We start from the raw sequence: 55,554 nt of genomic DNA on the forward strand, positions 1-55,554 counted from the left end.
TCGATCGGCACCGGCTGCCCGCCCACGTCGGCGAGCAGTGCGGCGACCAGTTCGTCGTAGCTCCTGCTGCTGGCGTATCGCACGCGTACTCCGGTGAACGGAACGCTGGTCGCGGTCATGTCGGCTGCCTTTCGTGGGCTCGTTCGGTGTAAGGCGCCGGACGCGAAAACCATTCCTGGGTATGGCGAACAAAACCCAGCGGCTTGAGTGGACCCGGTGCCAGCAAGCATCCACCGGGCAGTTCGTCGACAATCCGCACGCCCGGGTTCGGCACGCGCTGTACTGGGACCATGCCGCAAGACGAACGTGAGTCGTTCATCGTCGATTGCCTCGTGAAGGCGTTCAAGGAACTCATGGACGCCGATCCCGACGCCTTCCGCACCAAGTTCCGGAAGATGGCGGCCGAACCGTTCGCGTTCTACCGCGGCAGTGCCTGCGTGTTCTACGCCGACGTGGCCGCCCGCGACGACAGGTGGGCCGACGAGCGCACCAGCCGGGTGTGGATCCAGGGCGACCTGCACGCCGAGAACTTCGGCACGTACATGGACGGCTCGGGTGTGCTGATCTTCGACGTCAACGATTTCGACGAGGCCTACGTCGGGCACTTCACCTGGGATCTGAAGCGGTTCGCCGCCAGCGTCGCGCTGATGTGCTGGCAGAAGGCACTGTCCGACGAGGAGATCTCCAAGCTGATCGACACGTTCGCCCGTGCCTACGCCGACCAGATCAAGTGGTTCCTCGACGAGGACGACGATTCGAGCTTCTCGCTGAACCTGTCCACCGCTCGGGGTGCCGTGCTCTCGACACTGCAGAGCGCCCGCCTCTCGACGCGCTCCGAGATGCTCAATCACCTCACCCGGGTGGACAAGTGGGACCGACAATTTCGCGAGACAACCGGGGTGCGCCGCTTGGAGCACGACGAGCGCGCGAAGATCGAGTCGGCGTTCGAGCGGTATCTGCAGACGATTCCGCGCACCAAGCGGTATCAGGGCATCACGTACGACATCAAGGACGTGGTCAGCAAGAGCGGTCACGGCATCGGCAGTGCGGGATTGCCGACCTACACCGTGTTGATCGAGGGGTTCAACCAGGCGCTCGACAACGATGCCGTGCTGTCGGTCAAGCAGGGCAACGTCGCCGCGCCGAGCCGGGTCGTCACCGACAGCCGGGTGCACGACTACTTCGAGCATCACGGGCACCGCACCGCAGTTTCGCAGCGCGCGCTGCAGGCCCATGCCGACCCGTTGCTCGGCTACACCGACATCGACGGCAAGGGATTCGTGGTCAGCGAATTGTCGCCGTACGAATCAGATCTCGACTGGAGTGAGCTGACCGAGCCCGACGAACTCGGCGAGGTCGTCGCGCAACTGGGCCGCGCGGTGGCCAAGGTGCACTGCGTGGGCGACACCGACAGTGACCAGTCACTGGTCGACTTCCAGACCGAGGAGGCGATCGACGCGGTCATCGGCGACCACCTCGACGAGTTCGTCGCCGATCTGGTGACGTTCGGCCTCGAGTACGCCGCGGTGGTCCGCGACGACCACCGGCATTTCGTCGAGGCGTTCCGCGAGGGGCGGATCCCCGGCATCAGCTCGTCCTGACGACCTCCTTCGCGATCCTCTCCGCCGTCTCAGAAGTTGTATTGCGACACGGTTTTCGCGTCCGCTTCCAGCGCCGCGTCACCGACGAAGACGTTGTCGTAACCGTCCATCTTGGTCAGCGACTCGTACCCGGGGATGCCCAGATCGGTGCCGGCCTCGATCGGCTCGCCCTGCGCCAGCATCAAGGCGATCTGCAGCTGCGCCTCACCGGCGAGGGCCGGGTCCCAGAAGAAGATCTTGTCGATGGAGCCGTCGGCGAGATCCGCAGCGGCCGATGACGGAACCGAGGTGCCCATCACGCAGATCTGGTTCTGCAGGCCGGCTTCCCGCACCGCCCGCGCGATGCCGGGCACGTCGTTGGCGGCCGAGCCCTGGAAGCCCTTGATCTCCGGATGCTGCGCCAGAGCCACTTTGGCCTTGTCGTAGGCGACCTGTTCGTCGTCGGCGCTCTCGATCGGGTCTCCCACCCGCGCCATGCCCGGGAACCTGGCGACCTGCAGATCATGCGCGGCACCGACCCACTGCATGTGTGTCTTCGCGGTCGGGCCGCCGATGAACTGGACGTATTCTCCTTGCTCGCCCATACATTGGGCGAGGTTCTGCATGATCTGCTCGCCGAAGGCGGCGTTGTCGAACGCCTCGATGTCGACGTCGACGTTCTGGATGCCGGTGGCCTCGTGCGACACCACCTTGATGCCCTGCCCGCGCGCCTGCCCGAGCACCGTCTGCAGCGCGTCAGGTGAGTTCGGCACCACGGTGATGGCCGTGGGGTTCTGCGGGATCAGGTCGGCGATGATCTGGACCTGCTTCTCCGGACTGGTGTCGTCCGCGCCCTCCTGGCGAGTCTTGACACCGGTGCGCGCGGCGAAGTTGGCGTCGCCCTCAGCCATCCGGTCGAACCACGGGATGCCCTTGACCTTGACGACGTTGACCATCGTCATGTCCTTGGGGTCCTCGGCGGCGGGAGCAGTGCTGCTGCCCGTGGCGCTCTCACCGCTGCCGCCGGAGCCACAGCCCACGAGCGTGGTCGCGGCCACCCCGAGCGCCACCATGAGTGCCATCCGCCTGTGCCGCATCCGCACTCCTTCGTGACGCCCGTCTGTGTCGAACCGGTCACCCCCGAGGTCCGGCGGCGCGAGACGTGACGTGAGTGACAGTCAAGCAAGTCGACGCCCGAGCCGCGGTGTTTCGCGGCGCTCCGCCCGAAACAGGGGCGCGGCCCGGTGCCGGGCGGATCAGCGCGAAACCGGGCACGCGCTCAGCCGAGGACGATCGAGTCACCCCGGACGGAGACTGCTCTGGTGTCCAGCGGCCGGGAGGCGGGACCATTCGCGACCGAGCCGTCCAGGTTGAATCTGCTTCCGTGGCAGGGGCAGACGATGGTGCCGTCGACGACCTCCGACACTGTGCATCCCGCATGGGTACACACCGCGGAGAACCCCGCGAACACCCCTTCGGAAGGCTGCGTCACCACGACGCCGTCCACGATCAGGCCGGATCCGACCGGTATGTCGGCCGTATTGGCGATGCCCTGCACGGTCGGCGGCGCACCCGGGCCGTCGGGCTCGGGGTTCGGGGCCGGTGTACCGCCCGGCGTTGACTCCTTCCCGTAAGTCGTACACGCACTGAGCACCGTCGCCGCCACACCGAGTCCGGTAGAAGCGATGAGCTTCTGGCGAGACAGCAGGATGTCATGGATGAACATCTGTCGATACCTTCCGTTCAGAACGTCACGCCGGTGGTCTGGAAGAACCACAGCGCCGAGGTGAGCCACACGTAGACAAGCCCGAAGAACACCAACCCGCCGACAATCGGGATGATCCATCCTGGAAGGCCCCTGCGGGTGAGCAACAGCATCTTCGTCACGAATACGCCGTAGAAAAGGCAGCCGAACAGCGAGTGCAGGAGAACCCTGCTGTCCGATGACTGGAATCCGAGGGCGTACAGGCAGTGCACGGCGACGGGGACGCTGACCAGTACCGCCAGCCGTCCTGACCAGACATGCGCCGCAGCGATCCACGACGGCGCACGCCCGCCGGGGATCAACCGGTACATCGCGAACGCCGATCCGAGCTGGAACACCCCGAGGAGTACCGCCAGGGTCGCCAGCCAGGACTTCACCGCCGTCCCGCTGGAGAAGCCCGCGATGCTGACCGAGAAGAACTGCGGCTGATGCATTTTCCCGAAGACACCAAGGGCCACTGCGACCAGCGCGCCGACGGCGACGGCGATCAGCACCCTCACGCCACCCGACGTTCTGCCCGTGCCAGGGGCGCCGAATCGAGCCTCAGTAGTCATCGGTGGCGCCTCCCACCCGGGTCGCGGTGAACGCCCACGTGCTCTCGCCGATCCGCAGCGTGCCCGCCACGGCAGACCCTTCGAGGCGACCGTCCAGGCGGCTGGTGCGGTCCTTGTCCCAGAGCGTCACCATTCCGTTGGCGGCGCTGCCCTCGAGCCACGTCTCGACCGTGTAGTTGTCGCACGCATAGCCGACGGCCTTCTGGCCGTCCACCGCGATGTCGAGGGTGAGAACACCGCTGCGCGTGGGGATCTCCCCGACGTAATCAGCTTTGGCCGGGAACGCCCGACCGGGTGGCGCGGGCTGGGGGGAGGCCGGCGCGGACGGGGCCGCGGCCGGCGCGGTGACCGACGCCGTCGCCGGTGCTGCGGGCGGCTCCTCCTTCGACATGTTGACCAAGAACAAGCCCGCGCCCAGAGCGGCAACCGCTCCCAAGGTCGCGACCGGACTCGCCACTTTCATCTCTTGACCCTTCCGTACGCCGATGCCGCCGTTGAGCGACACATTCGCTGTGCTCAACGGGACAGGGGCGAGAAGGGTTCAACGGCAGATCAGCCGGGCAGCACCGGGATGGCGCCTGCGTTCATCAACGGCCGCACCTCCGACCACGCCGGGTCGCCCTCGGCAGCGCTCGACAGCTGCAGCACCCCGCGCTGGTCGGAGACGTACACCGTGGACGGGTTGGCCGCCACGGTGGTGACCGGCATCAGCAGGTTGCGGCTCGGGCCGTCGGAGTTGACGCCGTCGAGGTTCACATACGACACCGGATGCTGCGGATCACGGCGGCTGACCACGATGTCATCGCCGGTGCGCCAGGACAGCGAGACCACGGTGTTGCCGAGACCGAAGCCGAGTCGACGCGGGTAGTTCAGCAGGAACTGGCCCGTGGGGGTCTGCTCGACGCCGGCCAGGATCACCTGGCCCTCGATCACCATCGCCGCGCGCGTCCCGTCGCGTGACAGCTGCAGCTCGCTGATCGGACCGGGGAACTTGGTGGCCACGGGCGCCACGTCGACCGGGATGCGGGCCGGCTGGCCCGAGGCATCGCGGATCACGCGAACCACGTTGTTGCCGTCGACCACCACCCACACCGCGTTGTCCAGCGACCAGCTGGGCCGCGTCAGGCTGCGCGCCTCGAGCGCCTGGCCGGCCGCCCCGCCGAGTGGGCCGATCCACAACGAGGACAACATGTCCGGCGCGCCCGGACGCAGCACCACCACCGACGCGGCGTCCTGTCCGCTGCGCGACACCGCCGCCGACACCTGGTTCGGCGCCTGCCCGAAGGAGCCGGCGACCCGTGGTGACCGCTGCCCGTCGAGCGACACCAGCGAGCCGTTGACCAGTGCGTGCAACCCGGCCGCCGCGCCGGGGAAGGCGCCCGGGTCGGTGGCCGCCACGTCCGAGGTCTCCCATCCGTCGGCGAACCGGTCGTCCAGTGGTGCGCCGTCGGCGTTGAGCACGTAGGGCCCGTTGATCCCGGCCCGCGACAGTGTCCAGATGATCTGCGCGGCAAGGAGTTGCCTGCTGTGTGGATCGGTGGTGGACAGATTCTCCAGGTCCACGCGGGCACCGCCGTAGCCACGGCCGATTCCGGTCTTGCCACCGTCGGCGCGGGTCACCGGGCCCCGCAGCTTCAGCGGCGCACCGAGCAGATTGCGTACGGTGTTCGCCATCTCCGGCCGGGGCCCCGCGATCAGTTTGGAGATCAGTTCGGTCGCCAGCTGGTCGGGATCCGACACCGCGACGTAGCGGGGATCGGGCACCACCGTTGCGCCGGTGGGGTCGGCGAAGTAGAGCGTGCTGCGCTTGTAGGTGGCCTGGAACTGCTGCCAGTCGAGGAACACACCGTTGGGCAGCTTGTCGATCCGCCAGCCGCCAGGGGTTTTGAGCAGCTCGATGGGACCGGGGTCGGGCAGCGCGCCGTCGGCGGTCTCGAAAACGCCCATGTCCGAGAGCGATCCGAGGATGTCGGCACGCATGCTGACCGAGACATGGTCGGGCCTGCGGGTCTCGACGAACACCACCCGGTCGATGAGCAGCGCGCTGCCGGCGTCGTCCCAGTCCTGGGACGCCGACTCGGTGAGGAACTGCCGTGCCGCCAGATGCCGGTTGGCCGGATCCGCCGTGGCCTTGAGGAATTCGCGCAGCAGCACGTCGGGATCCATGTTGGGTGTCGGTGTGGGCAGGCTCGGCGGGGCGGGCCGCTCGACCGTGCCGATCGCCTGCGGCGCCGACGAACTCGGCACCCCGGCACATCCGGCCACGCTGAGTGCGAACAGCATGAGCCATGCTGCGGTCAGGATGCGCCTCACACGCTCTCCCCCGCCGGCTCGCGCTCCACCGCACCGCGTCGCGGCGCCCGGTCGGGCCGGGTGGGCTTGAGCGGCAACGGACTCGTCGTCACCTTGTGGCCGCGGACCAGTGGCAGCGTCAGGCGGAAGCAGGCACCCTTGCCGGGTTCGCCCCACGCCTCCAGCCGGCCCTGGTGCAGGCGGGCGTCCTCGATGCTGATCGCCAGGCCGAGTCCGGTGCCACCGGACCGGCGCACCCGCGAGGGGTCGGACCGCCAGAACCGGCTGAACACCAGCTTCTCCTCACCGGGCCGCAGCCCCACCCCGTAGTCGCGCACCGTGACGGCGACGGTGTCCTCGTCGGCGGCCATCCGGATGCGGACCGGTTTGCGTTCGGCATGGTCGATGGCGTTGGCGATCAGGTTCCGCAGGATGCGTTCCGCGCGGCGGGGATCCACCTCGGCGATCACCTCTTCGCCGGGCACGTCCACGATGAGCTCGACGTCGGCGTCCTGTGCCAGGTGCCCGACGTTGTCCAGCGCGCTCTGCACGGTGTCGCGCAAATCGACCGACTCCACCGACAGCTCGGCGACACCGGCATCGTGGCGCGAGATCTCGAGCAGGTCGTTGAGCAGCGTCTCGAACCGGTCGAGCTCGTTGACCATCAGCTCGGTGGAGCGGCGCAGCGCCGGATCGAGGTCCTCGCTGTGGTCGTAGATCAGGTCGGCGGCCATCCGCACCGTCGTCAGCGGTGTGCGCAGCTCGTGGCTGACGTCGGAGGTGAAGCGGCGCTGCAGGTTGCCGAATTCCTCGAGCTGGGTGATCTGCCGCGACAGGCTCTCGGCCATGTCGTTGAACGACACCGCGAGGCGTGCCATGTCGTCCTCGCCGCGCACCGGCATCCGCTCGGTCAGGTGGCCTTCGGCGAACCGTTCGGCGATCCGCGACGCCGACCGCACGGGGAGCACGATCTGGCGGGCGACCAACAGCGCAATGGCGGCCAGCAGGCCGAGCAGCACCACGCCACCGGTCGCCATGGTGCCGCGCACCAACGCGATGGTGCTCTCCTCGTTGCTCAGCGGGAAGATCAGGTAGAGCTCGAGATTGGTCACCGGCGACGACGTCGGGCTACCGACGATGAGCGCGGGACCGTTGAAGCCGTCGGTGGCGACGGTGGCGTACTGGTAGCTGACCTGGCCGGCCTGCACGAAATCGCGCAGCGCCTCGGGCACCTGCTGCACCGGTCCTGCGGCGGTCGCGGCGCGCGGGCCGTCCCCTGGGACCACGAGCACGGCGTCGAACGGGCCGCCGAGGCCGGCGCCCGCTTCGGCCTTGCGGTCGATGAGGGTGTTGCGGGCCAGCTGCAGGCTGCTGTCGAGTGAGCGGCTCTCCTCGCCGCCGACGATGCCGCTGACGGTGTTGCGGGCCCGCTCGATCTCCTCGGTGGCGGCCTTGACCTTCACCTCGAGGATGCGGTCGGTGATCTGACTGGTCAGCACGAAGCCCAGGACCAGGATGACCGCGAGTGACAGCCCGAGCGTGAGCGAGACGACTCGCAGTTGAAGCGACCGGCGCCATGCCAGTCCGAGTGCGCGGCCGAGGGTGCCGAGGCCACGCAGCAGCGGTGCGGACCGTCGGTGAATGCGGCGTCGCGAACTCCAGATCACGTCGCCGCCCGAGCGGCCACGGTCACGGAGGTCCGGCCTTGTATCCCACTCCTCGAACGGTCAACACCACCTGCGGGTTCTCCGGGTCCTTCTCGACCTTGGCCCGCAGCCGCTGGACATGCACGTTCACCAAACGGGTGTCAGCGGGGTGACGGTATCCCCACACCTGTTCGAGCAGCACATCTCGAGTAAACACCTGGCGCGGTTTGCGTGCCAGCGCCACCAGCAGGTCGAACTCCAGCGGCGTCAGCGAGATCTGTTCGCCCATCCTGGTGACCTTGTGGGCGGGCACGTCGATGTCGACGTCGGCGATGGACAGCAGCTCGGCGGGTTCGTCGTCGTTGCGGCGCAACCGGGCGCGCACCCGGGCGACGAGCTCCTTGGGCTTGAACGGCTTCATCACGTAGTCGTCGGCGCCGGACTCCAGGCCGAGCACCACGTCGACGGTGTCGGTCTTGGCGGTCAGCATGACGATGGGCACGCCGGAGTCGGCGCGCAGGACCCGGCAGACGTCGATGCCGTTCATGCCGGGCAACATGAGATCCAGCAGCACGAGATCGGGCCGCAGTTCGCGGACCGCGGTGAGAGCCTGCGTGCCGTCACCGACCACCGCGGTGTCGAAGCCTTCTCCGCGCAGGACGATGGTGAGCATTTCGGCCAGCGATGGGTCGTCGTCGACGACCAGGATCCTTTGCCTCATGGTGTCCATGGTGTCACCAGATCGCGACAAAACCCTGCTAGCGCGCACCCGCGAGTCGGCTAACGTCCCAGGTCGGCTGCCAGCTGCGCTGGGACCACGTCGGGACCGACGCTGCGCCACGGCCCACTCCAGTCGCGGGCCGCCAGTTCCCGGTAGACCGCCGCGGTGCGGGACTGCAGTCCCCCGTCGCGCTCGTAGAAGTCCTTCGCGCGGCTGGCGTCCTGTTCGGCCCGCCGGTCGGCGCGGGCGGCGGCGAGTTCCACGGGCACGTCCAGGAGGAGCTGCCAGTCGGGCACCGCCAGGCGCAGCCGGTCGTACTCGAGGCTGCGCACCCACTCCACGACCTCGCCGTCGGCGCCCTGGCTGAGCCGGGCAGCGCTGTAGGCGGCGTTCGAGGCGACGTAGCGGTCGAGGATCACGATGTCGTAGGCGGCAGTCAGGTGTCCGATCTCGTCGCGGGCGTCGGCGCGGTCGAGGGCGAACAGCACGGCCATCGCGTGCACGGACTGCGCGAGGTCACCGTGCGCACCGTGCAGGGCTTCGGCGGCGAGGTCGGCGGTGACCGACCGGTGATACCGCGGGAAGGCCAGGGTGGCGACCGAGCGACCGTCGGACTCGAAGGACGCCCGAAGGCCGGTCGTCAGCGTGTTCTTCCCCGCGCCGTCCACTCCCTCGATCGCGATGAGCACGCTGTTCGCTTCTCCCGGGTCGCTTCTCTCCTGCCCCCGGCGAGCGTAACTGGTGCACGTGACCCCCTCGGACCGTCGATAGGCTTTTCTCCGGTTGTGCTGCAGCTGAAAGGAAGCTGTGGCGGGCGCATCGGAGCCGGCCGACGAGTGACTGGGGGTTCGCCGGGTGGGGGGATCGGTAGAGGTCGTCGTCTCGGAGTTGGATTCCGCGGCCGCGCGCGTGGCGGATGCCGGACAGCGCCTGCAGGACGGACTGTCCGCCGTCGACCTGTCGGTCGAGGAGCTACTGGGAAAGGGCTGGAAGGGCGGCGCCGCGACGGCCTACACGGCCGAGTGGGACAAGTGGCACAGCGGTGCGGGTCAGGTCGTCCGGGTGCTGCAGGTCATGTCGGAGTCGCTCGAGGCCGCGGGTTCGCATTACGCCGCCACCGATCAGCAGGCCGGTGCCGCTGTGGGCTCGTCGTTCCAACCGACGGGCGGCGCGCCGGAAGGTGCACCGACCGGCAGCCAGGCCGGCCCTGGCGCGGGTTCGGCGCCTTCCGACCAGAGTGCGCGTGGTGGTGCACCGAGCGGTCAGGGTGGCTCCGGCGCGATGGCCGAGATGATGAACCTCGGGCAGCCGGCGGCACAGGCCGGGCAGGCGCTCGGCCAGGCGACGGGACAATTGGCCGCCGGCCTGGCGCAGGCCGCCGCCGGGATCGCCCAGGCCGTGACGGCGTTGGCGCAGCAGGCCGCGCAGGCCGCCGAGAAGGACGATCCAGAAAAGGACGACGACGAACGCCGGTCTTCGGAAGAACAGACCGATGATCCCGAGGATCGCAACGGCGGCGAAGCGACGGAGCAGCCCGATGGAGCCGAGGAGGCTGCCGACCGGGTGTCATCGCGCGCACCCGTGGACGCCGCCACGCAGCCCACCCCGACGGCCGTTGTTCCCACGGGTGTCTCGAGGCCTTCCGGTGCCGGGTAGCGGCGGTGGCGCCGCGCTGTTGGTCGATTTCGCCCAGCTCGCGGCGGCCATCGAGCACATGAAGGCTTACCAACGGGAAGTCGACGAGTGCCTTGCAGACGTCGACCAGGCGATGGCCGCGTTGCGGGCGACCTGGCAAGGCGAGGGTTCGGACGCCCAGGCCCAGACTCAGGCGCAGTTGCGCGCGGGCGCCGAGCAGATGAAGACGGCCCTTTCACAGCTGCAGAAGATCGCGGACACGGCCCAGCAGAACTACAAGGGCGCGGTGAGCAACAACGCTCAAATGTGGGGGAACGGCGAGTAGTGCCGGCCGGCAGCGGGGCGTTGAACGTGCGGATCGAAGTCGATCCGGAGGTTCTCATCGGCGCCGGAAAGACCATGGGCTCGTTGGGCGGTCAGCTGGCGGCGCTGATGGGTGCGCTGGGGCCGATGCTGTCCGACGGCATAGCCTCGGGCCTTGATCCGGCCGGGTTCGAATTCGCGCTGAAGTACGAAGATGCGGCGCAGAAATTCTCCGACGGGCTTGCTGCGGCAGCGAATGCGTTCAACGCCGTCGGCTACAAACTGGAAGCCAGCGGACACAACTACGCGAACGCCGATGCCGTCTCCACGATCGGGGGTGCGGGACCCACCGGGCGGGTGGGTGAGGTGCCGAGTGAGACGAAAGCCGCTGACGCCGCAGCGTTTCCGAACTTCAGCGTGGTGCCTCCGCCGTCGCACTGGAACCTGATACTGCGGTTCTTGGCCTTGCGACAGTGGCCCTCGGGCAATCCGTCGTTGCTCCGGGTCACTGCCGAGCACTGGCGCAACCTGGCCAAGGGCTTCGCCGTGATCGGGAATGAAGTCGCCGGGTCGAGGACGGCCGTGTCGACGCAGAAGATTCCCGAGTCTCCGCAGATCGCTAAGGCGCATGACGACCTCGCGGCCGGGGTGTCCGACTTGGCCTCACAGGCCTCCGAGCTCGTGGTGCTGGTCGAGGACTTCGCGCGCGTGGTGCAGGAAACACAAGACGCGATACGCCGCCTGCTGGAACGCATTTCGCTCGAAGGTCTACTCGATTTCATCGGGGGGATCTTCACCGGCGAGGCCGACGACATCCTGCGTGAAATCGCCCAAGACGTCCAGACGCTCCTCGAGAATTTTCAACGCCAGGTCAAAGCCGTGGGGGGACTGCTCGGAGAGCTCACCGAAGCCCTCGGCGACACCGTGACGAAGCTCCAGAAGCACGTCGACGTGACGCTTCGTGAATTACTCGGCGATGAGGTCGGTGGTGCGATCTCCGCTGCCTTCAAGGTGCAGACCGACCTCTCCACCGGGGTGCTCACCGGGGCCGTCAACACGGTTGCCGGGGTGGTGGCGATGGCGGACATCGATACCTGGCAGGGAATGGCCGAAACGGCCTGGGCAGTGATCCAGGACCCCACCAAGGCAGACGACGTCGCCATCGCCGTGGCTCAGGAATTCTTCGCCACCGACAAGATCACCGGAGACAATCCGGCCCGCGGCATCGGTGAGGCGGGTTTCAACGTCGCGACGCTGTTCGTGCCGGGTGGTGCCTTGTCCAAGACCGGCAACGTCGCCAAGGGCGTCAACTGGGCTCGCCACCGGTTCGGCAGTCCCGACTCACCCGCGCCTGACACCGCACCCACCTTCGGATCACACGATCTGGAAGGACTCGGCGACAGTTCCGGACTCGGGACCCGGCCGACCGACGTCACCGACGTCAGGCCTGGCGCGATCCCCGACTCGGTGATCGGCCCCATCCCGCCCAACGGTGTTGATGCGCCGCCGAATCCGCGCGGCCTCGAAGGACCGGCGGGACCGCCCGATCCCCCGTCGCCACAGGCGGGCACACCCGGTGGCCGCGAGGATCACGGCGACGGCGGTGGCAGCGGTCCCCCGCCACCACCGGATCCGCCCGAGCGCACGCCCGGTCCGTCGGACTCCGGCCCCGGGCGTTCTGATGGCCCACCTCCGCAGTCGCCGGCATCGCAAGGGCCGAGTTCGGGTTCTGCCGACCCGCCGCGAACAGCGCCCGGTCATGCGCCCTCCGCGGACGACCCGGCGCCGCCGGCGACGCCGCAGACACTCGAATCTTCGACTCCGTCCGATCAATTGACGTCAGGCGGATCGCCGTCCGAGACGGGGTCACCGACCATCCATGAGCCGGCGGCGCCGGAAGCTTCCGCTGGCGGGCATGCGCCCGAACAACACGCGGGAGGGACGGGCACAGGCGAAGATTCGGCGCAGCCGCCAATGGTCAACGACGCGCCGGGCGAAAGCCGGCAACCGGACACCGACGAGCACACCGCACGGCCGGATGAACGCACGCACACGCCCGCCGACCAGCAACCGGCCAATTCGCCTGCGGCGGAGCGGCCGAGCGGTCACGAGCGCACCGGGGACGGCGGCCAGACGCGTGAGCCGGCGCATGCAGTAGGTGACAGCGAGGCGAAGCGGCACGAGCCCGCGGGAGTGATGCCGATCGGGATGGGCGGATTCGGCACGCCCATGGCGTCTCACGGGTCCGGGTCGACATCGGGCTCCACCAATGGGTCGACAGCAGCTCCCCAGACGGCGACGCCGGATGCGGCCACACGTAACCCGGACGGTAAGGGATCGCAGGCAACGTCACCGGAAAGCCCACGTGCACAACACCCTGCGGCGACGGGGCCGGCCGCTGGAGACAAACCATCCGCACCTGTGAATACGACGAAGCAACCGACCGCAGGTATAGCGGGAGATTCCCGACTGCGAGAGAGCACGGACGTTACCAGGCACGCAATCGACGGTTCGCCGTCCAACCGTATCGATGCCAAGAACCTGGACCGCTCAGATTCTTCTACCGGCCACTCCACCAAGCCCGACGTGACATTGCCTGATTCCTCTCAAGCGGGCGCCTCCGCCAGTGCATCACGTCAGCCCGAGACAATCGGCCCCTCGTCATCTGCCATCACGGAGCAGGCGACCGATAACCGAGCAGAAGCTGGGCCCACGGGCCGACAGGTGGCCGACCCGGTGCGCTCGAGCGAGCCGGCTGGTGAGGGCTGGAAACGTCTGCCCGACTCGTTCCAGGATCCGGCTCCGTCACAAACCTGGCCGTTCACGGACAACCCCGTCGATCCCGCCGCTATGAATCCCGATGTGGCCAGGCTCATCGGAGATCCGGCAGCTCCCTTCGGTCGCGATGCCCAGGGCAACCCCTTCACTCCTGAGGCGTACGCCGAGCAGTTTCACAAACTGGGGCCGGACGGCCAGAAATGGGTCAATTTCCCCGAAAATGACGGCGCCGTACCGAACACGAAAGTGGCTTTCAGCGATTTCGAGCAGTTCAAGAAGTATTACGGGAATCGTTTCGACCGTATCGGTGACGCCAAGGGCAAGTACTTCGGCTTGATTGAAGAGGGGCGCCCGGCCACCTGGGAGGAACGCGCGATGCATGTCAACAGCCTGCGCGAGCCCTACAAGACCTTCACACTCGACCATCTTCCCGAAGGATGGAAGATTGAGATCTCCCAGATCGCCGCGGGTTTGGGCCAACCAGGCGGCGGTCTACAAGTACGTATCATGGATGAGAGAGGCGTCTTCCAGTCAATACAGCAATTGGCCACCATAGACAACGGAGTGGTAAGAGTTGACAAACCCAGCTGACTTCTCACCTGAGCTGGTGAAATGGGCGACAGCAGCCGGCTACGAGATCACGCAAGCGTCCGAACGAGCGGCTTCGCCGCAAGCCACAAATGACACTCGCTCGATGATTTGGACCAACATGGGTGAGACACGATATTTTGTCGGCGTAGAAGCCGACGGCTGGGCCATAGTCACTGAGTCGAGCAGAATGAGTGAGGAACAATTCATCTTCGCCGGCAAGTCGATGCAGATCGTGGAACTGTTCTTCTTGGAAAAGTGTGGCTTGTCTGTACGTTTCGACCGCGACCTGCCACCACTGAAGATGCCGCAAGGCTTGAGTGACATCGCTGATGGCTATCGAGTTGAAGCTCGAGATTTCCGGGGAAGCGAGAATTTGGCGCTCATAGGACCAGGGAATGCGTTACTCGCAGTGTCCGGATCGGGGAAGATTGCGGGAACAGCGGAGTTGGCCAGCCTGCCCGTCTCGTTGGGCACGACTGTGGACACAGTCATGAAGTCATATCTCGATCCGACTGGTGCGCCCCTATTTTCAGCTCGAGACGAATGACCTCGCGCCCTTCGAATCGAAATGTGTTGTGCCGCAGCTCTTCAACCAGTCGAGAGCCGAAGTGGAGTTGAACGGCTCGCTCGGTGTTGCGGGTTCCAACGGACATCTGCAGGCAGGAGCATGTCGTGCCGGAGTACTGCTGTCGCAAGAACGACTGATTGAATTGATGGGAGCTGCGACAGCAGTCTGTAAACGATCAGAACACGACACACCAGATCAGTAGATGGACAACCAACGACACGGCATCCGCGCCTCCGGTGAGTACGCGACGTACGAAGGCCGCGAGTATTTCGCGCACAGCTTCAGCGATCGCGTGCGTCTCCACTCCGACGACGACCCACTTCCCCCGGGCTTCACAGCGTCCACGAAGAGTTGGGTCCGAGGCGAGGCCATCGTCCAGAACACGGACGTCGAGCGACTCGACAGGATCCGCACCGTGGCCCGATGGTGCGGGTACCGGTTCGAAGTCGGGATCATCGTCGGTGACACCGCCAACGTCACCTATCTCGGTGGACGATTCGACGAGGTCTCTGGGCTGCCCGGGATGTACCGTCCCGACAAGTACGAGGTGATCGGCGAGATACCGGTCCCGGAGCTGACCGACGTCGAAGAGCATGTGGCGCTGCGGGGCTCGGCGTCCGACATCGCAGCGGCATTGCGGGCAAGGATGCGCAAGGGCGATGGGCTGACGGTTCCCTACCACCGCAGATGGGAAGTCGGCGGCTGCGAGCCGACGCGAAGCCTGTGGAGCTATCCCTACGATGGCGTCCACGTACTCGCGACAGCCCTCGAAGGACTCGAACGACCCATGTTCACTGCGCCCGACAGGATCATCGTCGAGAACTGGGCGAGAAGCTGCTGGGTAGCAGCGAACCGCGATACCCGGGGGCAGGGCGCGCCCGATGCCTACCTCGTCGGCATGGAAGAGGAAGGCACCGGGCGCTACGTCGGCAACGCCGCAGAAGTGGTGATCGAGATGGTCCGAGAAGCGCTGGGTCAGAGCAGGCGGACCTCACCTGCGCACGACGACCTCCAGATCGGGTTCCCGGGCCTTCAGAACACCGCGACCACCTACGTGGGCAGTTGGCAGTGGAATGTCCACGGCGAAGTGAGCGACGAGAGCTTGGCCGAACGCGCCGCCCGCGCGACGCTGCGGGCGATCGACGCGAAGAAGAGCGCGGACGCTGCCCCATGAGCCCCGCCGCGCGTTCCGAATTCGCCACCGAAGTCGAGCAGACCGTCGGCCCTGTCCTGTCGGACAGGGGTCTCGTGCTCGACGAGATCTTCGACGGGCTCGACGACGGAGCAACCGGGCGCCCGCTGTCGATCGTGTACTACCGAGGCAGCGACTGCCGGCTGCAGATCTACCGGTCGTCGCGCGAGGGTGAGACGAACTGCATGATCGCACCGCTGCACGCGGCGAACGAATACGGAATGCGCAGCAGATCGAGGTTGTGGCGGTTCCTGGGCATGTCGAAGGCTCGCCCTGAGCTTCCGCTCGACGAGCTGGCGCGTACCGCTCGACGGGAACACGACCGTCACGAGACACCGCTGCACTGGGTGCGATCGATCATCGAGAAGCACTTCGATGCCGCGCGCGCGGAGACGCTCGAAAGGTCGCAGACGCACCGCAGTGGCACGGAATAGATGCGATGAGAACCGATCAGGCACCAGCTACACCGGGTCACCGTTGGTCCGGTGGCACGTAGCCGGGGGTGAACCCCTTCTCGTCGACGATGAGATTCAGTGTGCCCAACTCGCATTCATGGATGTCGTCGATCGCGATGTCCGGCCGCAGGTCGGTGTGGAAGATCGGACGGCCGTCGGCGTCGTAGCCGCCGTAGCCCTTGTCGCCGTAATCGTCGACGTACTTCTCGATCCCGAGCGCCTCGGCTGCGCGGCGCGCATACGCCTCCCCGCCGCCGGACCACAACAGGATGCGGGTGTTCCTCATACTCGCGAGCGTGATCAGGAGCGTGCGGATGCGCTCGTTGGCCACGAAGCCGTCGGCGATGGTGTTGTCGCGCAGCGTTCCGTCGATGTCGAAGGCAATGGTGACCGTCTTCATTCCCCTGCACCCCCACGTCTCGCACCGGCAGCCACCGGACGGCCAGTCAATCGTAGGCCGCACACAACAGCCGCCAAGACGTGAGTTTCGAGGCACCGCCCCGGCGGTAGATTCACTGCATCATGACGACACCGCCGGCGTACCCGGGCCATCGGGGCCACCCGCCACCCCCTGCGCGGCGCGGATCCATGGCGCTCGTCCTCGCCGTGCCTGTCGTCCTGACCGTCGCCCTCATCGCGGCGATCACGTTCGCCGGCGTGCAGGGTCGGAAGATCAATCCGGTTGCGACCAAGGCGCCCGTCGCCGAAGCCGACTGGAAACCCTATGTGGACGCCGGGGAGACGGTCGCGAAGAACCTCGCCACGATCGACTACCGGACCGCGGACCGTGACGTCCAGCGGGTGCTCGACAGTTCGACCGGTTCGTTCCACGCCGACTTCGCCAAGCGTTCCCGCGAGTTCGTCGAGACGGTCCGCACGTCGCAGTCGGTCAGCACCGGCACGGTCGGCGGCGCGGGAATCGAATCGTTGGACCCGGACGGCGCAAAGGTTCTCGTCGCGGTCAGCGTCGAAACGGAGAACATGGGCCGAGCCGGTGCCACACCGAGATCGTGGCGGTTACGGATCACCGTCGTCGAATCCGAGGCCGGGTTCAAGGCGTCCGACGTGGAGTTCGTGTCGTGAACTCGACCGGCGCGCGCATCGTCTGGTGGACGTTCAACGTCCTGTTGGCCCTCGGCATCGTCGTGGCGACGGCCATCGGCGTGTGGCAGGCCGGCGGCGACGTCCCCGCCAGCCGCCCGACCGGCCCCGCCGCCACCCCGGAGCAGCTACAGAAACACGTGCAAGAGGTGGTCCCCCGACTTCTCTCCTACACGCCGACCTCGGTCGCCACCATGGCCGACACCGTCGAACCGCTGTTGACCGGCGACTTCAAGGTCGAATACCGCGAACTCCTGGAAGAAACGATCGTGCCGCAGGCACAGCAACAACGCATCACCACCGACGCCGAAGTCATCGGTGCGGCGGTCGAGTCGCTGGGCACCGACGAGGCGTCGGTGCTGGTGTTCGTCGACCAGCAGACCACCAAGCGCGCGGAACCGCAGCCACAGCGAAGTGAGTCCGCCGTCCAGGTGGGTCTGCGAAAAGTGCAGGATCAGTGGCTGATCAGCTCGTTCGAGCCGGTGTGACCCGCCGCTAGATCCGTCCGCAGTTCGGCGCCGTCGGCACGCCCTTGAACCGGTCGGCGATCCACTGCATGGCCGGCTCACCGTCGACCAGCATCGGCAGCGCATGGTTGACCACTGCCTTGTTCAGGAACGGCGGCTGCTCGTTGGTGCGGGCCTCGATGTCGGCACCCTGGGCACACCAGTCGCGGCCGAGTTGCATCGCCGGCGCCCACGGCACCAGCGGGTCGAACCTGTTGGCGTTGATCAGGACCGGCGCGTTGGGTTTCGTCTTGCCCAGCTTCTGCTCTTCGAAGAGCGACTTGAACGGTTCCTGGCCGACGAGCGTGTTCATGTCCTGGTTGAAGTACGGCTGGAGGTGCCGGAACATGAATTTGGAGATCGTCTCGGCGATGCATTGGTCCTGCACCTTGAACAGCATGTCGGCGCCGCGCGGGGTCAGCGTCGCGCGGATCGCCGCCTCGTGCTCGGGATAGGCCGTCATCACCGAGTTCAGCGCATAGCCGACGACACCGACGAGCATGCTGCCGTCGGCGAACGGGAAGAGCGCTTTCAGGTCGGCGGGCGGCGCACCGGCGTAGGTGCCCTTGACGTCGAGTTCGGGGGCGTACAGCTCGGCCATCTCCGCCGCGGACGCCGCCGCTCCGCCGCCTTGGGAGTACCCCCAGAACGCCAGCGGGCCGTCGGGCGCCAGCGACGTGCCGGGCAGCCGCTTGGCGGCGCGGGCGGCGTCGAGCATCGCGTGGCCCTGCGACACGCGGCTCACGTAGGTGTGCAGGCCGGGTGTGCCGAGGCCCTCGTAGTCGGTCATGACGATCGCGAACCCGCGCGCCACCATCGTCGCGACGAAGAGCTCCTCGTAGTTGAACGCGAGGTCGAGATACGGCGACCAGTGGATGCCCTGGTTGAACTGCCGCGACGGTGCGCACTGGTCACCCTGGCCCTGGGTGCCGGGCCCGTAGACGATCAGCGGTCGCGGCCCGCCGAACGGCCACGGGTTGTGCGGCTCGAAGTAAGTGCCCGTGACGACGTTCGGGTTTCCGCGGGCATCGGTGCTGCGGTACATGATTCGTGTGCCGTTGGCCATGATCATGCCGAGCTGGCCGGACGGCTCGAGCACCAGCCGCGACGGCTCCGAGCGCACCACGTCTCCCGGCTGGCCCGGCGGCAGCGGATCCGGCGGTGTGTAGAACGCCTGGTACTCGTCCTCGTTGAAATACGGGTTGTGGTCGTCGATGGTCGGGTCGTCGGCGAACGCGGTCGCCGATCCCGTCATCACGACGAACGACAACAGCACGACAAACGCTCGAATCCCCCGACCCACGGCGCGAACGTTAACAGTTCGATAACGACGCCACGGCGGTTTGGTCGTCGAACGACGAGATACGATGCGGGACCCAGGCTTTGAGAGCTGACTCGTCGGGCCCGTAAACGCCGAACGTGCGCCCACTGCGAGAAATCAGGCTGATCCTCGCCGTGAGCGCACGTCGGCGCGCGAACTCAGTAGCGGTAGTGCTCCGGCTTGTACGGGCCCTCGACGTCGACGCCGATGTACTCCGCCTGCTCCTTGGTGAGCTTGGTCAGCGAGCCGCCGAGTGCCTCGACGTGGATCTTCGCGACCTTCTCGTCGAGGTGCTTGGCCAGGCGGTAGACCTCGTTGTCGTACTCGTCGTTCTTGGTCCACAGCTCGATCTGTGCGATCACCTGGTTGGAGAAGCTGTTGCTCATCACGAACGACGGGTGGCCGGTCGCGTTGCCCAGGTTCAGCAGACGACCCTCCGACAGCACGATGATCGAGTGGCCGTCGGGGAAGACGAACTCGTCGACCTGGGGCTTGATGTTGATCCGGCGGATGTCCGGGTCACGCTCGAGGCGGGCCATCTCGATCTCGTCGTCGAAGTGCCCGATGTTGCCGAGGATCGCCTGGTGCTTCATCGACCGCATGTGGTCGAGGGTGATGATGCCCTGGTTGCCGGTCGCGGTGATGATGATGTCCGCCCAGCCGACGGCCTCTTCGACGGTCTTGACCTCGAAGCCGTCCATCAGCGCCTGCAGGGCGTTGATCGGGTCGATCTCGGTGACGGCCACCCGGGCGCCCTGGGCCTTGAGCGCCTCGGCGCAGCCCTTGCCGACGTCGCCGTAACCGCACACCAGGGCGGCCTTGCCGCCGATCAGCACGTCGGTGCCGCGGTTGATGCCGTCGATCAGCGAGTGCCGGGTGCCGTACTTGTTGTCGAACTTGCTCTTGGTGACCGAGTCGTTGACGTTGATCGCGGGGAACGTCAGCTCACCCGAGGCGGCGAACTGGTACAGCCGCAGCACGCCGGTGGTGGTCTCCTCGGTGACACCCTGGACCGACTCGGCGATCTTGGTCCACTTGCCCTTGTCGGTCTCGAACCGCTGGCGCAGCAGGTTCAGGAAGACCTTGTACTCGTCGGAGGCGTCCTCCTCGTCGGGCGGAACCACGCCGGCCTTCTCGAACTGCGCGCCGCGCAGCACCAGCATGGTGGCGTCACCGCCGTCGTCGAGGATCATGTTGGCCGGCTCGTTCGGCCAGGTGAGCATCTGCTCGGCGGCCCACCAGTACTCCTCGAGCGACTCGCCCTTCCACGCGAACACCGGGACGCCCTTGGGCTCCTCCGGGGTGCCGTGCGGGCCGACGACGGTCGCCGCCGCGGCGTGGTCCTGGGTGGAGAAGATGTTGCAGGACGCCCAGCGCACCTCGGCGCCCAGTGCCACCAGCGTCTCGATCAGCACCGCGGTCTGCACGGTCATGTGCAGCGACCCGGAGACCCGGGCGCCCTTGAGCGGCAGCACCTCGGAGTACTCGCGACGCAGGGACATCAGGCCCGGCATCTCGTGTTCTGCCAGCCGGATCTCCTTGCGGCCGAATTCGGCCAGGGAGAGGTCGGCAACCTTGAAGTCGATGCCGTTGAGGCTGTCAGCCTTCAACTCAGTCATATGCATTCCTTTTCGTGCGCACGCGTGAGGCCATTTAGTTAGCCTGATTACACAGTAGTCGGCGCGGTCGGGGCGCCGCTAATTCTGCTCGATGACACCGTATCGTTCGGCAAACGGCGTCATCAGCCGGGCCAGGTCACCGGCCACATCGTGGTCGGCCTCCGGCGGCATCGAGACATAACTCATCGCCAGCCGGACGATCGCACGGGCCAGCACGCCCGCGTCCTCATCGCTCGCCCTGACCCAGCTGTGGGCGAAGGTGTCCGTCAGCCGGTCCGAGCAACGGGTGATGATCGGGCCGCTGTCGGTGGTGATGATCTGCAACAGGTCGGGCTTGGTGTCCCCCGACAGCAGCGAGATCACCAGCGGGTCGGCGGCCGACTCGGCGAAGAAGGCACGGAATCCCTGCAGGAACGCGGCGTGCACGTCGCCGACGTTGCTCTCGATGGCCTCGTCGACGGCGTCGACCAGGCGGTCCGCCAGCCGCAGCGCGTAGTTCTGCGCCAGGCCCTGCCGCGAGCCGAACTCGTTGTAGATGGTCTGCCTGCTGATCCCGGCGGCCTTGGCGACGTCGGACAGCGTGATCGCCGACCAGTCCCGGGTCGTCAGCATGTCGCGCATCCCGTCCAGAATCGAATCGCGCAGCAGCACCCTCGACGCCTCGGCGTACGGGATGCGCTGCGCGCTTCGACGGTCGCGCGGGCTGGTCACACGCGCGAGGGTAGCGGTCAAGACCGCGCTACCTCCACCATCTCGAAATCCGACTTGGCCGCGCCGCAGTCCGGGCAGCTCCAGTCCTCGGGGATGTCGTCCCACCGGGTGCCCGGGGCGATGCCGTCCTCGGGCCAGCCCTTCTCTTCGTCGTACTCGAATCCGCACTGCACGCAGACGAACAATTTGTAGTCACTCATCGGGTTGCTCCCATCTCCTCGAAGTCGACCTTCTCGCGCACCGCACAGTCAGGGCAGCACCAGTCGTCAGGGACCTGATCCCACGCTGTGCCTGCCGGAAATCCCTCGCGCGGAGCGCCGTTGGCCTCGTCGTACACGTAGTCACATCCGGGGCAGCGGTAGGCGGTCATCGGGAGACCTCCGCCACCGCCCCGTAGCGCGCCAGCATCTTGTCGCGCATCCGCGGGTGCAGGTTGACGCGGGTGATGTCGCCGTCGTAGTGGTCGAGCACCCGATGGTCCATCACCTTGCGCCACAGCGGCGGGAAGTAGGTGAGCGCGATCATCGACGCATATCCGCTCGGCAGGTTCGGCGCGCCGTCGATGCTGCGCAGCGTCTGGTAGCGGCGCGTGGGGTTGGCGTGGTGATCGCTGTGGCGCTGCAGGTGGTAGAGGAACAGGTTGGTGACGATGTGGTCGGAGTTCCAGCTGTGCGCGGGTGCACAGCGCTCGTAGCGGCCATTGGCCGTCTTCTGCCGCAGCAGGCCGTAGTGCTCGAGGTAGTTCACCGTCTCCAGCAGCGTGAAGCCGAAGACGGCCTGGATCACCAGGTACGGGATCACGGCCACGCCGAACACCGCGATCAGCGCACCGAACAGCAGCACCGTCATCGCCCACGCGTTGAGCACATCGTTGCCCGGGTAGGTCCTCGGGTCCCATGGGCTGCGGCCGTTGCGGCGCAGGCGCTGGGCCTCCAGCTTCCACGACGACCGCAGGCTGCCCCACACACTGCGCGGCACGAACTCCCAGAACGTCTCGCCGAAGCGCGCCGACGCCGGGTCCTCCGGGGTGGCGACGCGGACGTGATGGCCGCGGTTGTGCTCGATGTAGAAGTGGCCGTATCCGGTCTGGGCCAGGGTGATCTTGCTGAGCCAGCGCTCGAGTGAGTCCTTCTTGTGCCCCATCTCGTGCGCGGTGTTGATGCCCACCCCTCCGAGCACCCCCACCGACAGCGCGAGGCCAATCTTCGCCGGCCAGCCCAGACCGCCGTCGAAGCCCAGCCAGCCCAGGTCCGACGCGGTGAACAGGTACGCGCCGACGATCATGCTGGCGTACTGGAAGGGCAGGTAGATGTAGGTGCAGTAGCGGTAGTACCGGTCGTTCTCGAGCCGCTCCATCACTTCGTCGGGCGGGTTCTGGCCGTCGGGGCCGAACTTCAGGTCGAGCGCGGGCAGCAGCACGTAGAGCAGGATCGGGCCGATCCAGAACGGCACCTGGGCCGCGGCGTGCCAACCGAGGTCGTTGAGCGCCCACACGATCGGCAGCATCACGAACAGGGCGGTGGGGGCGATCAACCCCATCAGCCAGAGATACCGCTTTCTGTCGCGCCACTGATCAGCGGTGATGTCGGAAATTTCGGTCGCCATCGAACAGCCTCCTCGGTGATCGGGATCACGTCTTGGGTTGACTATACGACTCGGTTTGTCCGTTGTCTAGACATCAAAGGCTGTTTTGTAAAGCGACCGGAACGACTTCGGCGCGCTTCCAGTCGCTGAGCGATCGAAAGCGCGCCGAAATCGCGGGGTGGGTGAGGCGGGGGTGTTACTCGACCGAGGCGGCTTCGCGGCGGCCGAGTACCGAGTGCCTGCGGCCGTAGGCGAAGTAGACGACCACACCGATGGCCATCCAGATCAGGAAGCGGATCCAGGTCAGCCCGGTCAGGTTGAGCATCAGCCAGACGCAGGCCGCGATGGCCGCGATCGGCAGCAGCGGCACCAGCGGTGTCCGGAAGCCGCGATCGAGGTCGGGGCGGGTCTTCCGCAGCACGATCACACCGGCGGACACCAGCGCGAAGGCGAACAGCGTGCCGATGTTGACCATCTCTTCCAGCTTGTCGATGGGGAACACCGACGCCGCGATGGCCACCAGGGCTCCGACGATCAGCGTGATGCGCACCGGCGTGCCGTGCTCCCCCGTCTTGGCCAGTTGGCGGGGCATCAGCCCGTCCCGCGACATCGCGAACAACACCCGCGTCTGGCCCAGCATCAGCACGATCACGACGGTCGTCAGACCGGCCAGCGCGCCGATCGAGATCACTGTCGCGGCCCACTCCACCCCGTTGGCGGAGAACGCCGTCGCCAGGTTGGCCTTCTCCCCCGCGTCGCGCAGCACCGTGTAGGACACCATCCCCGACAGCACGACGGCGACCGCGACGTAGAGCACCGTGACGATCGCGAGCGAACCGAGGATCCCGCGCGGCACGTCGCGCTGCGGGTTCTTGGTCTCCTCGGCGGTGGTCGCGACGATGTCGAAGCCGATGAAGGCGAAGAACACGATCGACGCGCCGGCCAGCAGGCCGTACCACCCGTAGCTGCTGCCCTCGGCGCCGGTGACCAACGAGAACAGGGACTGCTCGGCGCCGCTGCCACCCTCGGCCGCCTCGGCCGGCGGGATGAACGGCGAATAGTTGCTCATCTTGATGTAGCCCGCGCCGACGACCACCACGAGCAGCACGACCGCGACCTTGATCACGGTGATCACCAGGCTGACGCCGGCCGAGAGCTTGGTCCCGCGGGCGAGCAGCAGCGTCACGAACGCGATGATCACCAACGCGCCCCAGTCCACCTTGAAGCCGCCGACCTCGGCGACGCCGCCGCCGAAGTTGAACACCGTGCCCAGGTAGCTCGACCAGCCCTTGGCCACCACGGCCGCGGCGACGGCGAACTCCAGGATCAGGTCCCAGCCGATGATCCAGGCGACGAACTCGCCGAACGTGGCATAGGAGAACGTGTACGCGCTGCCCGCCACGGGCACCGTCGAGGCGAACTCGGCGTAACACAGCGCCGCCAGCCCGCAGGCGATCGCGGCCAGGATGAACGAGATCGAGATGGCCGGGCCCGTCAGGTTTCCCGCGGTGGACGCCGTGATGGTGAAGATGCCCGCACCGATCACCACCGAGACGCCGAACACGGTGAGGTCCCACCACGTCAGATCCTTGCGCAATCGGGTGCTCGGTTCGTCGGTGTCGGCGATCGACTGCTCCACGGATTTGGTGCGCCATCTGCCGCTCATGACGATTTCCTTTCGGATCCGGTGCGGACCAGATTCTCGCCCGGGTGTGCGAAATCTACCGGGTACTGTGCACCCGATGGGGCGGAGTACTAAACACGCAATCGTCATCGGGGGGAGCATCGCCGGACTGTGTGCGGCGCGGGTGCTCTCCGACTTCTACGAGCACGTGACCGTCTTCGAGCGCGACGAGTTGCCCGACGGTCCGGCCAACCGCGCCGCCGTCCCCCAGGGCCGGCACGTGCACCTGCTGATGGCCCGCGGCGCCGCCGAGTTCGAGCGCCATTTCCCCGGCCTGCTCGACGACATGGTCGCCGCCGGCGTGCCCATTCTGGAGAACCGGCCCGACTGCATCCACTTCGGCGCGGCCGGTCACGTGCTGGGCACCCAGCACACGTTGCGCGACGAATTCACCGCCTACGTGCCAAGCCGCCCGCAGCTGGAATGGCAGATCCGCCGCCGGGTGGTCGCCATCCCCAATGTCGACATCGTTCGCCGGCTGGTGGCGGAACCGACGTTCGACGCCGCCGCCCAGCGCGTCACCGGCGTGCGGCTCGACGACGACGAAGCGGTGCCCGCCGACCTCGTCATCGACGCCACCGGCCGCGGCACCCGGTTGCCGGTGTGGCTGTCGCAGTGGGGTTTCGAGCGTCCCCGCGAAGACACCGTGGACGTCGGGATCGGCTACGCCAGCCAGCAGGTGCAGGTGCCCGACGGCCTGCTCGCCGAGAAGGTGGTGGTCGCAGGCGCGTCGGACGAGTTGCCGCTCGGTGTGGGGATGCTGTTCTACGAGGACGGCCTGTGGAACGTCACCACCTTCGGTGTCGGCAAGGTGGAGCCGCCGAAGGACTTCGCCGGAATGTGCGCGCTCGCCGACAAGATCCTGCCCTCGCATGTCGCCGCGGCGCTGCGGGCCGGGAAACCCGTCGGAGAGATGGCCTTTCACAAGTACCCGACGAGCCGGTGGCGCCGATTCGACAAGCTGGACCGCTTCCCCGCCGGGATTCTGCCGTTCGGCGATGCTGTGGTCAGCTTCAATCCCACCTACGGCCAGGGCATGACGATGACGTCGCTGCAGGCCGGTCACCTGCGCCGGGCGCTGGAAAATCCCGGCGAGAGCCTGGCCCGCACGCTGAGCAAGGCCACCGCGAAATCGACATACCCGGTGTGGCAGATGAACGCGGTCGGCGACCTGACGCTGCACGGGGCCACCGGTCCGATGCCGTGGTGGTACTCGCCCGTCGGCGGCCTGTTCGACCAGTTCCTGGGCGCCGCGGAGACCGATCCCGTGCTGGCCGAATGGTTTCTGCGGCGGTTCAGCCTGCTCGACAGCCTGTGGATGGTGCCGTCGCCGCGACTCGTCGGCCGCACGATCCGGCACAACATGCGGTTGTGGCTGGCCGAACGGCGCGCTGCGCGCGATCCCGTCGCGGTCGGCTGAACCCGCGGGGCGTCAGACGCCGACGGTGATGCGGAACAGCGTGGTGGGTTCCTGCGCCACCAACCGGATGGGCCCGTCGTCGGCGGCGACCCACGCCGCCGCGCCGCGCTGCAGGGTCAGCGACGTGCTCTTCGCGTGCACCACCGTCACACCCTCGGTGCACAGCAGCACCTGCGGGCCGTCGTAGCGCGACGGCGCGTCGATCTCGTGGCCACACTGGTCGCCTGCCACGCCCAACACCGACACCGCGAACTCCGGCGCCGGCGTGCGGTACACCACTTCCATTCCGTCGCGGGTCATCTCGGGCCGCAGGTCGGCCTCCGGCGTCGGCGTGAAGTCGAGCACCCGCAGCAGCTCGGGCACGTCGACGTGCTTGGGGGTGAGACCGCCGCGCAGCACATTGTCGGAGTTGGCCATCACCTCGACGCCGATGCCGTGCAGGTAGGCGTGCAGATTGCCGGCAGGGAGATAGATCCCCTCACCGGGCTGCAGGGTGATGCGGTTGAGCAACAGCGCGGCCAGCACGCCTGCGTCGCCCGGGTAGCGCTCGCCGAGTTCCAGCACGGTCCGGGCCTCGGCGGCGAACCGCTTGTGTCCCGCCCGGACGTAGTCGATCGCGCCCTCGAGCACCGCGGGAACGAGCACGTCGAGGTGGGGCTGCGGCGCGGTGATCCAGGTGGTGAACAATGCGCGCAACCCGTCGGCGTCGGGCTGGCCGGCCAACAGGTTGAGGTAGAGCTCGAGCTGGGGAACCGCCAGCGCCTGCATCAGCTCGATGGTGTGGCTGACGGGAGCGAACCCGGCCAGCGCCTCGAACTGGTCGAGCGCCACCATCAGTTCCGGCTTGTGGCTGCGGTCGCGGTAGTTGCGCATGGGCGCCGACACCGGGATCCCCAGCCGGTCCTCGCGGTCGAATCCCTCGGCGGCCTGCGCCGCGCTCGGATGGGCCTGCAGCGACAGCGGTTCGTCGGCGGCGAGCACCTTCACCAGGAACGGCAGGGCGTTGCCGAAGTTGTTGAGCAAGGCCGTTCCGAGCTGGCCTTCGGGGTCGTCGCGCAGCGCCGTCAGCAGCGACTGCTCACCGTCGTCGGTCTGCAGCCAGGCCGGGTCGCCCGGATGCGCGCCGAACCACAGCTCCGCCTCGGGATGAGCTGTGGGACTTGGCCTTCCGGTGAACTCGGCAAGCGCGGTGCGCGAACCCCACGCATAGGTGCGCACCGCTCCTCGTAGCAGGTGCACTGTCTAGCCCCGAACCAGTCTCAGGTACACAGCCGTCATCTCCAGTCGCACGGCCAGCGTCGCCAGCTGATGCTCCGGCCGGCTGCTCGCCCCCCTCGCCGCGCCGTCACCGGCGTCGGGCACATCCTCGGCGCTGACCACGTCGACGCCGTCGAAACCCGCGACCCTGGCCAGTATCACCGGGCGCTCTGTGTCGGTGGTGAGCACGAAGGCGCGCACCCGTCGCGGCAGCGGACCGTCGAGTTCCTCGTCGTGGAACAGCGATCCCTCGTACGACGTCTCCCCGCGGCGACCGGACGGTCTGCTGCGCAAGCCCACCAGCAGGTCGGCCAGCCCCACCGCGGCGACGGCCTCACCGGCCGCCCGCAGCAGTACGGCCGCGCCGTGCCGGCTGAGCGCCAGCGTCGACGCATTGTCGCCGGCGAGCACCACGTCGCGTCCGGAGATGCGGTCGGCCAGTGTCTTCGCGGGATTGGTGAACAGGTCGCGGCCCGCGCTGTTGCGCAGCGCCTCGGCGTCGAGTTCGTCGGCCAGCGCGGTGAGATCGGCGGGCAGGCCCGGGTCCACGGTGTGCAGTGTGGCCAGCCCGACCGCGAGGTAGCGGGGCAGGCCGAAGTCGTCGGGCACCCATACCCGTGGCGCCAGTGCGACCACCCGGCCTGCGGTGGCATCCCGCAGCGGACCTTCGTAGGGGGCGGCGACCACCACCCGCGCGCCACGGCGGACACCGGTCGCGGCGGCCGCCACCAGCGCGGGGTCGGCGGCGTCGTCGCCCGCGACCACGATCACGTCGAGCGCACCGATCCAGGGCGGCACCTCCGCGGTGACGACGACCGGCGCCGCCGCCGACGGTCCCATCGTCGCGGCGAGGATCGCTCCCGCCGTCTCGGCGGCGCCACGGCCCGCGACCCACACGACGGTGCGCGGCGGCTGGCCCGACCGCAGCGGCTCGAGCACTCCTTCGTCGAGGGCGGCCGCGGTCGCCCGCACCTGGGCGCCGGCCATCGCGGTGGCCCTGAGCAGCCCGTCGCGATCGGCGTTCAGCAGCCCCTCGGCGTCGTCGAGGTCCACGGGAGCCTCGGCGGCTCTCACGACGAATCCCCAACGGCGGTGACGCGCTGAGCCTCGACCGTCCGTGACACCTCGCCGACCACCTCGTCGACCTCCTCGGTGCTGCGCGCCTCGACGTTGAGCCGCAGCAACGGCTCGGTGTTCGACGTGCGCAGGTTGAACCAGTTGCCGTTGCCGAGGTCGACGGTGACGCCGTCGAGGTGGTCGATGGAGTGGATGCGCGAGCCGAACGACTTGAGCACGGCATCGACACAGCCGGCCGCATCGCCGACGGTGAAGTTGATCTCGCCGGAGGCCTCGTAGCGCTGGTAGTCGGCCATCAGATCCGACAGCGGCCGGTCCTGCTCACCGAGCGCGGCGAGCACGTGCAACGCGGCCAGCATCCCCGAGTCGGCGCCCCAGAAGTCGCGGAAGTAGTAGTGCGCGGAGTGCTCGCCACCGAAGATCGCACCGGTTTCGGCCATCAGCGTCTTGATGTAGGAGTGCCCCACCCGGGAGCGCACCGGGGTGCCGCCGCGCTCGACCACGAGTTCGGGCACGGCCCGGGAGGTGATCAGGTTGTGGATGACGGTGGCGCCGATCTCGCGCTGCAGCTCACGCGCGGCCACCAGGGCGGTCACCGCCGACGGCGACACCGGACGCCCCAGCTCGTCGACGACGAAGCAGCGGTCGGCGTCGCCGTCGAACGCCAACCCGATGTCAGCGCCCGAGGACACCACGTGCGCCTGCAGGTCGACGAGATTGGCCGGGTCCAGCGGGTTCGCCTCGTGGTTGGGAAACGTGCCGTCGAGTTCGAAGTACAACGGCGCCATGGTGATCGACTCGATGGCGCCCAACACGGCGGGTGCGGTGTGGCCGGCCATGCCGTTGCCCGCGTCGACCGCCACCCGCAGCGGGCGGTCGCCGGTCAGGTCGACCAGCGATCGCAGGAATGCGCCGTAGTCGGCGAGCACGTCGCGGTCTGCGATGGTGCCGCGCGGCGAGTCGGAAGCGGGCACACCGGCGATCACCTCCTCGGCGATCGCCGACAGTCCGGTGTCCTTGCCGACGGGTTTGGCGCCTGCGCGGCACAGCTTGATGCCGTTGTAGGCGGCCGGGTTGTGGCTGGCGGTGAACATCGCGCCGGGGCAGTCGAGCAGACCGGAGGCGAAGTACAGCTGATCGGTGGACGCCAGGCCGATCCGGGTGACGTCGAGACCCTGGGCCACCACGCCGTCGGCGAACGCCGCGGCCAGCGTGGGCGAGCTCTCCCGCATGTCGTAGCCGATCACCACCTGGTGGACCGCCGGGTCGGCGGCCATCAGCCGGGCGAAGGCACCGCCGACGTCGGCGACGAATGCCTCGTCGAGTTCGTCACCGACCAGGCCACGCACGTCATACGCCTTGATGACGCGGTTAACCGCCGCAGCCGGCCGGGACATAGCACTCCTCGTGACGGGATCTTATGCGCCAGCCTAGCCGTCGGGGGATGACGGATCAGCGGCTATCGCCGGGCTCGTCGTCCCGCCGGCAGCCGCCGGGTTCGGGGCTACTCGCCGGGGTCCGGCAACACCCGCAGGTGCCCGCGCCGGCGCCCGGTCGAATCGGGCCGGCGGGCGGGTGGCGCCATCAACGCACCGCCTGCGACCCCGGTGGACGGATCGGAGAAACCGGCCACCACACCGTTCATCGGCGCCGCCACCTCACGCCCCTCACGCACCGCGTCGGCCAGGGCGACCAGGTCGTCCTCGTCGGGATGGGTGGGCAGCGGGCCTGCGTGGCGAACCAGCTCCCAGCCCCGCGGCGCGGTGATCCGGCTGGCGTGGCCGACGCACAAGTCCCAGGAATGCGGCTCGCTCACGGTGGCCAGCGGCCCAACCACGGCGGTGGAGTCCGAGTACACGAAGGTCAGCGTCGCCACAGCATAGTGAGGGCACCCGGGCCGGCAGCAGCGACGGGGAACGTTCACGATCGAGAGGCTATCGCGCACCGCCGCCCCGCGGCACCGGACACGCGCAGCATCGGGGCGGCCGATCTCGAACCGTTACGATCGGTGACCGTGGCCGAACGGAATCGCTGGCGAGCACGCCGCGGCCGGGAGATGCGCGGCCCGCTGCTGCCGCCGTCGGTGCCGGGTTGGCGCAGCCGCGCCGAGCGATTCGACATGGCGGTGCTGGAGGCCTACGAGCCGATCGAGCGGCGCTGGGCGGACCGGGTGTCCGCACTCGACGTCGCGGTGGACGAGATCCCACGGATATCGCCGAAGGATCCCGAGAGTGTTCAGTGGCCGCCGGAGGTGGTGGCCGACGGGCCGATTGCGCTGGCGAGGTTGATACCCGCCGGCGTCGATGTCCGGGGTAACTCCACCCGGGCGCGAATCGTGTTGTTCCGCAAGCCGATCGAGCGCCGGGCCAAAGACACCGACGAACTCGCCGAGCTGCTGCATGAGGTGCTGGTGGCGCAGGTGGCCACATTCCTGGGCGTCGAACCCACTGTCATCGACCCGACGATCGAGGACGAGTGAGGCCCGTCGCGGGCCAGGTCGGTACTAGATGATGCCGCGCTTGAGGCGGCGGCGTTCGCGTTCGGAGAGGCCGCCCCAGATGCCGAACCGCTCGTCGTGGGCCAGCGCGTAGTCGAGGCACTCGTCGCGCACCTCGCAGCCCAGGCAGATCCGCTTGGCTTCGCGGGTCGAGCCACCCTTCTCCGGGAAGAAGGCTTCGGGGTCGGTCTGCGCGCACAGCGCGCGCTCCTGCCACTGATCCTCGGTAGTTGCCGGATCAACTTCCCATTCGTCGGCCTGGTCGGGGACCAGGCTCAATTGCGGCCGGCTTGCGGCCGCCGTCGGCGCCTGCATGATATCGATCTGCGGCATGCTGCCGACAGCGCCGAGCAGCCGGTTGTCGAACCGGACCACTCGATCGAAATCGCTACTCTCAAAGGACATTTCCCGCCTCCTCACTCGGTGTCGTAGATACACTGGGAGCCCCACGATGGCAATGTGCGACCAATTCAATTCGAACAAGTGATCGAATCTCGGTCTGCGACACCGATTTCGGCCGGCCAACCGGGAATGACACTGATGTGATTAGACACGCGTTAGCTGCCGGGGTCAAGCGCTGGAACAGAAATTCATACCATCCCGTGACCGGCATACGGCGCGCCGTGACGTCGGCGTGTCTCGTTTGTGATCTTGGTCGTTCACACCGCGGGCCACAGGCGGTCGCGGCGACGGCAGCGGGAGCGCCTAATCTCGATCGATGTGAAGGTCACCGTACTGGTCGGCGGAGTCGGCGGCGCGCGCTTCCTGCTCGGTGTGCAGCATCTGCTGGGACTCGGGCAGTTCGCCACCGGCGAGCCCTCCGGACATGAACTGACCGCCGTGGTCAACGTCGGCGACGACGCCTGGATGCACGGCGTGCGGATCTGTCCCGACCTCGACACCTGCATGTACACCCTGGGCGGCGGCATCGACCCCGAGAGGGGCTGGGGCCACCGCGACGAAACGTGGCATGCCAAGGAGGAACTGGCGGCCTACGGCGTGCAACCCGACTGGTTCGGGCTCGGCGACCGGGATCTGGCCACCCACCTGGTGCGCAGCCAGATGCTGCGCGCCGGCTACCCGCTCTCTCAGGTCACCGAGGCGCTGTGCGTGCGATGGGCGCCGGGCGCGCGCCTGCTGCCGGTGAGCGACGACCGCAGCGAGACCCACGTCGTGATCACCGACCCCGGCCCGGGCGAGGCGGCCGGTGAGCGGCGCGCGATCCACTTCCAGGAATGGTGGGTGCGTTACCGGGCGAATGTGGAGACGCACAGCTTCGCCTTCGTCGGCGCCGACGCGGCCACCGCGGCCCCCGGCGTCACCGACGCGATCGCCGATGCGGACGTGGTGCTCCTGGCGCCGTCGAACCCGGTGGTGAGCATCGGACCGATCCTCGCCGTCGGAGGCATCCGCGCCGCCCTGCGCTCGACGCAGGCCAAGGTGATCGGCTACTCCCCGATCATCGCTGGAAAGCCGTTGCGCGGCATGGCCGACCGTTGCCTCTCGGTGATCGGCGTCGAGTCCACCTCCGAAGCCGTCGGCAAATACTTCGGCGCGCGCTCGGGTGTCGGCCTGCTCGACGGCTGGCTGGTGCACACCGGTGACGACGCCGCGATCGAAGGCGTCGACGTGCGGGCCGTTCCCCTGCTGATGACCGACCCGGCCACCACCGCCGACATGGTGCGCGCCGCGCTCGACCTGGCCGGGCTGACACTGTGACCGAGCACGGATCCGCCGCCGCGGTCGAGCTGCTGCCGGTGCCCGGGCTGCCGGAATTCCGCACCGGGGACGACCTCGCCGCCGCGCTCGCGGCGACGGCGCCGTGGCTGCGGGACGGCGACGTCGTGGTGGTCACCAGCAAGGTGGTGTCCAAGTGCGAGGGCCGCATCGTCGCCGCGCCTGCCGACCCGGAGGAACGGGATGCCCTGCGCCGCAAGCTCATCGACGACGAAGCCGTGCGGGTACTGGCCCGCAAGGGCAAGACGCTGATCACCGAGAACGCCATCGGCCTGATCCAGGCGGCGGCCGGGGTGGACGGCTCCAACGTCGGCTCGACGGAGCTCGCCCTGCTGCCCGTCGACCCCGACGGCAGCGCGGCGGCCCTGCGGTCCGGACTCGCCGACCGGCTCGGGGTACGCGTCGCCGTGGTCATCACCGACACCATGGGACGCGCCTGGCGCAACGGCCAGACCGACGCGGCGATCGGCGCAGCGGGACTGACCGTGCTGCACGGCTACGCCGGGGCGCGCGACGTGCACGGCAACGAACTGCTCGTCACCGAGGTGGCCGTCGCCGACGAGATCGCGGCGGCGGCGGATCTGGTGAAGGGAAAACTGACCGGCATCCCCGTCGCGGTGGTGCGCGGGCTGGCTCTGCCCGACGACGGGTCGACCGCACGCGACCTGCTGCGGCCCGGCGAGGACGACCTGTTCTGGCTGGGCACCGAGGAGGCGATGCACCTCGGCCGCACCCAGGCCCAGCTGCTGCGCCGATCGGTCCGGCAGTTCAGCGCCGACGCGGTCGAGCCCGAGCTGATCGAGGCGTCGGTCGCCGAGGCGCTCACCGCCCCCGCGCCGCACCACACCCGGCCGGTGCGTTTCCTGTGGCTGCAGGACGCCGACACCCGCCGCCGCGTGCTGGACCGGATGCGGGACCGCTGGCGTGCCGACCTGACCGGCGACGGGATGCCCGCCGACGCCGTCGAACGGCGCGTCGCCCGCGGACAGATCCTCTACGACGCGCCGGAACTCGTGATCCCGTTCGTGGTGCCCGACGGCGCGCACGACTACCCGGACGCGCAGCGCACGGCCGCCGAGCGCACCATGTTCACCGTCGCCGCCGGCGCCGCGGTGCAGGCCTTGCTGGTCGCCCTCGCGGTGCGCGGCGTGGGCAGCTGCTGGATCGGCTCCACCATCTTCGCCGCCGACCTGGTGCGCCACGAGCTCGAGGTGCCCGACGACTGGGAACCGTTGGGCGCCATCGCCATCGGTTACGCCGCCGAACCGGCGGGTCCCCGCCCGCCTGCGTCCGTCGACGGGCTGCTGGTGCGCCGGTGACGGTGCACGCCTCGGCGGTCGATGTGCTCACCGGGTGGGAGGCACCCGACCCCGCCCAGGACAGCCTGCGGCACGCGGTGCTGGCGTTCCTGGCCGCCAGGCCCGACGCCTGTGAGCGGTCCTGCGCGCCCGGCCACATCACCGCCTCGGCGCTCGTCGTCGACCACACCGGCACCCGGACGCTGCTCACCCTGCACCCGCGGGTGGGCCGGTGGCTGCAGCTCGGCGGGCACTGCGAGGACGGCGACGCCGACATCGTCGCCGCGGCGCTGCGTGAGGCGACCGAGGAGTCCGGGATCGCGGACCTGTCCATCGACCCGTCGCTGGCCGCCCTGCACGTGCACCCGGTGACCTGCTCGCTGGGCGTGCCGACCCGCCACCTCGACATGCAGTTCGTGGTGCACGCGCCGCGCGACGCCGAGATCGCGGTCAGCCGCGAGTCACTCGACCTGCGCTGGTGGGCACTCGACGCGCTGCCCGACGGCACCGACTTCGGGCTGGCGCAACTGGCGGCGGCGGCGCTGCGCCGGAACGGCGTTCCTGGCTAGCAAGCGCACGCCTCGATGAGCGGGAATGCAGTTCCGCGGGGAAGTCAGACGTCGGTGGAGTAGCGCAGGCCGCCGTCGGGAATGGCCACGCCGGGCCACACCCGCGCGCCGCGCAGCAGTTCGCAACGGGCGCCGATGTCGGCGCCGTCGCCGATCACCGCATCCCGGATGAGTGCGCGGGGCCCGATCCGGACGCCGAAGCCCAGGATCGACCGCTCGACCACCGATCCGGCCTCGACCCGGACACCGTCGAAGATCACCGCACCGTCCAACCGGGCGCCCGCCCCGATCTCGGCGCCCCGACCGACCACCGTGCCGCCGATCAGCAGCGCGCCGGGCGCCACCGCGGCGCCGTCGTGCACCAGCGACTCGCCCCGGTGACCGCCCAGCGCCGGCGACGGCGCGATGCCGCGCACCAGGTCGGCCGACCCGCGCACGAAGTCCTCGGGCGTGCCCATGTCCCGCCAGTAGGTCGCGTCGACGTAGCCGCACACCTTCAGCCCGTCGGACAGCAGCGCGGGGAACACCTCGCGCTCCACCGACAGCGCGCGCCCAGCGGGGATCCGCTGCTCGATCACCTCGCGCCGGAACACGTAGCACCCGGCGTTGATCTGATCGGTCGGCGGATCCTGCGTCTTCTCCAGGAAGGCCGTCACGACGCCGTCGGTGTCGGTGGGCACACACCCGAAGGCCCGCGGATCACCGACGCGCACCAGGTGCAGCGTGACGTCGGCCTCCCGCTCGGCGTGGGAGTTCAGCAGCGCGCCCAGGTCCGCGCCCGACAGCACGTCGCCGTTGAACACCATCGCGGTGTCGTGACGCAGCTTGCCCGCGACGTTGGCGATGCCGCCACCGGTGCCCAGCGGCTCGGCCTCGGTGACGTAGTCGATCTGCAGGCCGAGCTCGGAGCCGTCACCGAACTCCGCCTCGAACACCTTGGCCTTGTAGGAGGTACCCAGCACCACGTGCTCGACACCGGCTGCGGCGATGCGCGACAGCAGGTGGGTCAGGAAGGGCAGGCCTGCCGTCGGCAGCATCGGCTTGGGCGCCGAGAGCGTCAGCGGTCGCAGCCGGGTGCCCTGGCCGCCCACCAGGACGACCGCGTCCACCTCGGCCGGGTTCAGCGGATTCGCCACGCTAGTGCCCTTCCCCTCGCCGCGACTTCCTGACCACCAATCCTGCGCGCACGGCGAGGGCTCCCCGGAACGCCCCGCGCAACGGGGCCTGCCACCACCTCGGGTATCGGTCAGCGAGGAAAGTGTAGGTGCTGCGATGATGTGCGGCCAAGTTGCGGGCCGGGTCGCGGCCGGTGGAATGACCCTTGTGGTGCAACACCTCCGCCGACGGCACGTACACGTTCTGCCAGCCCGCCTTCGAGAGGCGATCACCCAGGTCGACGTCCTCCATGTACATGAAGTAGCGCTCGTCGAAGCCCGACACATCGTCGAAGGCGGACCTGCGCAGCAACAGGCACGCCCCGGACAACCAGCCGACGACGCGTTCGCTGGGCTCCTGGCGATCCTGCCGGTAGGCCGCCGTCCACGGGTTCGACTTCCAGAACGGGCCGACCACCGCATGCATGCCGCCGCGGACGATGCTCGGCTGATGCCGCGCCGACGGATAGACCGTGCCGTCCGGATCGTTGATCAGCGGTCCGAGCGCGCCCGCCCGCGGCCACCTGGCCGCCGCGTCGAGCAGGGTGTCGATCGAGTGCGGGCCCCATTGCACGTCGGGATTGGCGACGACGAAGAACTCCGGGTCGCGCGACGAGTCGGCGTCGCGTAGGTACTCGGAGACGGCGCGGTTCACCGCGCTGCCGTACCCGAGGTTGCCGCCGGTGCGCAGCAGGCGGGTGTTCGGATACCGCTGCAGCGCCTCCTCGGGCGACCCGTCGGTCGAACCGTTGTCCGACATCACCACCGTGACCGGGCGATCCGTCGCGTGCGCTAAGGACGCCAGGAACCGGTCGAGGTGCGGGCCCGGTGAATACGTCACCGTCACCACCACCAGTTCGTCACCCACGTGACATCACCATCACGGCGTAGAGGGTAACCGGGCGCTCAGGGTGCCTCGTTCAGCGCGCTGGTCAGCGCCTCCCGCCACGGCCGCAGCGGTGTCAGTCCGGCCTGCGCGGACCGCACGGCGGACAGGGCGGTGTACGCCGGCCGGGGCGCGGGCCGCGGGTGCCGGTCGGTGCCGACGGGACGGACCCGCTCCGGATCCGCGCCGACGATCTCGAACACCGCCCGCGCTTGTTCGAAGCGACTGGCCTCACCGCCGTTCGCCGCGTGCAGCACCCCTGGGGCCACTTTCCCGCCCACGACCTGCAGCAGCGCCGCGGCCAGGTCGCCGACGTAGGTGGGGGTCCCGACCTGGTCGGCCACCACGTCGACGGCGCCGTCACCGTCCGCCAGGCGCCGCATCACCGCGACGAAGTCGGTGCCGCCCACCGCGCCCCGGTAGACCCACGCGGTGCGGACCACGTGGGCGGACGGCAGCGCCTCGAGTACCGCGTGCTCCCCCACCAGCTTCGTGCGGCCGTAGACACTCAGCGGGCCGGTCTCGTCGTCGATCTCGTAGGGCTCGCGGCGGTCGCCGCCGAAGACGTAGTCGGTGGAGACGTGCACCAGGCCGGCGCCTACGGCCGCGCACGCCCGGGCGACGTGGCCGGGAGCGATGGCATTGACCTCGTGGGCGCGCCCGGGCTCGGACTCGGCGGCGTCCACCTTGGTGTAAGCCGCACAGTTGATCACCACGTCGCCGGCCCGCACGACGCGCTCGGCGGCGGCGGGGTCGGTGATGTCCCATTGGGCAGACGTCAGCGCCGCCACATGGTATCCCTGCTGCCTCGCCTGACCTGGAAGAACGGTGCCGAGGAGGCCACCGGCCCCGGTGATCACGATGCGCTGCTTCATGGCGGCGAGTCTGACACGGCGACTGGCACGCCGACGAGCGCTACCCCGTTGGAGCGCCACTCGCAAGTAACCTGGGCTGATGCCCGCCCGTGTGCTTCGTGCTGTCGCCGTGACCACCGCGCTGGCGGTGGTGCTGGGGACGGGTGTGGCGTGGAGCCGGATCCGGTCGTTCGAGTCGGGCATCAACCACATCAGCTCGGCCACTCTGGGCGGGGGCGGCGAGGACGGCGCCATCGACGTGCTGCTGGTGGGCTCGGACAGCCGTACCGACGCCCACGGCAACCCACTGTCGGCCGATGAGCTCGCCACGCTGCGGGCGGGTGACGACGTCGCGACCAACACCGACACGATCATCTTGATCCGCATTCCCAACAGCGGCGAGTCGGCCACCGCGATCTCGATCCCCCGCGACTCCTACGTCGAGACGCCGGGGATGTACAAGACCAAGATCAACGGCGTCTACGGCGAGGCCAGGTTCGACACGCTCAAGCAGCTCGTCGAGGTCGAGGGCATGGACCCGGCAGAGGCCGAGAAGCAGGCCGTCGAAGACGGTCGCGAGGCGCTGATCAAGACCGTCGCCAACCTCACCGGAGTCACCGTCGACCATTACGCCGAGATCGGGCTGCTCGGTTTCTCGTTGATCACCGACGCCCTCGGCGGCGTCGACGTGTGCCTCAAAGACGCTGTCTACGAACCGCTTTCGGGAGCCGACTTCCCCGCCGGCTGGCAGAAGCTCAACGGCCCGCAGGCGCTGAGCTTCGTGCGGCAGCGCCACGACCTGCCGCGCGGTGACCTCGACCGGGTGACCCGTCAGCAGGCGGTGATGGCGTCGCTCGCCCACGAGGTGATCTCCAGCAAGACGCTGTCCAGCCCCGCCACGCTGAGCCGGCTCGAAGCCGCGGTGCAGCGCTCCGTGGTGCTCTCCGACGGCTGGGACATCATGGATTTCGTCGACCAGCTGCAGAAGCTGGCGGCGGGCAACGTCGCGTTCGCCACCATCCCCGTGCTGCGCGAGGACGGCTGGAGCGACGACGGCATGCAGAGCGTCGTGCGGGTGGACCCGGTTCAGGTGCAGGAGTGGGTGTCGAGCCTGCTGCACGACCAGGACGAGGGCAAGACCGAGGAGCTGGCGTACACGCCGAGCAAGACCACCGCGGAGGTGGTCAACGCGACCGACATCAACGGGCTCGCGGCCGCCGTCTCGGGAGTGTTGGCGGACAAGGGATTCACGCCCGGGCCCACCGGGAACCACGAGCAGGGCGTCCAGGTGACCGGCAGCCAGGTGCAGGCCGCCAAGGCCGACGACCTCGGCGCGCAGGCCGTCGCCAAGGACCTCGGCGGGCTGCCGGTCGTCGAGGACGCCTCGGTGCCGTCCGGCGCGGTGCGCGTGGTGCTGGCCGGCGACTACACCGGCCCCGGTTCGGGTCTCGACGGCGCCGACCCCGCCCTGCTGGCCGCCGACCCGACGGCCACCGGCTCGACCGACGAGTCGACCGCGGCGCCCCCGCCGCCTGCGCCGGTGATCACCGCGGGCTCCGACGACCCGGAGTGCGTCAACTGACATGACCACCGTGTCCGGTGCGTTGCTCGACCCGCTGCTGACGGCGGACCCCGTCGGGCCGCGCATCACCTACTACGACGACGCCACCGGCGAGCGCATCGAGCTGTCCGCGGTGACCCTGGCCAACTGGGCGGCCAAGACCGCCAATCTGTTGCGCGACGAGTTGGGCGCCGGACCGGGCAGCCGGGTGGCGGTGCTGCTGCCCGCCCACTGGCAGACCGCGGCCGTGCTGTTCGGTGTGTGGTGGATCGGCGCCGAGGTGGTGCTCGACGGTGAGGCCGATGTCGCGCTGTGCACCCTCGACCGGCTGCCCGAGGCGGACGACGCGGTCGGCGTCGGCGAGATCGCCGTGCTGTCTCTTGATCCGTTCGGCAAGCCGGTTCCCGACCTGCCCGTCGGCATCACCGACTATGCCACCGCGGTGCGCGTGCACGGCGATCAGATCGTTCCCGAACGCGTTCCGGGCCCGGCACTGACCGGCCGGTCCGCCGCCGACGTGGTCGCCGCGGCTCGCGAATCCGCTACCGCACAGGGCCTCACGGCCACCGACCGGGTGCTGTCGACCCACGGCTGGCGGACCGCCGACGACCTCGTCGACCACCTGCTCGCGGTGTTCGCCGCCGGCGGGTCGCTTGTTCAGGTGACGAACGCCGAAGCCGCGCAACTGCCGCGCCGCCGCGAGATGGAGAAGGTCACCCGCGGCTGAGCCGGAGCTACTTCAGCAGTGCGCGTGACATCACGACGCGCTGGATCTGGTTGGTGCCCTCGTAGATCTGGGTGATCTTGGCGTCGCGCATCATCCGCTCCACCGGGAAGTCGATGGTGTAACCGGCGCCACCGAACAACTGCACGGCATCGGTGGTGACCTCCATCGCGACATCGGAGGCGAAGCACTTCGACGCCGCGGAGATGAAGCCCAGCGCCGGCTCCCCGCGCTCGGCGCGCGCCGCGGCGCTGTAGACCATCAGCCGGGCGGCCTCGACCTTCATCGCCATGTCGGCGAGCATGAACTGCACACCCTGGTTGTCACTCACCGGACGGCCGAACTGCTTGCGATCCTTGGTATAGGCGATCGCGGCGTCCAATGCGCCCTGCGCAATGCCCACGGCCTGCGCACCGATCGTCGGGCGGGTGTGGTCCAGAGTGGCCAGCGCGGTCTTGAAGCCGGTGCCCGGCTCACCGATGATCCGGTCACCGGGGATGCGGCAGTTCTCGAAGTACAACTCGGTGGTCGGCGAGCCCTTGATGCCGAGCTTCTTCTCCTTGGGCCCGACGCTGAAACCCTCGTCATCGAGGTGCACCACGAACGCCGAGATACCGTTGGCGCCCTTGTCCGGATCGGTCACCGCCATCACGGTGTACCAGTCGGACTTGCCGCCGTTGGTGATCCACGCCTTGGTGCCGTTGAGAATCCAGTCCTCACCGTCGGCCTTGGCGCGGGTCCGCATGCCCGCCGCGTCACTGCCGGCCTCGCGCTCCGAGAGCGCATACGACGCCATCGCCCCATCGACCAGGTCGGAGAGCACCTTCTTCTTGAGATCCTCCGAGCCGCGCAGGATCAGCCCCATCGTGCCCAGCTTGTTCACCGCCGGGATCAGCGACGCCGACGCGTCGACCCGGGCGACCTCCTCGATCACGATGCACGCCGCCACCGAATCCGCACCCTGACCGCCGTACTCCTCGGGCACGTGCACGGCATTGAAACCCGAGGCGTTCAACGCCTGCAGGGCCTCCTCGGGGAAGCGCGACTGCTCGTCCACCTCGGCGGCGTGCGGCGCGATCTCCTTCTCGGCGAGCGCGCGAATCGCAGCGCGCAACTCCTGATGTTCCTCAGGCAACTGGAACACGTCGAACGACTGATTACCGGCCCACTGAGCCATCACGGCCTCCTAGCTACTCGTCGGTAACTTTACCCGCTGTCAGCCGTCGCCCAGCAACCGGTCCCGCAGCGCGGCGTCCTTGTCGAGCACCATCTGCTCGAGGTCGGCCTGGAACGCGGTCATCCGCTCGCGCAGCGCCGTGTCTCCGGCACCGAGGATCCGCACCGCCAGCAGGCCGGCATTGCGCGCTCCACCGATCGACACCGTGGCCACCGGTACGCCCGCAGGCATCTGCACGATCGACAGCAGCGAGTCCAGCCCGTCGAGCCGGGCCAGCGGCACCGGCACCCCGATGACGGGCAGCGGCGTCGCCGAGGCCACCATGCCGGCCAGATGGGCGGCACCGCCTGCGCCGGCGATGATCACCTCGATCCCCCGGTCGGCGGCGGTGCGCGCGTAGTCGAGCATCCGGCCGGGTGTGCGGTGTGCCGACACCACGCCGACCTCGAAGGGCACCTCGAACTCGGCGAGCGCCTCGGCGGCGTCGGCCATCACCGACCAGTCGCTGTCGCTGCCCATGATCACGCCGACTCGCGGCGCCGGTGCTGCTTCCCGGGTCGCTTCGCTCCTGCCCTCTGGTGCTCCGGAACTCATCTGTGCGGGTCCCATCCGTCGGTCCATTCGGCGTGCGACAGCCAGTGTGCCGCCCGTTCGGCACGCTCGCGGAGGTACTCCACGTCGCGCCCGGGGATGTTGACGTGCCCGATCTTGCGGCCGGGCCGCTCGGCCTTGCCGTACAGGTGCACCTTGGCGTCGGGCACCCGCGCGAACAGGTGGTGCAGCCGTTCGTCCATGGCCATCGCCGGTGTCTGCGCGGCGCCGAGGACGTTGGCCATCACCGTCACCGGGGTGAGCAGACCGGTGTCGCCGAGCGGATAGTCCAGCACGGCCCGCACATGCTGCTCGAACTGGCTGGTCCGTGCGCCGTCCATGGTCCAGTGCCCCGAGTTGTGCGGACGCATCGCCAGCTCGTTGACCAGCAGCCCGCCGTCGTCGGTCTCGAAGAGTTCAACGGCGAGCACTCCCACCACGCCGAGCTCCGACGCCAGGTTCAACGCCAGTTGCTGTGCGGCCGAACCGATTTCGTCGGACAAACCGGTGGCGGGGGCGATCACCGTCACGCAGATGCCGTCGCGCTGCACGGTTTCCACCACCGGCCACGCCGCCCCCTGCCCGAAGGGCGAACGGGCCACCAGCGCGGCGAGTTCGCGCCGCATCTGCACCCGCTCCTCGGCCAGCACGGCCACCCCGTCGGCCAGGTATCCGGCCACCACCTCGCGGGCGTGCCCGGCGTCTCGGGCCAGCACCACCCCGCGTCCGTCGTAGCCGCCGCGCACCGTCTTGATCACCACCGGCCCACCGACGGCGCGGGAGAAGGCGTCGACGTCGTCGACCGACGCCAGCGCCGTGTACCGGGGTATCGGCGCGCCGAGCGCCTCGAGCCGTCGGCGCATCACCAGCTTGTCCTGCGCATGCACCAGCGCGGTGGGCGGCGGCGCCACGTTGACGCCCTCGCGAACCAGCGTGTCGAGCAGTTCGGTCGGGACGTGCTCATGGTCGAAGGTCAGCGCGGTGGCCCCTACGGCCGCCCGGCGCAGCGCGTCGAGATCGGTGTGGGAGCCGAGCACCACGTCCGGGGTGACCTGGGCGGCGGGCTCGTCCGGACCGGTGGCCAGCACGCGCAGGGACTGACCGAGCGCGATTGCCGCCTGATGGGTCATCCGGGCCAGCTGACCCCCGCCGATCATGGCCACGACGGGCGGCGAGGAGGAATTCATCGGCACGACGCCTATCGTGTCACGACCACGCCCAGCGCTCTGACCTGGGGCGCAACCGCGGATTCCGCGTCGTCACGGGCCGTTACGTAGACTGCCTCCTTGTGTCCTTTGCCGATGCGACGATCAAGCGCCTTCCGGGGCCGATCCGTCCCTACGCCGAGCAGCACCACGAACTGATCAAGTTCGCCATCGTCGGTGCCACGACGTTCATCATCGACTCGGCGATCTTCTTCACGCTCAAGCTGACGATCCTGGAACCCAAGCCGGTGACCGCCAAGATCATCGCCGGCATCGTCGCGGTGATCGCGTCGTACATCCTCAACCGGGAATGGAGCTTCCGCGACCGGGGTGGCCGCGAGCGCCACCATGAAGCGCTGCTGTTCTTCGGGGTCAGCGGGGTCGGTGTGCTGCTGAGCATGGCGCCGCTGTACTTCTCCAGCTACGTGCTGGGCCTGCGGGTGCCCGAGGTGTCGCTGACCATCGAGAACATCGCCGACTTCGTCTCGGCCTACATCATCGGCAATCTGCTGCAGATGGCGTTCCGGTTCTGGGCGTTCCGCCGGTGGGTGTTCCCCGACGAGTTCGGGCGCAACCCGGAACGGGCGCTGGAGTCCACCCTCACCGGCGGCGGTTTCGCCGAGGCGATGGAGGACCACCACGAGCACCAGGAGCAGGGACGCCTCGGCAAGGGCGCCGGGACCGGTCTACGGTCCCACGGCACCGCCGCCGACGGCACGGTCACGCCGCTTCGCCGGCGCACCCGGCGTGGTCAGCTGGGCGACTCCTCGGAACCGAGGGTGTCGAAGACCTCGTGATACAGCAGTGAGTGCACCCGCTCCACGCGGGGAATGTCGTGGAACTCCAGGGGATCCTGAGCCGCCGACTCGATGATCAGCGTCCCGGTGCGCAGAATCCGGTCGAGCAGTCCGTGCCGGAACTCGACACTGTTGATCCGCGCGAGCGGGATGTCGATGCCGGAGCGGGTGAGCACGCCGTGCCGGAACATCACCCGCCGGTCGGTGATCACGAAGTGTGTCGTCCACCAGTTCAGGAACGGCCACACCGTCAGCCAGCCGATGAGCACCGCCCAGATCGCGGCGATGACACCCAGCACGACCGTCTTGGCGGTGGGGTCCCAGCCGAGGGTGTTGACGTAGCCCGCACCGAAGGCAGCCACCGCCGTCGCCAGCAGCAGCACCAGCACCGGTCCGATCAGCCGCTTCCAGTGCGGGTGCCGATGCAGCACCACCTGCTCGTCGTTGGCCAGCACGTTCTCCGGGTAGCCCACGGCAGCACTCTACGACTCGAGCGGCCGCAGGTGGGTGATGTCGCCCGCGGACACGGTGGCCAGGTCACCGGGCGTCCTGATCTGCAGACGTCCCACACCGTCGATGCCCTCGGCCACGCCTTCGACGGTGCGGTCACCGGGCAGCGTCGCGCGCACCCGGCTGCCCAGGGTGCGGCTGCGGGCGCGGTAGGCGGCGGCCAGCGCGTCGTCCCGGCCGTGGGCGCGGCGCCAGCGGGTGCTCACCTCCGCGAGGTGGCGTAGCACCGCGGCGGCCAGCCCGTCCCGGTCGACGGGATCGACCCCGAGCATCGCCAGCGAGACGGCCACCGGATCGGGCGCCTCCTCGACGGTCATCGTCGCGTTGATCCCCAGTCCGACCACCACCGTCCGCGCGGGCGCGGCGACCTCGGCCAGGATGCCCGCCAGCTTGCCCGGCGCGTCCTGCGGACCGACCTGCACGTCGTTGGGCCACTTCAGGCCCGCGGCCACACCCGCGATCTCCGCCACGGCGTCGACGACCGCCACCCCTGCGGCCAGCGGCAGCCATCCCCACGCGTCGGGGGCCACGTCGCTCACATCCACGCCCACCGACAGCGCCAGCTGCGAGCGCGGCGGTGCGGACCACCGGCGGCCGTGCCTGCCACGCCCGGCGCTCTGATGCTCGGCGATCAGCACCGCACCGGCGATGTCCTCTCCCGCGGCGGACCTGGCCAGCAGATCGGCGTTGGTGGAGCCCGTCTCCTCGACGACGTCGAGTCTGGTCCACGGCAGCGCGGTCAGGCCGCTGCGCAGAAAGTCCGCGTCGAGTGCCGGTCGCTCGTCGATGCCCACGGGCTCAGGCTAGAGCTCCGGGCCTCACGCATCCGGGCGGGGTACCTCAACGGCGCGAGACAGCAACATTGCGTTCGCAGCCATCATGCCGAATGCTGTTATCGTCGTGGACGTTTGCCATTTTGACAAATGATCTGGTAAACAACGATCATGAAGCGGTCTCTCGTCGGGCTCGGCGCTCTCGTTCTCGTCGTCGGGGGCTGCACCGACGAGGCCGGTTACGTGCTGCCGCCCAAGGAGCAGGCCGTTGCGACCGCGACGAGCGCCGAAGCGACGACCACGACGGCCACTGACCCGTCCCGGCCGCAGCCCCTGGGCACCGCCCTCACCCTCGGTCCGGAGGGTGCCGAAATCGAGGTGACGGCCGACGAGATCAACCAGGACAGCGCGCCGACGATCATGCCGCCGGGCGGCGGTCACTGGGCCGGCACCCGTGTCCGCACGTGCGCCAAGGGTGACCCGTCGAGCCGGGTCGACGTCGGATCGTCGGAGTGGAGCGCCACCGACGCCGCAGGCGTCGTGTACAACGCCAGCACCTTGACCGAGGTCGGCTTCCCCGATGAGTTGTATCCCACCGCGTCGACGCTCACCGCCGGTCAGTGCGCCACAGGCTGGGTCATGTTCCCTGCGGGGTTCAGGGCGGTGCTGACGTCCGTCACCTTCACGCTCGACAGTGCGACCAAAGCGACCTGGACGACGCCCGTTCAGTAGGCGCCGGTCGCGCGGAACACCGCGCTGGCCGTCTTCATCGCGATCGCGAGGTCGCCGAGCATCGACCAGTTCTCGACGTACGAGAGGTCGAGCCGCACCGAGTCCTCCCATGACAGGTCGGAGCGCCCGCTCACCTGCCACAGTCCGGTGATCCCCGGTCGCACCAGCAGCCGGCGCTTGACGTGGTCGTCGTAGGTCTCGACCTCGCTGCGCAGCGGGGGCCGCGGGCCGACCACGCTCATCTCGCCGGTGAGGACGTTGATGAACTGGGGTAGCTCGTCGAGGCTGTAGCGGCGCAGGAAGCGTCCGACGCCGGTGACACGCGGGTCGTGGCGGATCTTGAACAGCATCGCGCCGCCCTCGTTGAGGTGGGCGATGTCGGCCAGCCGCCGATCGGCGTCGACCACCATGCTGCGGAACTTGATCATCTTGAACGGCTTGCCGTCGATGCCGATGCGTTCGGACCGGTACAGCACCGGCCCGCGGCTGGTCGCCTTCACGGCCACGGCCGCCGCCAGCAGCACCGGCGAGGTGAGCGCCAGCACGGTCAGCGCGAAGCAGACGTCGAACGCCCGCTTCTGGAACCGCTTGGCGCCGTCGTAGCGCGGTTTGTCGACGTGCAGCAGCGGCAGGCCGCCCACCAGGCGGACGGTGAGCCGGGGACTCGCGACGTCGGCCATGCCGGGCGAGACCACCAGGTCGACGTCGAGCTTCTCGAGCTGCCACGACAGGTCGCGGATGCCGTCGGCATCGAGGTGTCCGGAGGTCAGCACGACGGTGTCGGCGCCGGACATGGCGACCGCCGTGGCGATGTCCGTGTCGTACGGATAGGCGGGCACCGGACCGTCCGGCGGGATGTGCAGGGTGTCACGCGCCATCTGGCCGGGCACACAGACGCCGACGAGGCGGTAGCCGTCGCTGGGGGCCCGGGCCAACGACTTCGCCAGGGCCCGAACGGAATCCGGCCGACCGACCGCGAGGACGGTGTGCATGAATGCCCCACGCCGCCGGTGCCGCACCACGAACCGGCGCGAGAGCCATCTGCTCACGGTGAGCGCGAGCAGACCGAGCGGGAACGCGATCGCGAGGTACCCGCGGGCGATCTCGATCCGCAGCAGGGTGGTGGCGACGGCGATCACGCCGAACACCGACAGCGTCGCCATCCAGACCCGGCGGTACTCCTCGATGCCGCTACCCAGGATCTGGACCGACCGGGTGCGGTGCACGGTCAGCGCCGCGATCCACAGCGCCGCGATGGACGCCGAGACCAGGATGTAGTCGATCGAGCCGAGGCCGGCCAGGCTGGTCGCGGTCAGGTCGCCGAATCGGAGCATCTGGGCCATGGCGACGACACCGATCACGATCAGCGCGTCCGACGACATCAGCCAACGGGCGTAGTGCACCTGCCATTCGCGCAGGCCGGGCCGTGCCGCCGCGGTGATGCCGGGGGCAGCGGAGACAGACGTCACGGTCTGAAAACTCATCGGCCAGAATCGCCTTTTCTATTCGCCACTCGCAATACTGGCTAATAGTTACACAGTCTGAGTTGTCTGCCAACCAACCACACCGCCGTGTTACCTAGATCACTTACTGCGGCCAACGTGCTCGTCGGCGTCGATGTGCCGCCCCCACTGCGTAAACCTGAACTAACGGGTACGGAAGCTGCAATAGCCCTGGCATCGTGCCGTGCACCGGCGTGATCTCCTCGTCGACCCCTGGCTTGTGGCGGGCAGCGCCGTGACCACCCAACATGTCGTCAACGTGCAGATCTAGCAAATGATTGATATGTCGCCATAGCTCAGGTTACGGATCGCCGCTCGGTTCTCGGTCCAATGGGGCCGTCGCGGGCCCAGGACGTGCCGATAGCATCGACACCCATGACGAGCGTTACCGAGCCTTCCCAGACGCCCACGGACGGGTCCGCCGAGCACGAGCCGGACATCCATACCACCGCAGGCAAGCTGGCCGATCTGAAGAAGCGCACCGACGAGACGCTGCATCCCGTCGGGGAGGCCGCGATAGAGAAGGTGCACGCCAAGGGCAAGCTGACCGCCCGCGAGCGGATCCTGGCGCTCCTGGACGAGGACTCCTTCGTCGAGCTCGACGCACTCGCCAAGCACCGCAGCACCAACTTCGGCCTGCAGCAGAACCGGCCGGTCGGCGACGGCGTGGTGACCGGATACGGCACGGTCGACGGGCGCGACGTGTGTGTGTTCAGCCAGGACGCCACCGTGTTCGGCGGCAGCCTCGGCGAGGTCTACGGCGAGAAGATCGTCAAGGTGCAGGAGCTTGCGATCAAGACGGGCCGCCCCCTGATCGGCATCAACGACGGCGCCGGTGCCCGCATCCAGGAGGGCGTCGTCTCGCTCGGCTTGTACAGCAAGATCTTCCACAACAACATCAAGGCGTCCGGAGTGATCCCGCAGATCTCGCTGATTATGGGCGCGGCAGCGGGCGGACACGTCTACTCCCCCGCGCTGACCGACTTCGTCATCATGGTCGACCAGACCAGCCAGATGTTCATCACCGGACCGGACGTCATCAAGACCGTCACCGGCGAGGAGGTGACGATGGAGGAGCTCGGCGGCGCGCACACCCACATGGCCAAGTCCGGGCTGGCGCACTACGTCGCCTCCGGCGAGCAGGACGCCTTCGACTACGTCCGTGACCTGCTCTCGTACCTGCCGCCCAACAACTACGCCGATCCGCCGCGGTACCCGTCGCCGAACCCGTCGGGCCCCATCGAGGAGACCCTCACCGACGAGGACCTCGAACTCGACACGCTGATCCCGGATTCGCCGAACCAGCCGTACGACATGCACGAGGTGATCACCCGGATCCTCGACGAGGACGAGTTCCTCGAGGTGCAGTCCGGCTACGCGACGAACATCATCGTCGGATTCGGCCGGGTGGACGGCCGGCCGGTCGGCATCGTCGCCAATCAGCCCACTCAGTTCGCCGGCTGCCTGGACATCAACGCCTCGGAGAAGGCCGCGCGGTTCATTCGCACCTGCGACTGCTTCAACATCCCGATCATCATGCTGGTGGACGTACCGGGCTTCCTGCCGGGCACCGACCAGGAGTTCAACGGCATCATCCGCCGCGGCGCGAAGCTGTTGTACGCCTACGGCGAGGCGACGGTCGCCAAGATCACCGTCATCACGCGCAAGGCCTACGGCGGCGCGTACTGCGTGATGGGGTCCAAGGAGATGGGCGCCGACGTCAACGTCGCCTGGCCGACGGCCCAGATCGCGGTGATGGGCGCCTCCGGCGCCGTCGGCTTCGTCTACCGCCAGCAGCTCAAGGAAGCCGCCAAAGCGGGTGACGACGTGGACGCCCTGCGACTGCAACTGCAGCAGGAGTACGAGGACACTCTGGTGAACCCGTACATCGCCGCCGAGCGCGGCTATGTCGACGCGGTCATCCCGCCGTCGCACACCCGCGGCTACGTCGCCACTGCGCTGCGGCTGCTGGAGCGCAAGATCACCCAGACCCCGCCGCGCAAGCACGGCAACATCCCGCTGTGAGGCCCAGGAAGGCGAGCGCATGAACCACGATGCCGACATCACCGAGGTCAGCGATCCCCGGCAGATGACGATCGATCAGCCTGCGCCGGCCGCCCCGGAGTTCCATGTCGTCAAGGGCTCGCCGACCGAGGCGGAGATCGCGGCCCTGGTGACCGTGCTCGCCGGCGCCTCGGGCGCCCCGGCCGAACACGGTCCGCAGGAGCTCAACCCGTGGGGTCACCCGGTCGACAAGCTGCGCTACCCGGTCTTCAGCTGGCAGCGGGTCACCCTCTTGCAACGGACCCACATGAGGCGCTGATGAGCGCTTGCGCGAAGAACATCGAGCACTGATGAGCGCTTGATGCGGGTGGTCCTGGGTTCGGCGTCGGTGGGCCGGCTGGGCATACTGCGTCAGGCCGGCCTCGACCCGCTGGTGATCGTCTCGGGCGTGGACGAGGACGCCGTGATCGCCTCGCTGGGTCCGGCCGCCCCGGCGGATGTGGTGTGCGCACTCGCCGACGCCAAGGCGGACGACGTGGTGGGCCGCCTTCCCGGCGACGTCGCGGCGGACTGCGTGGTCATCGGCTGCGATTCGATGCTCGCCCTCGACGGACGCCTGCACGGCAAGCCGGGCACAGCGGATGCCGCCCGCCTGCAGTGGCATGCGATGGCGGGCCGCGCCGGCGCGCTGCACACCGGCCATGCCGTGCTCCGGGTCCGCGACGGCGAGACCGTCCAGAAAGCTGTCGAATCACGTTCTACAACAGTGCATTTCGCAACCCCGAACGAGGCCGATCTGGACGCCTACGTCGGCACCGGCGAACCACTGGGCGTGGCAGGCGCATTCACCCTCGACGGGTACGGCGGGTGGTTCGTCGATCGCATCGAGGGCGACCCGTCGAACGTGATCGGCGTCAGCCTGCCGCTGACCCGCCGGCTACTCGACCGCGTCGGGGTCCCCGTCACCGCACTCTGGTAGCGGTCATCGCTTCGGTTCCGCGTCGAGCCGGGGTACGACGTTGCCCGGCTTTGCCGGCGCGAGGATCTCGCCCTTCACGTCGACGATGGCCGAGTCGGTGACGATCGGCACCGCCGGATCAGGGCGCTTGAAGAACTGTCGCTCGACGGTGAAGCCGGGCTCGGTCACGCGGCCGGCGCTGCACTTGTCGAACTCGCCATCGAACGGCGGCCGTTCCGGTGCCCACTCCACCCGCGGATTCAACGGCAGCGCATCCGTTTCCGAGTTCCGGACCGCGACGCTGTGCAGGCAGGCCCAGAGGTTCTTGTCGTCGATGTACTTGCCGCTGGCGGGATAGATGTCGCGCGGCGCCAGGTAGTAGAGGTCGTAGAATTCGCCCCGCGGGGTCTGTCTGACCGTGTAACCGATGACCGGCAGGGATCCACGATTCTCCGGGGGCGGGGCGACGTAGGCATCGATAGCCGCCTGCCGGTCCTCGCGGGCCCGCTTGTCGGCCTCCTGCTGGGCGATCACGCTCTTGTACTCGCTGTCCGCCGACCAGAACATGATCCCGCCGAACACCACTCCGGCGATCAGGGCAAGCCCGCCGAGCGCCGTCATCAGGTAGGCGGCATCGCTGGGCTCGTTGGCCTCGGGATTGCGGAACTTCCACGACTCGAAGAGCCACCACATCTTTCGCGGCTGCAGCAGCATGAACAGGCCGATCGGGACGCCGATCAGCATCAGCAGGATTGCGAATCCCACGGCTACTGCACCCCGGCGAGGAGCGGGACGGGATTGCCGGGGGCCACAGGCACCAGCACGGTGCCGTCGGGACGGACGACGGCGCTGTTGGTGACGATCGTGGCGTCCGGCCTGATCTCGCCGATGCGGACGGTCGCGACGTCGGGCGACCAGGCGTCGGTCACGCGACACGTCGCCTCGCCGGCGAGTGTGGCCTTCAACCCCGGCGTCCAGCCGAGCTGTAGATCGGCGGTGATCCGGTCGGTGTTGATGCCGCGGACCTGCCGCATGACCTCACACCCCTGCTCGGAGAAGAAGTTGAAGCCGCCGGCCACCGGCGCCGATCCCGCAGGAACGAGATAGGACATGTCGAGGAAGGTGGCGCCGCCCTCCCGGGTCAGCCGGTAGCCGACGATGGGCAGCGCCCCACGCGACTGCGGACCTGACGTCAACGCGGCCCGCGGGGGCGGGGTGCGCTCGGTGGTCGTCGTGGCCGGCCGCGAAGACGCGTCGTCGCCGTTCGAGCCGCCGCTGGTGAACGCGAGCAGCGCGACGATGACCGACGCGACGATGAGGAGGATCCCGGTGAGCGAGGACATGCCGTAAGCGGCCTCGCTCGGTTCGTTGGCTTCGGGGTTCTTGTACTTCCACGACTCGGTGGCCCACCACAGCTTGTCGGGATTGCGGAACAGCCACACGCCGATCGGTACCCCGATCAGCAGGACCATGATTCCGAGTGCCACCCGAAAATCCTAAAGTCGCCGACCGGCCACTCAGCGCAGCAATTCCGGGGGCGGCGGTAGGCTCGCTGACGTGCCGCTCCCACCAGATCCCAGCCCCGCGCTGCAGGACTACGCCCACCCCGAACGCCTCGTCACCTCCGATTGGCTGGCGAGCAATCTCGGAAGGCCGGGCCTGGCCATCGTGGAATCCGACGAGGATGTGCTGCTCTACGACACCGGTCACATCCCCGGTGCGGTGAAGATCGATTGGCACACCGACCTCAACGATCCGAACGTGCGCGACTACATCGACGGCGCGCAGTTCGCCGAACTGATGGACCGCAAGGGGATCGCGCGCGACGACACCGTCGTCATCTACGGCGACAAGAGCAACTGGTGGGCGGCCTACGCGCTGTGGGTGTTCACCCTGTTCGGCCACCCGGACGTCCGGCTCCTGGACGGCGGGCGCGACCTGTGGGTCTCCGACGGCCGCGACACCACACTCGACGTGCCCAACCGGCGCTCCAGCGGCTACCCCGTCGTCGAGCGGGACGACGCGCCGATCCGGGCGTTCAAGGACGACGTGCTCGGCATCCTCGGCTCCCAGCCGCTCATCGACGTGCGGTCTCCTGCGGAGTACACCGGTGAACGCACCCACATGCCCGACTACCCGGAGGAGGGCGCCCTGCGCGGCGGGCACATCCCCACCGCCCGGTCGATCCCGTGGGCCAAGGCCGCCGACGACAGCGGACGGTTCCGCAAGCGCCCCGAACTCGAAGAGCTCTACGGATTCCTGCAGGAGGCCGACAAGACGGTCGTGTATTGCCGCATCGGTGAGCGCAGCAGCCACACGTGGTTCGTGCTGACCCATCTGCTCGGGCTGCCCGGCGTGCGGAATTACGACGGTTCGTGGACCGAATGGGGCAATGCGGTGCGCGTGCCCGTTGCCGTCGGGGAAGAGCCCGGCGAGGCGCCGTGAGTCCGGCCGCCGGGATGCCGGCCGCCCTCGCCGAGGTCGTCTCGGACTTCCAGGAGGTGCAGGGGCAGGACAAGCTGCGGCTGCTGCTGGAGTTCGCCGACGACCTGCCGCCGCTGCCGGCCGGCCTGGAGCAGGCCGCGATGGAACCCGTCCCGGAGTGCCAGTCCCCGTTGTTCCTGCACGTCGACGCCGGCGACCGGGAGCACGTGCGGCTGTACTTCAGTGCGCCGCGCGAGGCGCCGACCACCCGCGGCTTCGCCTCGATCCTGGCCACCGGGCTCGACGACCTGCCCGCCGAGGAGATCCTCGCCGTGCCCGACGACTTCTACTCCGACCTGGGTCTGGCCGCACTGATCAGCCCGCTGAGGCTGCGTGGCATGTCGGCCATGCTGGCCCGGATCAAGAACCGGCTAAGAGGCTGACGTCAGTTCGGTGCTTCAGCTAGCCGTAGCACTCGTCGCCGGCTCGGGCGATGCCCACCCCGTACCAGGCGTCTTCTGACATCGGCTCACCCGCTTCTGGCGACTGCCAGCAAACCTTCCAGAACTTGTCGACGAGGTGCGCCTGGTCGACGCCCTTGATGTTCTGGGTGTTGACGACCAGATCAGGATTGCCGGAGGCCGCTATGACCTCTGCCCGGGCCTCGTCGAGGGTCATGTCCATGACATCGGGCATCTCCGGCGGTTCCTGCGCCGTTGCGGTCGGCGCCGCGATGGCGGCTGCAGCAATCAAGATCATCGAGGTCATGTTGATCATGTGCACTCGCTTGTTCCGCATGAACTTCCCCTTCGCCCCGCCCGGGAACGAGGTTACAGCAACTGCCTGTCGGTCAACGCCCTGTTCGCGAGCCGTCATTTCCCGCGATGTCGCCCGGTGGCGATAGCCGGGCCGTCCGTCACCGCGATCGAACCTACTTGCCAGTAACGGACACCGGCTGGCCGAGACCTCAGGTGCGGCGCTTAAACTGCCCGGGATAAGTTCTTAAAGACGTTCTTAGAGACGCCCGCGCAGGGCGATCCAACAGGAGGCGAAGTGGCCAGTCACGCCAGCTCGAAGATCACGAAGGTGCTTGTAGCCAACCGCGGCGAGATCGCGGTCCGGGTGATCCGAGCGGCGAAGGACTCCGGGCTGACCAGCGTGGCCGTCTACGCCGAACCCGACGCCGACGCCCCGCACGTCCGGCTCGCCGACGAGGCGTTCGCCCTCGGCGGCCAGACCTCGGCCGAGTCCTACCTGGTCTTCGAGAAGCTGCTCGACGCGGCCGCGAAGTCCGGCGCCAACGCCGTCCACCCCGGATACGGGTTCCTGAGCGAGAACGCCGACTTCGCCCAGGCCGTGCTCGACGCCGGCCTGATCTGGATCGGCCCCAGCCCGCAGTCCATCCGCGATCTCGGTGACAAGGTCACCGCCCGTCACATCGCCGCCCGTGCGCAGGCCCCGCTGGTCCCCGGCACCTCCGATCCGGTCAAGGACGCCGACGAGGTGGTCGCGTTCGCCAAGGAGTACGGCGTGCCGGTCGCGATCAAGGCGGCGTTCGGCGGCGGCGGCCGCGGCATGAAGGTGGCCCGCACCCTCGAGGAGATCCCCGAGCTCTACGACTCCGCGGTGCGCGAGGCCGTCTCCGCGTTCGGCCGTGGCGAGTGCTTCGTGGAGCGCTACCTGGACAAGCCGCGCCACGTCGAGGCCCAGGTGATCGCCGACACCCACGGCAACGTCGTCGTCGCGGGCACCCGCGACTGCTCGCTGCAGCGCCGCTTCCAGAAGCTCGTCGAAGAGGCGCCCGCGCCCTTCCTGACCGACGCGCAGCGCAAGGAGATCCACGAGTCGGCCAAGCGCATCTGCAAGGAGGCCGGCTACTACGGCGCGGGCACCGTCGAGTACCTGGTCGGCCAGGACGGCCTGATCTCGTTCCTCGAGGTGAACACCCGGCTGCAGGTCGAGCACCCGGTCACCGAGGAGACCTCGGGCATCGACCTGGTTCGCCAGCAGTTCCGGATCGCCAACGGCGAGGCGCTCGACATCACCGAGGACCCGACCCCGCGCGGCCACTCGATCGAGTTCCGCATCAACGGCGAGGACGCAGGCCGCGGCTTCCTGCCCGCACCCGGCCCGGTCAGCAAGTTCGAGGCGCCGCAGGGGCCCGGCATCCGGCTGGACTCCGGCGTCGAGACGGGCTCGGTGATCGGCGGCCAGTTCGACTCGATGCTGGCAAAGCTGATCGTCACCGGCGCGACCCGCCAGGAGGCGCTGGAGCGGTCGCGGCGCGCCCTCGACGAGTTCACCGTCGAAGGCCTGGCCACCGTCATCCCGTTCCATCGCGCCGTGGTGTCCGATCCGGCGTTCATCGGTGACGAGAACGGTTTCACCGTGCACACCCGCTGGATCGAGACCGAGTGGGACAACAAGGTCGAACCCTTCACCGGCGGCGATCCGATCGAGGAAGAGGACACCATCCCCCGGCAGACCGTCGTGGTGGAGGTCGGCGGCCGCAGGCTGGAGGTGTCACTGCCCGGCGACCTCGCGCTCGGCAACGGCGGCTCGGTCGGCGGCTCCGCCGGTGTCATCAGGAAGAAGCCGAAGCCGCGTAAGCGCGGCGCCGCCGGTGGCGCTGCCGCCTCGGGCGACTCCGTCACCGCGCCGATGCAGGGCACCGTCGTGAAGGTGGCCGTCGAGGAGGGTCAGCAGGTCTCGGCCGGCGATCTCGTCGTGGTGCTGGAGGCGATGAAGATGGAGAACCCGGTCACGGCGCATAAGGACGGCACCATCACCGGCCTCGCGGTCGAGGCCGGCGCTGCCGTCACGCAGGGCACCGTCCTCGCCGAGATCAAGAGCGAGGGCGAATAGCCGCTCGGGGCACTGCGGGTTCACCGACGGGTTCGTCCCTGCGCCACGCCAGGCGGACGACCGACACGACGAGCACACCGAGCGTGGCACCCGCTGTGTTCGCCGCGATGTCGGACAGGCTGGGGTCGCGGCCGGGCAGCAGTACCGCCTGGGTCAACTCGATCCCCGCCGACGCAGCCGCTCCGGCGAGCATGGCGAGCCACCACCGACGCCTCGTCAGGTAAGCCGCGGCCAGCATCCCGAACGGGATGAAGAGCAGCACGTTGGTGATGAACTCGACGACGGAGAGTGGCGCGTGGGTGACGTGCCGGATCCACCGCAGGGACGGGTTCACCAACTCCTCGGTGCTCGGCCAGAACACGATCAGGGCGATCAC

59 protein-coding genes (2 of these 59 running past the window's edge) are annotated in these 55,554 nt (G+C 68.6%); 24 read left to right on the forward strand and 35 right to left on the reverse strand.

Features of this window, described 5'->3' with window-relative positions; translation table 11 throughout:
• A protein-coding gene (locus ACPCHZ_RS11775) for a DUF302 domain-containing protein (protein WP_423484928.1) crosses the window boundary here: on the reverse strand, positions 1-119 show its 5' end (the start). Its footprint begins 379 nt before the window's first position; only the first 119 of its 498 coding nucleotides appear in the window; it begins with the start codon at positions 117-119; the stop codon falls past the left edge of the window.
• A 171-nt stretch (positions 120-290) separates the two neighbouring features.
• Here ACPCHZ_RS11775 and ACPCHZ_RS11780 point away from each other — a divergent pair, with 171 nt between their 5' ends.
• Complete coding sequence (locus ACPCHZ_RS11780) at positions 291-1,601, forward strand: DUF2252 domain-containing protein (RefSeq protein WP_423484929.1); 1,311 nt, start codon at positions 291-293, stop codon at positions 1,599-1,601.
• A 29-nt stretch (positions 1,602-1,630) separates the two neighbouring features.
• On the opposite strand, the gene ACPCHZ_RS11785 is transcribed toward ACPCHZ_RS11780, so the two are convergent.
• The 8 genes from ACPCHZ_RS11785 to ACPCHZ_RS11820 all read right to left on the reverse strand — a co-directional run bounded on the left by ACPCHZ_RS11785 (position 1,631) and on the right by ACPCHZ_RS11820 (position 9,247).
• Positions 1,631-2,677, reverse strand: a complete 1,047-nt coding sequence (locus ACPCHZ_RS11785; RefSeq protein WP_423484930.1) for a substrate-binding domain-containing protein — start codon at positions 2,675-2,677, stop codon at positions 1,631-1,633.
• A gap of 182 nt (positions 2,678-2,859) precedes the next feature.
• Positions 2,860-3,306, reverse strand: a complete 447-nt coding sequence (locus ACPCHZ_RS11790) for a ubiquinol-cytochrome c reductase iron-sulfur subunit (protein WP_423484931.1) — start codon at positions 3,304-3,306, stop codon at positions 2,860-2,862.
• A 17-nt stretch (positions 3,307-3,323) separates the two neighbouring features.
• Positions 3,324-3,899, reverse strand: a complete 576-nt coding sequence (locus tag ACPCHZ_RS11795) for a DUF6529 family protein (protein ID WP_423484932.1) — start codon at positions 3,897-3,899, stop codon at positions 3,324-3,326.
• The gene (locus tag ACPCHZ_RS11800; protein WP_423484933.1) at positions 3,889-4,362 is read right to left on the reverse strand and encodes a hypothetical protein; all 474 of its coding nucleotides are present in this window, start codon (positions 4,360-4,362) and stop codon (positions 3,889-3,891) included. The genes ACPCHZ_RS11795 and ACPCHZ_RS11800 overlap by 11 nt, the downstream gene beginning before the upstream one ends.
• 89 nt (positions 4,363-4,451) lie before the next feature.
• On the reverse strand, positions 4,452-6,200 hold the full coding sequence (gene lpqB / locus ACPCHZ_RS11805) for an MtrAB system accessory lipoprotein LpqB (protein WP_423485359.1): 1,749 nt from the start codon (positions 6,198-6,200) through the stop codon (positions 4,452-4,454).
• A gap of 8 nt (positions 6,201-6,208) precedes the next feature.
• Entirely contained in the window at positions 6,209-7,858 is a 1,650-nt protein-coding gene (gene mtrB, locus ACPCHZ_RS11810; RefSeq protein WP_423484934.1) for an MtrAB system histidine kinase MtrB, read from the reverse strand.
• 22 nt (positions 7,859-7,880) lie between these two features.
• On the reverse strand, positions 7,881-8,567 hold the full coding sequence (gene mtrA, locus ACPCHZ_RS11815; RefSeq protein WP_264015934.1) for a two-component system response regulator MtrA: 687 nt from the start codon (positions 8,565-8,567) through the stop codon (positions 7,881-7,883).
• 50 nt (positions 8,568-8,617) lie between these two features.
• On the reverse strand, positions 8,618-9,247 hold the full coding sequence (locus tag ACPCHZ_RS11820; RefSeq protein ID WP_423484935.1) for a dTMP kinase: 630 nt from the start codon (positions 9,245-9,247) through the stop codon (positions 8,618-8,620).
• A 166-nt stretch (positions 9,248-9,413) separates the two neighbouring features.
• On the opposite strand from ACPCHZ_RS11820, the gene ACPCHZ_RS11825 reads away from it, so the two are divergent.
• From ACPCHZ_RS11825 to ACPCHZ_RS11850, 6 genes are all read left to right on the forward strand, one after another.
• Positions 9,414-10,214 carry a WXG100 family type VII secretion target gene (locus ACPCHZ_RS11825; protein WP_423484936.1) on the forward strand — a complete coding sequence of 267 codons (801 nt, stop codon included), beginning with the start codon at positions 9,414-9,416 and terminating at the stop codon, positions 10,212-10,214.
• 19 nt (positions 10,215-10,233) lie between these two features.
• Positions 10,234-10,518, forward strand: a complete 285-nt coding sequence (locus tag ACPCHZ_RS11830; protein ID WP_423484937.1) for a WXG100 family type VII secretion target — start codon at positions 10,234-10,236, stop codon at positions 10,516-10,518.
• Between the two features lie 26 nt (positions 10,519-10,544).
• Positions 10,545-13,865, forward strand: a complete 3,321-nt coding sequence (locus tag ACPCHZ_RS11835; protein ID WP_423484938.1) for a glycohydrolase toxin TNT-related protein — start codon at positions 10,545-10,547, stop codon at positions 13,863-13,865.
• A 16-nt stretch (positions 13,866-13,881) separates the two neighbouring features.
• Positions 13,882-14,412: an Imm61 family immunity protein gene (locus ACPCHZ_RS11840; protein ID WP_423484939.1), complete on the forward strand. Its 531-nt coding sequence runs from the start codon at positions 13,882-13,884 to the stop codon at positions 14,410-14,412.
• Positions 14,413-14,635: 223 nt separating this feature from the next.
• The gene (locus ACPCHZ_RS11845) at positions 14,636-15,607 is read left to right on the forward strand and encodes a hypothetical protein (protein WP_423484940.1); all 972 of its coding nucleotides are present in this window, start codon (positions 14,636-14,638) and stop codon (positions 15,605-15,607) included.
• Entirely contained in the window at positions 15,604-16,059 is a 456-nt protein-coding gene (locus ACPCHZ_RS11850) for a hypothetical protein (RefSeq protein ID WP_423484941.1), read from the forward strand. Before ACPCHZ_RS11845 ends, ACPCHZ_RS11850 begins: the two co-directional genes overlap by 4 nt.
• Positions 16,060-16,096: 37 nt before the next feature.
• Here ACPCHZ_RS11850 and ACPCHZ_RS11855 read toward each other — a convergent pair whose 3' ends face one another.
• A complete protein-coding gene (locus ACPCHZ_RS11855; protein ID WP_364971915.1) occupies positions 16,097-16,480 on the reverse strand; it encodes a hypothetical protein in 384 nt (127 codons plus the stop codon).
• A 122-nt stretch (positions 16,481-16,602) separates the two neighbouring features.
• Here ACPCHZ_RS11855 and ACPCHZ_RS11860 point away from each other — a divergent pair, with 122 nt between their 5' ends.
• A complete protein-coding gene (locus ACPCHZ_RS11860; protein WP_423484942.1) occupies positions 16,603-17,163 on the forward strand; it encodes a mammalian cell entry protein in 561 nt (186 codons plus the stop codon).
• Complete coding sequence (locus ACPCHZ_RS11865) at positions 17,160-17,669, forward strand: hypothetical protein (RefSeq protein ID WP_423484943.1); 510 nt, start codon at positions 17,160-17,162, stop codon at positions 17,667-17,669. The genes ACPCHZ_RS11860 and ACPCHZ_RS11865 overlap by 4 nt, the downstream gene beginning before the upstream one ends.
• Positions 17,670-17,676: 7 nt before the next feature.
• On the opposite strand, the gene ACPCHZ_RS11870 is transcribed toward ACPCHZ_RS11865, so the two are convergent.
• The 7 genes from ACPCHZ_RS11870 to ACPCHZ_RS11900 form a co-directional block, all read right to left on the reverse strand.
• Positions 17,677-18,942, reverse strand: a complete 1,266-nt coding sequence (locus tag ACPCHZ_RS11870; protein ID WP_423485360.1) for a lipase family protein — start codon at positions 18,940-18,942, stop codon at positions 17,677-17,679.
• A 224-nt stretch (positions 18,943-19,166) separates the two neighbouring features.
• Positions 19,167-20,627 (reverse strand): adenosylhomocysteinase, encoded by a 1,461-nt coding sequence (ahcY, locus tag ACPCHZ_RS11875; protein ID WP_423484944.1) that lies wholly within the window; start codon positions 20,625-20,627, stop codon positions 19,167-19,169.
• Between the two features lie 78 nt (positions 20,628-20,705).
• The gene (locus ACPCHZ_RS11880; RefSeq protein ID WP_423485361.1) at positions 20,706-21,248 is read right to left on the reverse strand and encodes a TetR family transcriptional regulator; all 543 of its coding nucleotides are present in this window, start codon (positions 21,246-21,248) and stop codon (positions 20,706-20,708) included.
• Positions 21,249-21,355: 107 nt separating this feature from the next.
• Entirely contained in the window at positions 21,356-21,538 is a 183-nt protein-coding gene (locus tag ACPCHZ_RS11885; protein WP_364971924.1) for a rubredoxin, read from the reverse strand.
• The gene (locus ACPCHZ_RS11890; RefSeq protein ID WP_364971926.1) at positions 21,535-21,708 is read right to left on the reverse strand and encodes a rubredoxin; all 174 of its coding nucleotides are present in this window, start codon (positions 21,706-21,708) and stop codon (positions 21,535-21,537) included. The genes ACPCHZ_RS11885 and ACPCHZ_RS11890 overlap by 4 nt, the downstream gene beginning before the upstream one ends.
• The gene (locus ACPCHZ_RS11895; RefSeq protein ID WP_423484945.1) at positions 21,705-22,943 is read right to left on the reverse strand and encodes an alkane 1-monooxygenase; all 1,239 of its coding nucleotides are present in this window, start codon (positions 22,941-22,943) and stop codon (positions 21,705-21,707) included. Before ACPCHZ_RS11895 ends, ACPCHZ_RS11890 begins: the two co-directional genes overlap by 4 nt.
• 175 nt (positions 22,944-23,118) lie before the next feature.
• Positions 23,119-24,588, reverse strand: a complete 1,470-nt coding sequence (locus ACPCHZ_RS11900; protein ID WP_423484946.1) for an amino acid permease — start codon at positions 24,586-24,588, stop codon at positions 23,119-23,121.
• Between the two features lie 76 nt (positions 24,589-24,664).
• On the opposite strand from ACPCHZ_RS11900, the gene ACPCHZ_RS11905 reads away from it, so the two are divergent.
• A complete protein-coding gene (locus tag ACPCHZ_RS11905) occupies positions 24,665-26,026 on the forward strand; it encodes an FAD-dependent oxidoreductase (protein WP_423484947.1) in 1,362 nt (453 codons plus the stop codon).
• A 12-nt stretch (positions 26,027-26,038) separates the two neighbouring features.
• On the opposite strand, the gene manA is transcribed toward ACPCHZ_RS11905, so the two are convergent.
• The 4 genes from manA to ACPCHZ_RS11925 form a co-directional block, all read right to left on the reverse strand.
• Positions 26,039-27,265: a mannose-6-phosphate isomerase, class I gene (gene manA / locus ACPCHZ_RS11910; RefSeq protein ID WP_423484948.1), complete on the reverse strand. Its 1,227-nt coding sequence runs from the start codon at positions 27,263-27,265 to the stop codon at positions 26,039-26,041.
• A gap of 3 nt (positions 27,266-27,268) precedes the next feature.
• The gene (locus ACPCHZ_RS11915; protein ID WP_423484949.1) at positions 27,269-28,357 is read right to left on the reverse strand and encodes a TobH protein; all 1,089 of its coding nucleotides are present in this window, start codon (positions 28,355-28,357) and stop codon (positions 27,269-27,271) included.
• Positions 28,354-29,757 carry a phosphomannomutase/phosphoglucomutase gene (locus ACPCHZ_RS11920; protein ID WP_423484950.1) on the reverse strand — a complete coding sequence of 468 codons (1,404 nt, stop codon included), beginning with the start codon at positions 29,755-29,757 and terminating at the stop codon, positions 28,354-28,356. Before ACPCHZ_RS11920 ends, ACPCHZ_RS11915 begins: the two co-directional genes overlap by 4 nt.
• A 107-nt stretch (positions 29,758-29,864) precedes the next feature.
• Positions 29,865-30,284 carry a DUF3499 domain-containing protein gene (locus ACPCHZ_RS11925; protein ID WP_364971937.1) on the reverse strand — a complete coding sequence of 140 codons (420 nt, stop codon included), beginning with the start codon at positions 30,282-30,284 and terminating at the stop codon, positions 29,865-29,867.
• Between the two features lie 132 nt (positions 30,285-30,416).
• Between ACPCHZ_RS11925 and ACPCHZ_RS11930 the strand changes: the two genes are divergently transcribed.
• On the forward strand, positions 30,417-30,839 hold the full coding sequence (locus tag ACPCHZ_RS11930) for a metallopeptidase family protein (RefSeq protein ID WP_423485362.1): 423 nt from the start codon (positions 30,417-30,419) through the stop codon (positions 30,837-30,839).
• Positions 30,840-30,863: 24 nt separating this feature from the next.
• On the opposite strand, the gene ACPCHZ_RS11935 is transcribed toward ACPCHZ_RS11930, so the two are convergent.
• Positions 30,864-31,130 carry a WhiB family transcriptional regulator gene (locus tag ACPCHZ_RS11935; protein WP_364973661.1) on the reverse strand — a complete coding sequence of 89 codons (267 nt, stop codon included), beginning with the start codon at positions 31,128-31,130 and terminating at the stop codon, positions 30,864-30,866.
• A 447-nt stretch (positions 31,131-31,577) separates the two neighbouring features.
• Here ACPCHZ_RS11935 and cofD point away from each other — a divergent pair, with 447 nt between their 5' ends.
• From cofD to ACPCHZ_RS11950, 3 genes are read left to right on the forward strand one after another with little or no spacing between them, the layout of a single operon-like run.
• Positions 31,578-32,576 carry a 2-phospho-L-lactate transferase gene (gene cofD / locus ACPCHZ_RS11940; protein ID WP_423484951.1) on the forward strand — a complete coding sequence of 333 codons (999 nt, stop codon included), beginning with the start codon at positions 31,578-31,580 and terminating at the stop codon, positions 32,574-32,576.
• The gene (locus ACPCHZ_RS11945; protein WP_423484952.1) at positions 32,573-33,913 is read left to right on the forward strand and encodes a coenzyme F420-0:L-glutamate ligase; all 1,341 of its coding nucleotides are present in this window, start codon (positions 32,573-32,575) and stop codon (positions 33,911-33,913) included. The genes cofD and ACPCHZ_RS11945 overlap by 4 nt, the downstream gene beginning before the upstream one ends.
• Entirely contained in the window at positions 33,910-34,461 is a 552-nt protein-coding gene (locus ACPCHZ_RS11950) for an NUDIX hydrolase (RefSeq protein ID WP_423484953.1), read from the forward strand. The genes ACPCHZ_RS11945 and ACPCHZ_RS11950 overlap by 4 nt, the downstream gene beginning before the upstream one ends.
• A 44-nt stretch (positions 34,462-34,505) precedes the next feature.
• Here ACPCHZ_RS11950 and ACPCHZ_RS11955 read toward each other — a convergent pair whose 3' ends face one another.
• The 3 genes from ACPCHZ_RS11955 to rfbD are packed head-to-tail and all read right to left on the reverse strand — an operon-like array spanning position 34,506 to position 37,376.
• Positions 34,506-35,585, reverse strand: a complete 1,080-nt coding sequence (locus ACPCHZ_RS11955; RefSeq protein WP_364973663.1) for an NDP-sugar synthase — start codon at positions 35,583-35,585, stop codon at positions 34,506-34,508.
• Positions 35,586-35,598: 13 nt separating this feature from the next.
• Complete coding sequence (locus tag ACPCHZ_RS11960; protein WP_423484954.1) at positions 35,599-36,483, reverse strand: glycosyltransferase family 2 protein; 885 nt, start codon at positions 36,481-36,483, stop codon at positions 35,599-35,601.
• Between the two features lie 38 nt (positions 36,484-36,521).
• On the reverse strand, positions 36,522-37,376 hold the full coding sequence (gene rfbD / locus ACPCHZ_RS11965) for a dTDP-4-dehydrorhamnose reductase (protein ID WP_423484955.1): 855 nt from the start codon (positions 37,374-37,376) through the stop codon (positions 36,522-36,524).
• Positions 37,377-37,455: 79 nt separating this feature from the next.
• Here rfbD and ACPCHZ_RS11970 point away from each other — a divergent pair, with 79 nt between their 5' ends.
• Together ACPCHZ_RS11970 and ACPCHZ_RS11975 are read left to right on the forward strand one after the other, a co-directional pair.
• Positions 37,456-38,937, forward strand: coding sequence for an LCP family protein (locus ACPCHZ_RS11970; protein ID WP_423484956.1), 1,482 nt, complete (start codon positions 37,456-37,458; stop codon positions 38,935-38,937).
• A 1-nt stretch (position 38,938) separates the two neighbouring features.
• Complete coding sequence (locus tag ACPCHZ_RS11975) at positions 38,939-39,643, forward strand: TIGR03089 family protein (RefSeq protein WP_423484957.1); 705 nt, start codon at positions 38,939-38,941, stop codon at positions 39,641-39,643.
• Between the two features lie 7 nt (positions 39,644-39,650).
• Here ACPCHZ_RS11975 and ACPCHZ_RS11980 read toward each other — a convergent pair whose 3' ends face one another.
• Genes ACPCHZ_RS11980 through ACPCHZ_RS11990 form a run of 3 tightly spaced genes read right to left on the reverse strand, consistent with a single transcriptional unit; the run spans position 39,651 to position 42,595 of the window.
• Positions 39,651-40,817 (reverse strand): acyl-CoA dehydrogenase, encoded by a 1,167-nt coding sequence (locus tag ACPCHZ_RS11980; protein ID WP_423484958.1) that lies wholly within the window; start codon positions 40,815-40,817, stop codon positions 39,651-39,653.
• 39 nt (positions 40,818-40,856) lie between these two features.
• A complete protein-coding gene (gene purE, locus ACPCHZ_RS11985) occupies positions 40,857-41,411 on the reverse strand; it encodes a 5-(carboxyamino)imidazole ribonucleotide mutase (protein WP_423485363.1) in 555 nt (184 codons plus the stop codon).
• Positions 41,408-42,595 (reverse strand): 5-(carboxyamino)imidazole ribonucleotide synthase, encoded by a 1,188-nt coding sequence (locus ACPCHZ_RS11990; protein ID WP_423485364.1) that lies wholly within the window; start codon positions 42,593-42,595, stop codon positions 41,408-41,410. The genes purE and ACPCHZ_RS11990 overlap by 4 nt, the downstream gene beginning before the upstream one ends.
• A 101-nt stretch (positions 42,596-42,696) precedes the next feature.
• Here ACPCHZ_RS11990 and ACPCHZ_RS11995 point away from each other — a divergent pair, with 101 nt between their 5' ends.
• On the forward strand, positions 42,697-43,410 hold the full coding sequence (locus tag ACPCHZ_RS11995; RefSeq protein WP_423484959.1) for a GtrA family protein: 714 nt from the start codon (positions 42,697-42,699) through the stop codon (positions 43,408-43,410).
• On the opposite strand, the gene ACPCHZ_RS12000 is transcribed toward ACPCHZ_RS11995, so the two are convergent.
• Positions 43,365-43,883: a PH domain-containing protein gene (locus ACPCHZ_RS12000; protein WP_364971971.1), complete on the reverse strand. Its 519-nt coding sequence runs from the start codon at positions 43,881-43,883 to the stop codon at positions 43,365-43,367. The genes ACPCHZ_RS11995 and ACPCHZ_RS12000 overlap by 46 nt on opposite strands.
• Positions 43,884-43,892: 9 nt before the next feature.
• A complete protein-coding gene (locus ACPCHZ_RS12005; protein ID WP_423484960.1) occupies positions 43,893-44,714 on the reverse strand; it encodes a biotin--[acetyl-CoA-carboxylase] ligase in 822 nt (273 codons plus the stop codon).
• A gap of 150 nt (positions 44,715-44,864) precedes the next feature.
• Here ACPCHZ_RS12005 and ACPCHZ_RS12010 point away from each other — a divergent pair, with 150 nt between their 5' ends.
• The gene (locus ACPCHZ_RS12010) at positions 44,865-45,425 is read left to right on the forward strand and encodes a hypothetical protein (RefSeq protein WP_423484961.1); all 561 of its coding nucleotides are present in this window, start codon (positions 44,865-44,867) and stop codon (positions 45,423-45,425) included.
• On the opposite strand, the gene ACPCHZ_RS12015 is transcribed toward ACPCHZ_RS12010, so the two are convergent.
• Positions 45,419-46,909 (reverse strand): sugar transferase, encoded by a 1,491-nt coding sequence (locus ACPCHZ_RS12015; protein WP_423484962.1) that lies wholly within the window; start codon positions 46,907-46,909, stop codon positions 45,419-45,421. The two genes, ACPCHZ_RS12010 and ACPCHZ_RS12015, sit on opposite strands and share 7 nt — an antisense overlap.
• Positions 46,910-47,302: 393 nt before the next feature.
• Here ACPCHZ_RS12015 and ACPCHZ_RS12020 point away from each other — a divergent pair, with 393 nt between their 5' ends.
• From ACPCHZ_RS12020 to ACPCHZ_RS12030, 3 genes are read left to right on the forward strand one after another with little or no spacing between them, the layout of a single operon-like run.
• Positions 47,303-48,952, forward strand: a complete 1,650-nt coding sequence (locus ACPCHZ_RS12020; protein ID WP_364971978.1) for an acyl-CoA carboxylase subunit beta — start codon at positions 47,303-47,305, stop codon at positions 48,950-48,952.
• A gap of 19 nt (positions 48,953-48,971) precedes the next feature.
• Positions 48,972-49,250 carry an acyl-CoA carboxylase subunit epsilon gene (locus ACPCHZ_RS12025; protein WP_423484963.1) on the forward strand — a complete coding sequence of 93 codons (279 nt, stop codon included), beginning with the start codon at positions 48,972-48,974 and terminating at the stop codon, positions 49,248-49,250.
• Positions 49,251-49,292: 42 nt separating this feature from the next.
• Entirely contained in the window at positions 49,293-49,910 is a 618-nt protein-coding gene (locus ACPCHZ_RS12030) for a Maf family protein (RefSeq protein ID WP_423484964.1), read from the forward strand.
• Positions 49,911-49,913: 3 nt separating this feature from the next.
• Here ACPCHZ_RS12030 and ACPCHZ_RS12035 read toward each other — a convergent pair whose 3' ends face one another.
• Both ACPCHZ_RS12035 and ACPCHZ_RS12040 read right to left on the reverse strand, forming a co-directional pair.
• The gene (locus ACPCHZ_RS12035) at positions 49,914-50,654 is read right to left on the reverse strand and encodes a DUF6199 family natural product biosynthesis protein (RefSeq protein ID WP_423484965.1); all 741 of its coding nucleotides are present in this window, start codon (positions 50,652-50,654) and stop codon (positions 49,914-49,916) included.
• A 2-nt stretch (positions 50,655-50,656) separates the two neighbouring features.
• The gene (locus tag ACPCHZ_RS12040) at positions 50,657-51,376 is read right to left on the reverse strand and encodes a DUF6199 family natural product biosynthesis protein (protein ID WP_423484966.1); all 720 of its coding nucleotides are present in this window, start codon (positions 51,374-51,376) and stop codon (positions 50,657-50,659) included.
• A gap of 70 nt (positions 51,377-51,446) precedes the next feature.
• On the opposite strand from ACPCHZ_RS12040, the gene ACPCHZ_RS12045 reads away from it, so the two are divergent.
• Both ACPCHZ_RS12045 and ACPCHZ_RS12050 read left to right on the forward strand, forming a co-directional pair.
• A complete protein-coding gene (locus ACPCHZ_RS12045) occupies positions 51,447-52,334 on the forward strand; it encodes a sulfurtransferase (protein ID WP_423484967.1) in 888 nt (295 codons plus the stop codon).
• Positions 52,335-52,348: 14 nt separating this feature from the next.
• Complete coding sequence (locus ACPCHZ_RS12050) at positions 52,349-52,756, forward strand: SufE family protein (RefSeq protein WP_423485365.1); 408 nt, start codon at positions 52,349-52,351, stop codon at positions 52,754-52,756.
• A 19-nt stretch (positions 52,757-52,775) separates the two neighbouring features.
• Here the strand turns inward: ACPCHZ_RS12050 and ACPCHZ_RS12055 are convergent, their stop codons facing one another.
• The gene (locus ACPCHZ_RS12055) at positions 52,776-53,090 is read right to left on the reverse strand and encodes a PASTA domain-containing protein (protein ID WP_423484968.1); all 315 of its coding nucleotides are present in this window, start codon (positions 53,088-53,090) and stop codon (positions 52,776-52,778) included.
• Between the two features lie 276 nt (positions 53,091-53,366).
• Here ACPCHZ_RS12055 and ACPCHZ_RS12060 point away from each other — a divergent pair, with 276 nt between their 5' ends.
• Positions 53,367-55,178: a biotin carboxylase N-terminal domain-containing protein gene (locus ACPCHZ_RS12060; RefSeq protein WP_423484969.1), complete on the forward strand. Its 1,812-nt coding sequence runs from the start codon at positions 53,367-53,369 to the stop codon at positions 55,176-55,178.
• Here ACPCHZ_RS12060 and ACPCHZ_RS12065 read toward each other — a convergent pair.
• A protein-coding gene (locus tag ACPCHZ_RS12065; protein WP_423484970.1) for a VanZ family protein crosses the window boundary here: on the reverse strand, positions 55,159-55,554 show its 3' portion. The gene runs 81 nt beyond the window's last position; only the last 396 of its 477 coding nucleotides appear in the window; the start codon falls outside the window, past its right edge; the stop codon is at positions 55,159-55,161. The genes ACPCHZ_RS12060 and ACPCHZ_RS12065 overlap by 20 nt on opposite strands.

The sequence above is a fragment of the Mycobacterium sp. NPDC050041 genome (assembly GCF_049541695.1).
GTDB lineage: Bacteria > Actinomycetota > Actinomycetes > Mycobacteriales > Mycobacteriaceae > Mycobacterium.

Excerpts from the sequence above, each read along its gene's own strand:
- ACPCHZ_RS12015 (WP_423484962.1), bottom strand. The coding sequence starts at position 46,909 with ATGAGTTTTCAGACCGTGACGTCTGTCTCCGCTGCCCCCGGCATCACC.
- ACPCHZ_RS12020 (WP_364971978.1), top strand. The coding sequence starts at position 47,303 with ATGACGAGCGTTACCGAGCCTTCCCAGACGCCCACGGACGGGTCCGCC.
- ACPCHZ_RS11980 (WP_423484958.1), bottom strand. The coding sequence starts at position 40,817 with ATGGCTCAGTGGGCCGGTAATCAGTCGTTCGACGTGTTCCAGTTGCCT.
- ACPCHZ_RS11905 (WP_423484947.1), top strand. The coding sequence starts at position 24,665 with ATGGGGCGGAGTACTAAACACGCAATCGTCATCGGGGGGAGCATCGCC.
- ACPCHZ_RS11800 (WP_423484933.1), bottom strand. The coding sequence starts at position 4,362 with ATGAAAGTGGCGAGTCCGGTCGCGACCTTGGGAGCGGTTGCCGCTCTG.
- ACPCHZ_RS12025 (WP_423484963.1), top strand. The coding sequence starts at position 48,972 with ATGAACCACGATGCCGACATCACCGAGGTCAGCGATCCCCGGCAGATG.
- ACPCHZ_RS11890 (WP_364971926.1), bottom strand. The coding sequence starts at position 21,708 with ATGACCGCCTACCGCTGCCCCGGATGTGACTACGTGTACGACGAGGCC.
- ACPCHZ_RS11970 (WP_423484956.1), top strand. The coding sequence starts at position 37,456 with ATGCCCGCCCGTGTGCTTCGTGCTGTCGCCGTGACCACCGCGCTGGCG.
- ACPCHZ_RS11790 (WP_423484931.1), bottom strand. The coding sequence starts at position 3,306 with ATGTTCATCCATGACATCCTGCTGTCTCGCCAGAAGCTCATCGCTTCT.
- ACPCHZ_RS11895 (WP_423484945.1), bottom strand. The coding sequence starts at position 22,943 with ATGGCGACCGAAATTTCCGACATCACCGCTGATCAGTGGCGCGACAGA.
- ACPCHZ_RS11870 (WP_423485360.1), bottom strand. The coding sequence starts at position 18,942 with ATGACGGGATCGGCGACCGCGTTCGCCGACGACCCGACCATCGACGAC.
- rfbD (WP_423484955.1), bottom strand. The coding sequence starts at position 37,376 with ATGAAGCAGCGCATCGTGATCACCGGGGCCGGTGGCCTCCTCGGCACC.
- ACPCHZ_RS12050 (WP_423485365.1), top strand. The coding sequence starts at position 52,349 with ATGCCGGCCGCCCTCGCCGAGGTCGTCTCGGACTTCCAGGAGGTGCAG.
- ACPCHZ_RS11795 (WP_423484932.1), bottom strand. The coding sequence starts at position 3,899 with ATGACTACTGAGGCTCGATTCGGCGCCCCTGGCACGGGCAGAACGTCG.
- ACPCHZ_RS11900 (WP_423484946.1), bottom strand. The coding sequence starts at position 24,588 with ATGAGCGGCAGATGGCGCACCAAATCCGTGGAGCAGTCGATCGCCGAC.
- ACPCHZ_RS11880 (WP_423485361.1), bottom strand. The coding sequence starts at position 21,248 with ATGCGCGACATGCTGACGACCCGGGACTGGTCGGCGATCACGCTGTCC.
- ahcY (WP_423484944.1), bottom strand. The coding sequence starts at position 20,627 with ATGACTGAGTTGAAGGCTGACAGCCTCAACGGCATCGACTTCAAGGTT.
- ACPCHZ_RS11855 (WP_364971915.1), bottom strand. The coding sequence starts at position 16,480 with ATGAAGACGGTCACCATTGCCTTCGACATCGACGGAACGCTGCGCGAC.
- ACPCHZ_RS11990 (WP_423485364.1), bottom strand. The coding sequence starts at position 42,595 with ATGAATTCCTCCTCGCCGCCCGTCGTGGCCATGATCGGCGGGGGTCAG.
- ACPCHZ_RS11860 (WP_423484942.1), top strand. The coding sequence starts at position 16,603 with ATGACGACACCGCCGGCGTACCCGGGCCATCGGGGCCACCCGCCACCC.
- ACPCHZ_RS12055 (WP_423484968.1), bottom strand. The coding sequence starts at position 53,090 with ATGATCAACATGACCTCGATGATCTTGATTGCTGCAGCCGCCATCGCG.
- ACPCHZ_RS11885 (WP_364971924.1), bottom strand. The coding sequence starts at position 21,538 with ATGAGTGACTACAAATTGTTCGTCTGCGTGCAGTGCGGATTCGAGTAC.
- ACPCHZ_RS11850 (WP_423484941.1), top strand. The coding sequence starts at position 15,604 with ATGAGCCCCGCCGCGCGTTCCGAATTCGCCACCGAAGTCGAGCAGACC.
- ACPCHZ_RS11845 (WP_423484940.1), top strand. The coding sequence starts at position 14,636 with ATGGACAACCAACGACACGGCATCCGCGCCTCCGGTGAGTACGCGACG.
- mtrA (WP_264015934.1), bottom strand. The coding sequence starts at position 8,567 with ATGGACACCATGAGGCAAAGGATCCTGGTCGTCGACGACGACCCATCG.
- ACPCHZ_RS11930 (WP_423485362.1), top strand. The coding sequence starts at position 30,417 with ATGCGCGGCCCGCTGCTGCCGCCGTCGGTGCCGGGTTGGCGCAGCCGC.
- ACPCHZ_RS11920 (WP_423484950.1), bottom strand. The coding sequence starts at position 29,757 with ATGTCCCGGCCGGCTGCGGCGGTTAACCGCGTCATCAAGGCGTATGAC.
- ACPCHZ_RS11975 (WP_423484957.1), top strand. The coding sequence starts at position 38,939 with ATGACCACCGTGTCCGGTGCGTTGCTCGACCCGCTGCTGACGGCGGAC.
- ACPCHZ_RS11780 (WP_423484929.1), top strand. The coding sequence starts at position 291 with ATGCCGCAAGACGAACGTGAGTCGTTCATCGTCGATTGCCTCGTGAAG.
- ACPCHZ_RS12010 (WP_423484961.1), top strand. The coding sequence starts at position 44,865 with ATGAAGCGGTCTCTCGTCGGGCTCGGCGCTCTCGTTCTCGTCGTCGGG.
- purE (WP_423485363.1), bottom strand. The coding sequence starts at position 41,411 with ATGAGTTCCGGAGCACCAGAGGGCAGGAGCGAAGCGACCCGGGAAGCA.
- ACPCHZ_RS11785 (WP_423484930.1), bottom strand. The coding sequence starts at position 2,677 with ATGCGGCACAGGCGGATGGCACTCATGGTGGCGCTCGGGGTGGCCGCG.
- ACPCHZ_RS12030 (WP_423484964.1), top strand. The coding sequence starts at position 49,293 with ATGCGGGTGGTCCTGGGTTCGGCGTCGGTGGGCCGGCTGGGCATACTG.